Here is a 43,326-nt window from a genome sequence, read left to right as displayed (position 1 = left end):
GGCCATGCGTACCACTATCTGAGTGTGTTCGACGGCCAAGGCCGGGCGCTGTGGCTGGGCCGGGCCAAGCGGATCGCATCGGCGGATCAGCGCATCGTGTTGCACGCGCGGGATCGCGGCTGTACCCGGCCCGGGTGTTCAGTGTCGGGATATCTGTCCCAGGCCCATCACCTACAGGACTGGGCCGACAACGGCCAAACCGACATCGATTCCCTCGCGCTGGCGTGCGCACCCGATAACCGGATGGCCAGCGAGCAAGGCTGGGTCACCCGACTCGGCGAATCCGGCCGGGTCGAATGGACCCCACCGCCCAAACTCGACCACGGGCAACCCCGGGTCAATCCCTTCCACTTCATCGAAGCCGTCATCGACTACCACCGCCGCCCGCCACCGGGTGACCCGCCCGACCAGCAACCACCACCCGACGACCAATGGCCACCACCCGACGAACGGCCACCGCGCGATGACCCGGTCTTCGACGACCCACTGTTCGACGAAGCCGCCTACGACGCCGTGCCCGTCCAGGGCCACGCCCAACGACACCTCTTCGACGACGATCGGGCCGAAGCCGGATGACGACGTGCCGCCGGTTGGTCAGCGGGCGAGGTAGCCGTTGTCGCGGTACCAGTGGTAGGCGTCGCGCAGCGCGGTGCGGAACGAGGTGAACGGCAGGCGCAATTCCTCGCGAGCCTTGGTGGAGTCGGCGAAGATCTCCGCCGCTGAGAGCCGCATCTGGTGGGCGCCGATCGGCAGCCGCGGCCCCACCACCGCGCGGGCAAGGCCGATGCCGGCCGTCGCCACCGGTATCGTCCAGCGCGGCAGCACGATCGACGGACCCCGCTGGCCGGTGACCTCGTTGGCGATGGCGAACGCCTCACCGAACAACAGGTTCTCCCCGCCGAGAATGTAGCGCTCACCGATCCGGCCCCGCTCGGCCGCGGCGACATGGCCGGCCACCACGTCCTCGACCGAGACGAAGTTGGTGCCGCCCGGCGCGGCAACCCGCAACCGGCCCCGCTGCGCCTCGACGATCATCGCGCTGGCGATGCGGTTGACGTCACGCGGGCCGATGACCACCGACGGGTTGACGATCACCGCCGGCAAGCCCGCCGCGACGGCATCGCGCAGTACGGTCTCGGCCAGGTGCTTGCTGTGGCCGTAGGGGAACCGGCGGGGGCGGATGTTGAACTCGTCGGTCTCCACCAGCTCACGCCCGCGCGGCGGAATACCGAGAGCAGCAATCGAACTGGTGTAGACGAAGCGCTTGATGCCGGCCCGCCGAGCGGCCTCCGCCATGTCGCGGGTTCCGTCGACGTTGGTGCGGTACAGCTTGGCCTGAGTTCGGTGACGCCAGTAGTCCGACACCGCCGCGGTGTGGAACACCCAGTCGCAGTCGGCCATCGCCGCGGTGAGCGCCTCGACACCGTCGAGCACGTCGCCGACCCGGGTCTCGCAGTCCAAACCTTCGAGTGCGGCCATCGGAGATGTCGAGCGCCGCAGCACCCGCACCTCGATGCCGCGGTCGAGCAATGCCGCCACCAAATTCGAGCCGACGAATCCGGTTCCCCCGGTGACCAATGCGCGCATCGTGTTCAGAACCGGTAGGTGGTACAGCCGACCTCGACGCCGGAACCGACGGCCATGATCAGCGCGACGTCGCCCGGCTTGACCAGCCCGCGCCGCCGAACGTCGGCGATCTGATAGGGCAGGGCCGAGGTGAACGGGTCAGTGGTCCAGCCCTGCGCCTCCAGGTCGACGAACCGCGACCGGTCTACGCCGATGTGCGCGGCCAGATCGTCGAGAGCGGCACCGGGCAGATGCGGCGGCAACACCAGCGCGATGTCATCGGGCCCCAGCGCCTCCAGGGCCAGCAACTGCTTGACCGCCGACGGCAGGCAGCTCACATAGATCGCCGCCAGGTTCGGGTCGCGGTCCACCCGCAGCCACATCCGGCCGTCCCGCTGTTGGGTGTGGGTCGCCAGCGCCCCGCGATGCTCCGGGTGGTGTTCGAAGACGAAGCGGCCGAAGCCTTCCGGGCCGTGGCTCGGGCTCAGCATGATCGCCGACCCGGTCTCGGCGATGCCGGTGCGTGGGTAGCCACTGTCCGGAGTGTTGTTCTCCACTTCGGAGGCCAGCACCATGGCGTGACCGGTGTGGCCGGCGCCGATCATGCCGGCGGCGACGTGGCAGCCGTTGAGGAAGCCGACCGCGCCGTTGAGGATGTCGAACGCGAAGGTTTTGGCTGCGTCCGCCGACTCCGGCTCGGCGTTGATCCCGACCTCGCCGGCCACCAAGGTGGCGACCGCGGGTTCGCTGAGGAAGTCGTCGCGGTAAATGCCGGTGTGGATCACCAGTCCGACCTGGGACCCGTCGACACCGCTGTCGTCCAGGCAAGCCCGGGCGGCGTCCACCGCGAACGCGATGGAACTCGGCGGGCCCTGGCTATCCGAGGCGATACCGACACCGTCGATCCGCACCCGCGGTGTCGCCGGCAACTCCCGGCGGCCGCGGGCGGACCGCCCGGCACCGGCGGGCTGGCCGTTGGCGGCCCGTCGTATCCGGTCGGGCAGGTCGTCGAAGGTGTACAGCCCGGTGCCGATGGTCTGCCCGGAACCGGTGATCGACAGCACCACGTTGTCGCCGGAGTTGATCCGGCCCGCGTTGATGTAGTCATACAGCGCGACGAAATGCGTTGTGGTGGCGGTGTTACCGCGTTCGGCCAGGTTGCAGATCGTGTTGGCCCGGCTGGCCGCGCCCGCCCCGAACACCCGGTTGATGGTCAAGATGGCGTCGTTGATCGACGCCTCGGAGGTCTGGTGCATCAGCAGCTGATCGGCCGTCTCGGGCCTCCAGCCGTGGCGCTGCATCACCGCGGCGACGTAGGGCACCGAGTGCTTCACCGCGATCGCGGTCTGGGTGACCGAGTCGGTGACCATGATGGCGCCGCCGTGCGGGCCCTCGGTGGCCTTGGCGATGCACAACTTGGCGAATTCGCTGTAGGTGGCCAGGTCGAGGTCGTGGAAGCCGACCCGGTCGCCTGCTCCGAGTTCGAGCACCACCGCCGCGCCGGCATCACCAACGGTCAGGCAGGCCAGCCGCGGATCCATCGCGCCCTCGATCTCCTGTTGCGCGGTTTCGGTGATGTGGCTGATGTACTCGCCGCTGACCACCAGGGCGTTGCGCACCAGGTGCGTCTTGAGGAAGTCCTGGGCCACGCTGATGCCGGTGAACATGCCCGCGCAGGCGTTGTTGATGTCGAAGCACACCGCGTTGGTCAGGCCCAGCTGATCCCGCAACTGGGAGGCGGTGCTGGGTTCGAAGGTGAACATGTGCTCCGGGCCGTCGCACCGGGAGATGTTGCAGGCGATGACCAGGTCGATCTCTTCGGCGGCGTAGCTCGATCGGGACAGGCAGTCGCCGATCGCCTTGCGGCCCAAGTCGATCGAGAACTCGTCGACGCCGGCCATCCGCCGGTTCTTGATGCCGGTGAGGCGCTCCAGTGGGATCTTCACCTCGTTGACGCAGTCGGCCAGCACTTGCTCGGTGGAGACCGCCCGCGGGGGCAGGTACACCCCGAGGCTTTCGATCACGACGTTGCGGGCCGGGCCGGTCCGCACCGGCTTGATCACCGGCGCCGCAACGGGTCTCGACGGTGCCGGCTTCTCAACAGCGGGAGCTTCCGGCGCTGCAGCGGTGGTGTCGTCACCGATCGGGCCGAATTCTTCGGCCAGCTCGGCGATGGTGCCGTAGACGAACAGCGACTCCGGGCGCAGCTCCATGCCGAGCTCGCCGACCCGCACCGCGACCTCCAGGGCCTGGGTGGAGGCCCCGCCGAGCGCGAAGAAGTCGTCGGTGACGCCGACGCGGTCGGTGTCGAGCACCTCGCGCCAGATCCCGGCCAGCGTCTCTTCGGTGCGGTTGCGCGGCGCCACGAACTCTTTCGGTGCGGCGTCGAGATCCGCATCGATGGCCAGCAGCGCCCGGCGGTCCACCTTGCCGCTGGGCGACAGCGGAAGCAGGTCGGTGCTGCGGAACACCGCGGGCACCATCGCCGCCGGCACCAGCTCCAGCAGGAAACGGCGCAGCTCGGTGGTGCCCGGCGCTGCGGCGACCGGCACGATATGCGCGATCAACGCGGTGTTGCCGGCGGCGTCTTTACGGGCCACCACGGCGCATTCGGCGATGCCGGGGTGCTTGGCCAGCGCGGCCTCCACCTCGCCGAGCTCGATGCGGAAACCGTTGATCTTCACCTGATCGTCGCGGCGGCCCAGGTATTCGATGTTGCCGTCCGGGCGGTAGCGGGCCAGGTCGCCGGTGCGGTAGAGCAGAGCGCCAGGCTGGGAGCTGAACGGGTCCTCGCCGAACGCGGCGGCGGTGGCCTCCGGCCGGTTCAAATACCCGCGGGCCACCCCGACGCCGCCGATGTACAGCTCGCCGGGCACCCCTACCGGGACCGGGTTTCCCGCGGCGTCCAGCAGGTGGATCGCGATGTTGGCGATCGGTCGCCCGACCGGGATGATCGGTTCGGTTACCCCACGCCGGCAGTGGAAATGGGTGACATCGATGGCGGCCTCGGTCGGGCCGTAAAGGTTGTACAGTTCGGCGGGCAGCGTGTCGAAGAACGCGTCGCGCAGGTCGCCGGTGAGCGCCTCGCCGCTGCAGAACACCCGGCGTAGCCCGGTGCAGGACGCCGCCCCGGGTTCACCCAGAAAACGGCGGAGCATCGACGGCACGAAATGCATTGTGGTGACGCGCTCTTCGACGATGGCCCGAGCCAGATAGCCGGCGTCCTTGTGGCCCTCCGGTTTGGCGATCACCACCCGGGCGCCAACGATCAACGGCCAGAAGATCTCCCAGACGAACGGGTCGAAGTTGATCGGGGTCTTGTGCAGCACGCGGTCGTCGGCGGTCAGCCGGTAGGCGTCCTGCATCCACAGCAGCCGGTTGCGAATGCCGGCGTGGGTGTTCAGCGCCCCCTTGGGCGCACCGGTGGAACCGGAGGTGTACATCAGGTAGGCCAGGTCGGCCGAGCTCACCTCTGGAGCTGATTCCTGCTCTGCGGGCAACGCCGAAGACTGGTCCAGACACAGTCGGGCGCCGGTGAAATCCGTTGGCACACCGGCCAGATGCCGGCGGTGGGTGACACAGACCGGCGCGTCCGGCACGTCGGCCAGCATCGCCTCCATGCGCCGAGCGGGCTGGGCCGGATCCAGCGGCAGGAAGACACCGCCGGCCTTGAGCACACCGAGCAGCGCGATCACCAGGTCTTCGGAACGCTCCAACAGCACCGGCACCACGTCGGTCCCGTTGCCGGCGCCGACACCGAACTGGCGCAGCCGGTGCGCCAGGCCGTTGGCCCGCCGGTCGAGCTCGCCGTAGCTGAGCTCCCGGCCGTCGTAGCTCACCGCGACGGCGTCGGGTGTGCGCGCCGCGGCAGCGGTCACCATCTCGTGCAGGAAGGCCGGGGCATCCGGGTAGTCGACCCGGGTTTCGTTCCAGAACTGTAGCTTTGCCCGTTCGGCGCCGGTGAGCATTGGCACCTGCGATACCGGAGCGTCGGCGGCGCCGGGCTCCACCAAGCCGGCCAGCAGCACGGCGAAGTGCTGCGCCATCGCGGTCATGGTCTCGGCGTTGAACAGATCGGTGTTGTACTGCAGCGCGAGCTGCAGCTGGTCGTCCTGCTCGCCGACCTGCATGGTGATGTCGAACGGCGAGCCGCCCTGGCCGATGTGCAGGGTTTCCAGGGGCAGCGTGCCGTCACCGGAGCCGGCACTGGCCTCCGCTTCCTCGAACAGCCGGACCTGCTGCCAGGCGAACGACACCTGGAACAGCGGGGTGCGTCCGGCGTCGCGGACCGGCCGCAGGCGCTCGACCAGCAGCGGCAGCGGGTATTCCTGGTGGCCGATGGCGCCCAGCACGGTGTTCTTGACCTGACCAAGCAGCGCAACGAAACTCGGGTCTTCGCTCACGTCCACGCGCAGCGGCAGCGGGTTGGTGACGTAGCCGACCATGCCCATCAGGCCGGCCCGGTCGCGGCAGGCGAACGGTGAGCCGATGATCAGGTCGTCCTGGCCGCTGTAGCGGTGCAACAGCACCGCGTAGGCGGCCAACAGCGTCATGTAGGGCGTCGCACCGACGGTCCGCGCCACCTGCTTCAACCCGGCGGTGACCTGCGCGTCGACGCTGAACCGGTGCAGCGCACCGGCGTAGGTCTGCACGGCCGGCCGCGGCCGGTCGGTGGGCAACGCCAGCGTCGGCAGCTCACCGCCCAGCGCGTCGCGCCAGTACTCCCACAGCCGCTCGCCATCGGGCCCGGCCAGCATCCGGTTCTGCCCGGCGGCGTAGTCGACGTAGCGGTCCGCGGTCAGCTCCGGTGCTGAACCGCCGTGCTCGGCGGCGTACAACGCGCGCAGTTCGTCGAGGATGACGTCGATGGACCAGAAGTCGACGGCGATGTGGTGCACGCTCAGCAACAGCACGTGATCGTCAGGACGCTGCAGCAGGGTCAGCCGTATTACCGGCCCGGTGCTCAGATCGAACGGCCGGTCGGTCTCGGTCTGGATCCACCGCTCGAGTTCGGCCGCGTCCGTACCGATGCGATGGGTGGCGATCCGCATCGGCCAGTGCGGGTGGACCAGCCCGACCGGCTGGCCGTCACGCTCGGTGTAGGTGGTGCGCAGCATCGGGTGCCGGTCCACCAGGGCTTGGGCGGCCCGCTCGAGGGCCGGCACGTCGAGTCCGCTGCGGATGCGTCCCGCGTAGGCGACGGTGTAGGCGGCACTGTCGGGGGACAGCCGGTGCACGAACCACATCGAGCGCTGCCCGTAGGACAACTCGTGTTCAGACGCCGCGTTCTGGGCTTTGGCGGCCAGCAACTGCGCCAGCAGTTCGCGCTTTTCCTCCGGTGACAGGCTGGCGATGTCGATGGGCGCCTCAGGTTGGTCCGTCATGGGCTACCCCCATCCTTGGCATGCTCGCCGTCGGCGAGCATCTTCGCCAGCAGCGCATCCACCGCGTCGTCGGATAGGTCGGACACCTGCGACAGCAGGTCCATCTCCGGCGCGGGCTCGGCGACGCTGGGCGGTGCGGCCTGCTCCGGCCGGGCCTCGCCGGCGGCCGCCAACTGCTCATTGAGCCAGCCCGACAGGCTGACCACACTCGGCCCATCCAGCAGCCGGGCCACCGGAACGACGATTCCGAGTTCGCGCTCCACCTGAATGCGAAGTTCCAGGGTGATCAGCGAATCCACCCCGAGGCTGTTCAGCGGCGCCGCCACGTCCAGGCCGGCCGGGGCCAGGCCCAGCTTGCCGGCGACCAGATCGCGCAGGTAGGTCTCCAGCAGCCGCTGGCGTTCCTGGGCGTCCGCGGCCTGCACCGCCTCGAACAGACCGCTTCCGGTCGCCGCCTCACCGGAGACCTGCAAGTCGCGCAGCAACGGTGCCTGCGCGCTGGGACGCCACCGCGCCCAGTCGATGTCGAGCACCATGACCTGCGGCGCGACTGTGCCGCCCAGCAGGCCGGCCAGCGCGGTGAAGTAGTCCTGCGCCGACATGCCTTCGACGCCGTAGTGCGTGAAATGGCGGTGCAGCTCGGAGTTGGTGAACATGCCCAGCCCGGCCCACGGGCCGAAGTTGACGCTGAGCGCGGGCCGCCCGGCGGCGCGGCGGTGCCAGGCCAGGGCGTCCAGGAAGGCGTTGGCGGCCCCGTAGTTGGCGGCTCCGGGCGAACCCAGCACGGAGGCGGCCGAGGAGAACAGCACGAAGAAGTCCAGCGGCGCATCGGCGGTCAGCGTGTGCAGGTTCCAGGCGCCCTGCACCTTCGGCGCCATCACCTCGCGCAGCTGGGCGGCGTCCAGGCGGGCCAGGATCGCGTCGTCGACGGTGCCGGCGGCATGCACCACACCGCGCAGCGGCGGCATCGACGCGCCGATGCCGGCGAGCACCGCGGCGACGCTGTCGGCCTTGGTGACGTCGCCCTGGGCGACCGTCACCTCGGCGCCGGCCGCACGCAGCGCATCCAGCGTCGCCTCCGTCGCCGCTGACGGCGCGCGGCGGCCCATCAGCACCAGGTGCCGCGCCCCGCGCTCGACCAGCCAGCCGGCCACCTCGCCGCCGACCGCGCCGAGGCCGCCGGTGACCAGGTAGCTGGCGTCCTCGCGAAGCGCGAACTCACCCGACTGCTGGTAGGCCTCGCGGTAGGGCTCCAGCCGTGCCACGTAGCGCCGGTGGCCGCGCAGCGCCACATCCGCCTCACGCTCGTCCGACCAGACCTCGGTGAACAGCGCCCGCAACTCTTCGGGACCGCCGCCGGCGGACAGGTCGACGCCGGTGACGCGCAGTTCCGGGTGCTCGTGGTCGATGCTGCGGCCCAGCCCCCAGACCGGGGCCTGCCCGATCGACAGCGCGGCGGATTCGTAGTCACCGGCCGGCTGCGCCCCGCGGGTCACCAGCCACAGCCGTGGCGATTCCGGCCAGCCGGCCACCGTCAGCGCCTGCATCAGGTGAACCACGCTCAGCGTCCCGACGGTCGTCGCCGTCTCCAGCGATTCGACGCTGGTGTCGGCCGGCGCTGCGGCCAGCAGGTTCCACAGGTGCAGCACGCCACGGCACGGCGGGCGGTCGCCGCCGAACGCCGCGCGCAGCAGCTCACCGAAGTGTTCGGGCCGGCCCGGGTCGATGCGGTAGCTGTCGGCGGTCACCCGCTCGATTGCGGGCAGCCCGACGACCGGTTCCACCAGCACGCAGGACTGGGCCTGCGCCTCGAGGTGGTCGCGCAGCGTGTCGGCCACCGGGCCGTCGGCCAGGATCAGCCAGCTGCCGGGTTCGCCGGATCGGCCCTCGGCGTCGGCGGCGATCGACGCGGGCTGCCAGCGCACCTGGTAGCTGCGGTCGGCCGGGTCCGCGGGGGCGGTGGTGATGGCCGGGGCCTCGGATAGTCCGGCGATCAGGGTGCCGGTGGCCAGCAGCGTCCAGTCCCCGCCGGCCGCGCTGCCGTAGCACTCGAACGCGTCATCGATCAGGGCGAACTGCACGGTGCGCGTCTCGGCCGGAGCGCCGCGCAGGTTCAGCGCACCGACCGATCGGCTGCCCGGGCCGAACGCCACCTCGACCGCCTGGCCGGCCAGCTCACTGAGCTGCTCGGCGGACAGCGGCCCGGTGGTCACGTCGATCTCGGCCAGCACCGCGTTCTGGGTGACCGACCGGATCGGCCCGCGCCAGCCGCCGGGCGCACCGGCGCTGCGGGGCGCCGCGATGGAGCCGGCGTCCAGCCAGGAGTGCACCCGCTGCCAGGGGTAGGTGGGGGCGGGGACACAGCGACTGCCCTCGGGGTAGACCCGCTCCCAGGCCACCGCGTGTCCGAGGGTGTAGAGGGTGCCCAGCGAGCCGAGCATGGTCGAGCGGCCGTCATCGTCGCGGCGCATCGACGGCAAGAAGGTGCAGGTGCGCCTCATGTCTTCAACGTCTTCGCGGGCCGCCGTCAGCAGGATCGGGTGCGGGCTGAGCTCGACGAAGGTGTCGTGCCCGGTCTCCAGCAGCCGTCGCAGCGCGGCCGAGAACCGCACCGGCGAGCACAGGTTCGCCACCCAGTAGTCGGCGTCGAGCAGCGTGGAGCCGACCAGCTCCCCGGTGACCGTCGAGTACAGCGGCACCGTCGGCGCGGTCGGCTTCAGCTTGACCAGGCTGCCGCGCAGTCCCGCGCCGAGGGCCTCCATCTGCGGGCTGTGCGAGGCGACGTCGACCTCGATCCACCGGCAGAACCGGTCCCGCTGCGTCAGCGTGGCCATCAGCGCTTCGAGCACCTTGCGCTCACCGGCGAGCACCGTCGACCGGTGGCTGTTACTGGCGGCGACCGCCACCTGCTGCTCGTGCCCGGCGATGAGTTCCTGCGCTTCGGCCATGGTGGTTTCGGTGACCATCATCGCCCCGCGGCCGCGCACTCCGCGCAGCATCCGGGCCCGGGCGCAGATCACCCGCGCGGCGTCCTCCAGGCTGAGCGCTCCGGCGACGTGAGCGGCGGCGGCCTCACCGAGGCTGTGTCCGACCACCGCGGCGGGCTCGACGCCCCAGGACCGCCACAGCGCCGCCAGGGCCACCTGAATCGCGAAGATGGTGGGCTGCAGGATGCCGATGTCGCCGAGCTTGGACTGCTCCTGCGGCTTGGCCAGTTCCTTGAGGATCGAGTGCCCCAGGTGCGGGTGCAGCGCGTTGTCGCAGGCGGCCAGGGCGTCGGCGAAGACCGGCTCGTCGGCCTGCAACCGCTGCGCCATGCCGGGCCACTGCGAGCCCTGACCGGAGAAGATGAACGTCACGCCCGGCCCGGGCCGGCTGGGGGCGCAATGCCCGACCGACAATCCCCGGCGTGATTCGCCGAGGCGGTAGGCCGACAACGACTCGAACAGCGCCGCCGGGGAGTCACCGACGACCGCAAGCCGGTAGTCGTGGTGGCCGCGCCGGGCACCGGCGGTGTAGCAGAGGTCGGTCAGGGCGCTAGCGCTGCCGAATAGAGCCATCTCGTACTCGCCGACCAGCGCGGCCAAGGCCTCCGGTGACCGGGCCGAGAGCGCCAGCAGCTCGGCGCGCGCCGGCGCGAAGTCGTCGGGGTGGCTGCTACGGACCTGCGGGGCCTCGGTGAGCACGACGTGGGCATTGGTGCCGCCGAACCCGAACGAGCTGACCCCGGCCACCGCGCGGCTGCCCGCCGGCCACGGCGTCAGGGTCTGCACCACCTCCAGCGGCAGGCGGTCGAAACTGATGTGCGGGTTGGGTGCGGTGTAGTTCAGGCTGGCCGGGATGGCCCGGTGCTGCAGCGACAGCGCCACCTTGATCAGGCCGGCGATGCCGGCGGCTGCCTCCAGGTGGCCGATGTTGGTCTTGACCGAGCCCACCAGGCAGCGACTGTCCTGCGGGCGGCCCTCGGCCAGCACGGCGCCCAGCGCGTTGGCCTCGATGGCGTCGCCGATCGACGTTCCGGTGCCGTGCGCCTCGATGTACTGGACCGCACCGGCCGGCAGGCCGGCCCGGCGGAACGCCTCGGTGAGCACGCCCTCCTGGGCCCGTCCACTCGGCGCGATCAGGCCGTTGGTGCGGCCGTCGGAGTTGGTGGCGCTGCCGCGGATCACCGCGTAGATCGGGTCGTTGTCCTCCAGCGCCTTACTCAGCGGCTTGAGCACCACCACGCCGGCGCCCTCGCCGCGCACGTAACCGTCGGCGTCGGCGTCGAACGTCTTGCACCGGCCGTCCGGCGCCATCACCCGGGCCTTGGAAAAGTTGATCGCCAGGGCCGGCGACAGGATCACGTTCACCCCGGCGGCCAGCGCCATGGAGCACTCACCGTCGCGCAGGCTGCGGCACGCCAGGTCGACGGCGACCAGGGACGACGAGCAGGCGGTGTCGACCGACAGGCTCGGCCCGTGGAAGTCGAAGGTATAGGACAGCCGGTTGGCGGCGATGCTCAGCGCGTTGCCGGTGCCGGTGTAGGCGTCGACGAGCTGGGGCTGGCCCAGCCGTAGGAAGCCGTAGTCGTTGGTGGAGATGCCGACGAACACTCCGGTGCGGCTGCCGGCCAGGGCGTCCGGCACCTGACCGGCGTCTTCGAGGGCCTCCCAGGCCACCTCGAGCAGCAGCCGCTGCTGGGGATCCATCTGCGCCGACTCGCGCGGCGAGATACCGAAGAATTGAAAATCGAAGCAGTCGACCCGCTTGAGGAAGCCGCCGCGGCGGGTGACCGCGGTGCCCGGCACCGACGGGTCGGGGCTGTAGAACGCGTCGACGTCCCATCGGTCGGCGGGGACCTCGCTGGTGGCGTCTACCCCGCCGGACAGCAGCCGCCAGAAGTCGTCGGGGCCGTCGGCGCCCGGGAAGCGGCAGCCGATGCCGACGATCGCGATCGGCTCGTCGGCGGCGGGCCGTGCTGTGTTTTCGGCGGCCTGATCGGCCGGGGCCTCCGTCGCGACCCGCGCCAGGTGCTGCGACAGGATGTCGATCGACGGGTATTCGTAGGCGATGGTCGGGGCCAGCTCGCAGCCCAGGAACTGCTCCAGGGCGGTCGACAGGCGCACCGCGTGGATGGAGTCCAGGCCGTAGAAGGCGAACGGCTTGGCCGGGTCGACCTCGGCGGCGGGCAGCTCAAGTTCCTGGGACAACCGGTCGACGAGCCACGCGCTGATCTCGGCCGCGCCGCGCTCCCCGTCCCCGCCCTCGGCCCTGGCCGCGGGGGCAGGTTCGGGCTCGGCCGGCGCCGGCGGTTCGGCGGCGGCGGCCGGCCACTGCGCGACCACCGGCAGCGCGCCGTCCAGGTAGCGCTGCTTGCAGGCGCTGCGCTGAATCTTGCCGCTGGAGGTCGTCGGCAGCTGCAGGGGCTGCACCAGCACGACGGCGTGGGTGCGAACCGTGTGGTTCTCGGTGACCGCGGTGCGGATGACCTGCATCGCCTCGTCGGCCGCGTCCCCGCTCAACCGGCTCGGGTCGACCTCCTGCACCACGACGAGTTGCTCGGCCGCGCCCGGTTCGGGGGCGATCGAGAACACCGCGCCGCGGCCGCGCAGCAGCGCCGGGTTGGTGTTCTGAACGGTCAGCTCGATGTCGTTGGGGTAATGGTTGGTGCCTCGGATGATGATCAGGTCTTTGCGGCGGCCGGTGACGAACAGCTCCCCGGAATGCAGGAAGCCCAGGTCTCCGGTGCGCAGGAACGGGCCCTCACCGCTGTTGGACAGGGTCGCGGCGAACGTCTCGGCGGACAGCTGAGGTGCTCTCCAATAGCCGTGCGCGACGCTGCCGCCGGCCACCCAGATCTCGCCGACCCGGTCGCCCGCGCATTCACGACGGGTCTCGGGGTCAACGATCACCACCCGCTGGCCGCCCGGCGGTTTGCCACAGCCGATCAGTGTCGCCGCGTTGGGGTCGCCTGCGGCGACGTCGACGACCCTGCTGTCGCCCAGCGCGATGCGGTCGATCTGGCGGGCGACCGGCACCGCCGAGTCCGACCCGCCGGAGACCAGCAAGGTGCCCTCGGCCAAGCCGTACACCGGCAGGAACGCCTCGCGCCGGAAGCCGGCCGGAGCGAACGCCTCGACGAAACTGTCCAACGTCGCGGCGCGCACCGGTTCGGCGCCGCACATGGCCGTCGCCCAGTGGGACAGGTCCAGGGCCGCGCGCTCCTGCGGACTGCTGAGCTCGATGCACATGTCGTAGGCGAAATTGGGGGCCGCGGTGATTGTGCCGCGGTGCCGGGTGATCGCCTCCAGCCACCGCATCGGCCGTTTGATGAATGCGCTCGGCGGCATCAGCAGCGAATGGCCGCTGGCGTTGAGCGTCGAGAGCAGGCCGCCGATCAGCCCCATGTCGTGATAGGGCGGCAGCCAGAAGACACCTCGCACCGGCCCATCGATCCGGTCGCCCCAGGCCTGCAAGATGGTGTCCAGGTTGTGCACCAGGTTCCTGTGGGTCAGCACGACGCCCTTCGGCGCGCTGGTCGACCCGGAGGTGTACTGCAGCATGGCGACGGTGTCGCCGTCGATCTGCGGCGGCACCCAGGCCGCCTCGCGGCCAGCGGCGTCGTTGATGTCGGTGAGCGACCACCGCAGCGCCTGACCGCCCGGCAGCGCATCGATCGCGGGCTTGATCCTGGGCTCGATCTCGGCGGTGGTGAGTGCGAAGCCGGGGTCGACGTCGGCGATGATCGACTCGACGCGGCCGACCAGGTGCTCGCGCATCGGTGGGTGCACCGGGATCGCGATGGCGCCGGCGTAGACGCAGCCGAAGAAGCTGGCGATGAAGTCCAGCCCGGGCGGGCACAACACCAGCACCCGTTCGCCGCCGGCGCCCTGGCTCTGCAGTCCGGCGGCAATCTGGCGGGCGCGCAGGTCCAGCTCCCGGTAGGTCACCCGGCTGGTCTCGCGCTCGTCGCCGTCCCGGGAGAAGGTGAACGCCGGCTGGTCGCCACGCTGCCCGGCACGCTGGATCAGCAGGTCCACCAGCGTGCGTAGGGTGTGCACCGTGTGGTCCGGCCCGCTCATCGATCGCGTCTCCCGTATGACTAACGAAAATTGGCTTTAGATTGGGCCCAGCATTCTGCAGGTAACCTTCATTAAGGTTACCTTAAGAACGCGGACGTCAATTCCGTGATTTTCGGCGACGACGACCGCACGGGCAAGTTAGGTCACCCAATCAAGCAGCGGGAGCGGGGTCAGCCCTCCAGCTTGTATCCGAGACCGCGCACGGTAACCAGGTGCACAGGGTTGGCGGGGTCGGCCTCGATCTTGGACCGCAGTCGTTTTACGTGGACATCCAAGGTCTTGGTGTCGCCGACGTAATCCGCGCCCCAGACCCGGTCGATCAACTGACCGCGGGTGAGCACCCGGCCGGTGTTGCGCATCAGGTATTCGAGCAGGTCGAATTCCTTGAGCGGCAGGGTGATCTGCTCGCCGTTGACCATGACGACGTGCCGTTCGACGTCCATGCGCACCGGGCCGGATTCCAGTACGCCCTCTCCGACACCGCCCTCGTCGTCACCGCCACGGCGCAGCACCGCGCGGATCCGGGCGATCAGTTCGCGGGCCGAGTAGGGCTTGGTCACATAGTCGTCGGCCCCCAGTTCCAGGCCGACGACCTTGTCGATCTCGCTGTCGCGAGCAGTGACCATAATCACCGGGACGCTGGAGCGGGCCCGCAGCGCCTTGCAGACGTCGGTGCCCGACATTCCCGGAAGCATCAGGTCCAGCAGCACGATGTCGGCGCCCGCCCGGTCGAACTCGGCCAGCGCCGCGCTTCCGTCGGTGACCACGGTCGCCTCGAACCCCTCCTTGCGCAGCAAAAACGCCAGCGGGTCGGCCAACGACTCCTCGTCCTCAACGATCAACACGTGGGTCAACGCTCCTCCTTCTCGTGGTCCACACTGCCGTAGGCGGGAATAGTCAAGGTGAACGTCGAACCGGTGCCCGGCTGGCTCCACAACGTGATGGTGCCGTTGTGGTTGGCCGCCACGTGCTTGACGATCGCCAACCCGAGCCCGCTGCCACCGGTGGCCCGCGAGCGCGCCTTGTCACTGCGGAAGAACCGCTCGAAGACCCGCTGCTGGTCCTTGCGCGCGATTCCGATGCCGCGGTCGGTGACCGCGATCTCGATGAAGCCGTCCCGGCTGCGCCGGCTGATCGACACCGGTGAGCCATGCGGCGAGTAGGCGATCGCGTTCGACACCAGGTTAGCCAGCGCGGTAACCAGTAGCGGCTCGTCGCCGAGCACCCGGAAGCCACTCGGGGCGTCGGTGGTGATGGTGATCTCCGCGTTGTCGGCGGCCACCTTGTGCCGGGAGATCGCCTCGTTGACCACACTGTCGACGTCGACGACGCCCAAGTCCGGTAGCGGATCGGCGCCCTGCAGCCGGGACAGCTCGATCAGCTCCCCGATCATGCTGGCCAGCCGATTCGCCTCGACCAGCACCTTCTCGGCGAACGGGCGTACCGCCTCGGGGTCGTCGGCGACGGCCAGCAGCGCCTCGGCGAGCAGTCCCATCGCCCCGACCGGGGTTTTGAGCTCGTGGCTGACATTGGCCACGAAGTCGCGCCGGCTGGCCTCCATCCGGGCCTGTTCGGACTGGTCGTCGACGATCACCACCGCAAACCGGCGATCCTCCTCGGACAGCAACCGGGCGTACCCGCGCACCGCCGACAAGTCCGACCGGATCGCCCCGGTCGCACGCTTGGCCGCCGAGAGGTCGAACACGACCTCCTCTTCACCGGCCAGTGCCCGTTGCGCGGCCGCCCAGGCGACATCGTCGAGCAGCCGGCCGTGCACCAGACCCAAATGGGAGGCGCGATCGTTGAGGTAGACCACGTCGCGGTGGGTGTCGACGACGGCGATCCCCAGCGATGCGTGCGCCACGATCCGCTGCAGCATCTGGGAGACGGTGATGCCGGCGCGTTCGGTGACCACCCGCCGGCGCCGCTCGGCCAGCCGGGGCGAGAGCCAGATCCCGGCCGCCACCCCCGCCGCCAGGGCCGGCAGTGCCGACACCGCAGCAAGCGTCAGCGCCGAAGTCGCAGCCACGGCAAAATCGTACGCAGTTCGAGCGCCCTATCCGACTAGCGGTCGACCACGACGTGCGCCGAATGTGAATTCAGGGGGAAGATTTCACCCGATCTCCACCGGTCATTCACACTGGCGGCGCACTCCGGCTACTTGGCGCCCTGACTGGCCACCGCCGCGGCCCCGGCGGCGGCCGCCTCGGGGTCCAGGTAAATGCCGCCGGCGACCTTCGGACGCAGCTCGGCGTCCAGGTCATAGCGCAGCGGGATGCCGGTGGGGATGTTCAGACCGACCACCTCGTCATCGGACATCTGATCCAGGTACTTCACCAGCGCCCGCAACGAGTTGCCGTGCGCGGCGATCAGCACCGTCTTGCCGTACCGCAGGTCCGGGATGACGACGTCGGTGTAGTACGGCAGGAAGCGCGCCACCACGTCGGCCAGGCACTCGGTCAGCGGGCCGCCGCCGATGTCGGCGTAGCGGGCGTCGGTGTCCTGGCTGTAGCGGCTGCCGGCCTCGATCGGCGGCGGCGGGGTGTCGTAGCTACGCCGCCACGTCATGAACTGGTCGTCGCCGTAGCGGGCCTTGGTGGCGGCCTTGTCCAGGCCTTGCAGGGCCCCGTAGTGACGTTCGTTGAGCCGCCAGGTGCGGTGCACCGGGATCCAGTGCCGGTCGGCGGCGTCCAAGGCCAGGTTCGCCGTGGTGATCGCGCGGCGCAGCAGCGAGGTGTAGGCCACGTCCGGCAGCAGATCGTGCTCGACGAGCAGCTGGCCGGAGCGGATTGCCTCGGTGCGGCCCTTGTCGGTCAGGTTGACGTCCATCCAGCCGGTGAACTGGTTGCTGGCGTTCCATTCGCTCTCTCCGTGGCGCAGCAGCACCAGCGTGGCAGTCTCAGACATAGGGGTCAGTGTCTCAGTCGTCGTCCTTGTCAATCAAATGCTCGAATGCCTGCAGGTTCTTCAGCGACTGCCCGGTGGAGACCCGCCACTCCCATTCCTTCTGAATGGAGGAGGCAAATCCCAACTCCAGCAACGTGTTGAAGTCGAAGTCGACGGCTTCGAGCACCTGCCCGAGCACCCGGTCGATCTCCTCGGCGGTCACCGAGGCCAGCGCCATCCGGCCGATGAGGTAGATGTCGCCGACGTTGTCGAGGGTGTAGGCCACCCCGTAGAGCCGGCGGTTGCGCTTGAGCAGAAACCGGTACACCCCGGCGTGGTTCTCGTCGGGCTTGCGGCAGACGAACGCCTCGACGCGCACCGAGTGCTCCCCGAGGCTGAGCATGGTGTTGGTCTTGAGCTTGCGCTCGCCGGGCAGTTCGACGACCAGTCCCGGCAGCCCGCCATGCGCGCCCGGGAACTCCGAGTAGGTCAGCTCGGCAGCCTTGAGCGTGTCCTCGATGAGCTGACGGACATCGTCGGGGTTCACGCCCGCGCCCCGCGTCGCGCCGGCCAGCGCCCGGGCCGCCGCGGCGACCCGACCACCCGCATCCGCTCACCGCGCGCCGCGGCGAAGTCGTCGATGGCGCTGGTGTAGCTGGCCAGCTGGGCGTCCACGGTCCGCTCCCAGGAGAACGCCGCCGCGTGGGCGGCGGCGTCCCGGCGCATCGCCCAGCCGCGGGGCCCGGACCCCAGTCGCAGCAGATCGTCGATCGCAGTCGCCCACGCCTCGATGCCGTGTCCGGCAACCAGTCTCCCGGTCACCCCGTCCCGCACCGCCACCGGCAGCCCGCCGACGGCCGCGGCGACCACCGGCGTACCGCAGGCCTGCGCCTCCAGTGCCACCAGTCCGAACGATTCGGAGTAGCTGGGCACCGCCACCAGATCGGCCGCCCGGAACAGGGTGGCCAGATCCTCGCGGGACTGCGGCGGCAAGAACGTCACCCGGTCGCTGATACCCAGTTCCCCGGCCAGCCGAACCAGGCCGCCCGGCGCAGCCAGCCCGCTGCTGCCCGACGGCCCACCGGCCACCACCACGCGCACCCCGGGCAGCTTCGCGACGGCGCGCAGCAGGATGTCGGGCGCCTTGAGCGGCTGGATGCGACCGACGAAGGCCACGATCGGCTCGTCGGGCGAGAACCCCAGCGCGGCCCGGGCCTGCCCCTTGTCACCGGGGCGGAAGACCTCCAGGTCGACGCCCGGATGCGCCACGTCGATGCGCGCCGGGTCGGCGCCGTGCAACGTGACGAGTTGGTGGGCCTCGTCGTCGGTGTTGACGATCAGCCGGTCCGCCTCGTCGACGACTTGTTGCTCGCCGACGGTCCGCAGCGGCGGCTCGGGGGTGTCACCGGCGGCCAGGGCGGCGTTCTTGACCCCGGCCAAGGTGTGTGCGGTGTGCACCAGCGGCACCGCCCAGCGGTCCGCGGCCAGCCAGCCGACCTGACCGGACAGCCAGTAGTGCGAATGCACGACGTCGTAGTAGCCCGGTTCGTGGGCCGCCTCGGCGCGCAGCACCCCGGCGGCGAAGGCGCACAGCTGGGTGGGCAGATCGTTCTTGTGCAGGCCCTCGAAGGGCCCGGCCACCACGTTGCGCACCAGCACGCCGGGCGCGACGTGGGCCACCGGCGGATCAGCCGACGACGTGGCGCGGGTGAAGACCTCCACAGCCACCCCGCGGCGGGCCAGGTGCAGCGCGCTCTGCAGTACGTAGACGTTCATTCCGCCGGCGTCGCCGGTGCCGGGTTGCGCCAGCGGCGAGGTGTGAACCGACAGCACCGCTACCCGGCGCACACCGGATCCGACGCCACTCCGCACCCCGCCATCTTTACAGCTCTTCTCAGGCCGACGCTTCCGGGACCGCCCGGGCGACCGAACCGCGGGAGCGGCGCATCGCTGCGACCGGGTCGGCGTAGAGCCCGCCGAGTGACACCGTTCCGGCGCCGGCCTCCTGGACCCGGTTACCGAACGTGGTGACTCGCAGGCTGCGGCCGGCCAGCACCGAGCGCTGCGCGAAGGCCCGCTCCACCTCGACCATGCCCTCCGGGTATTCGGTGAACCCCTGGCCGCCGACCACCAGGTCGTCGGGGTTGAGCACGTCGCGCAGCAGCGCCACGGCTTCGCCGAGGGCCCGGGCCCGCTCGGTCAGCAGTGCCGCCGCTCGCACGTCACCGGCCCGGGCCTTGAGCACCAGCCCGGTCACCGCGGCCGAGGCCGCACTGTTGCCGTCGGGCAGGATCCGCAGCCGGCGTGCCGCGGCCAGCACCGCCTCGTCGCTGACGGTGGATTCCAGCTGGCCGGAGCCGCCGAGCAGTTCCGAGGACACCGGCAGCCCGGCGATGGTGCCGGGACCGCTGGCCGGGCTGTGCACCCGGCCGCCGATCACCAGGGCGTAGCCGACGGTCTCCCGGGCGTAGATGTAGAGGCTGGTGGAGCTGGTCGCCGTCGGCCGCCGCACCCCCAGCAGCAGTTCGGCGCCGGCCATCGCGTCGACGTGGGAGGCCACCGACACCGGCAAGCGCAGCTCCTCGGCCAGCACCGGCCCGACCGGAGCGGCCGTCCAGCCCAGCCGGGGGTGGTCGACGTAGCCGGTGGTGCCGTCCACCGCCCCGCCGGTCGCCACCCCGACCCACAGCGCCCGGCGCTTCTGCCAGCGGGTCAGGTAGCGGCGCGCGCTGGCGGCCAGCGACGCCAGCGCCGGTGCCGCCCCGTTGGCCGGGGTCGGGGTCTCGACGACGTCCAGGGTGCGGCCGAGCAGATCGGTGGCCACGATGCTGGTGGTCTTCGCCCCGATGTGCAGGCCCAGCGCCAGAAACGGCTCGTGGTTGACCACCACCGGCCGGCGCGGCCGTCCGATCGCGCCGGAGGTGGCCAGGTCGGCGCGCTCCAACAGCAATCCGGCTTGCAACAGCGCGCTGACCTGCCGGTTGACCGTGGCGACGCTCAGCGAGGTGGCGCCGGCGATGGCCTCGCGAGCGATCGGGCCGTGCTGGCGAATGGCGGAGAAAACCGCGGCGCCGGCGGTGTCGGGCAGCTGCAGGGCCGGCGGCACGACGCGCGGATGTGAGCGGGTCCGGGCGGTTCGGCGGGTGGCGATGTGGGTGGGGAAAGAGGTGGTGGTCACGCTGGGTCCTGTCTAGGAAGAGTCCGAAAGGGGGCTGGCTACACCTGCGACCCGGCGGGCTCTTTCAAAGGAGCGCTACTCGCAGCAGGTCAGGCGCGACAACAGGCGCAACAACACGCGCCGGTGGCGACAAGACACACCGCTGACAGGTAGCGGGGACTGCGGTACATAACGGAGAAATGTATCACGGTCACTAAGGTTGGGGCGATGACGACACCTGCAGGACAAAAGCGGGTCGCGGTGGTCACCGGTGCCAGCTCGGGTATCGGTGAGGCGACCGCGAGAACCCTTGCCGGGCAAGGCTTTCACGTGGTCGCCGTAGCTCGCCGCGCCGACCGCATCGCCGCACTGGCACAGGAGATCGGCGGTACCGCGGTAGTGGCGGACGTCACAGAGGCGTCCGCGGTGGCCGCGCTGGCCGACGCCTGCGACCAGGTCTCGGGCTCGATCAATGTGCTGGTCAACAATGCCGGCGGGGCCAAGGGGCTGGCTCCGGTCGGCGATGCCGACCTCGAGCACTGGCGGTGGATGTGGGAGACCAACGTGCTGGGCACCCTGCAGGTGACCCGTGCACTGCTGCCGAAGCTGATCGCCTCCGGCGACGGCCTGATCGTCACCGTCACCTCGATCGCGGCGTTCGAAATCTATGACGGCGGCGCCGGTTACACCTCGGCCAAGCACGCCCAGAGCGCGCTGCACCGCACGCTGCGCGGTGAGCTGTTGGGAAAACCGGTGCGGCTCACCGAGATCGCCCCCGGCATGGTGGACACCGAGTTCTCGCTGGTGCGCTTCGACGGTGACCGCGAGCGCTCCGACGCGGTATATGCCGGGCTGACTCCGCTGACCGCGACCGACATCGCCGAGGTGATCGGGTTTGTGGCCGACCGGCCCCCGCACGTCGACCTCGACCAGATCGTGATCCGCCCCCGCGACCAGGCCTCGGCAACCCGGGCTACCCGCCGGGTCTGATGCGGCGGTCCAGCTTCGCCTCTCCTTCGTCGAGCCTCGCTACCCGCCGGGTCTGATGCGGCGGTCCAGCTTCGCCTCTCCTTCGTCGAGCCTCGCTACCCGCCGGGCCGCGTAGGCGACGGCGTCTCGGGAGTGCCCGACAGGGTCGGCGCGTCGGTCGGGGTGGCCGGCGCGGTGCTGGGCAGTGAGGTCCGCGGCGGGCGAGCCGACGAATCCGCCTGCAGCGCCGACATCGACCGCCAGGTGTCCCAGTCCACCGCCCAGTCCCAGATGTCGCCGTCGGCGTAGGACAGCTCGATCGAGCTGCCGGTGACCTCGACCGGGTCGCCGTAGATCGCGCTGTGGAAGTACTGCTCGGCGTCGTCGGTGGACAAGTTGATGCAGCCGTTGGTGACGTTGGTGTTGCCCTGGGCGCCGGAGCTGGCCGGGTTGGCGTGGATGAACTCGCCGTTGTTGGAGATGCGCACCGCCCAGCGCTCGTGGATGTTGCTGTAGCCGGCGGCCGGGTTGGACATGTAGAAGTCGGCGTATTTCTCGCTGACCACGTGGACGCCGTTGCGGGTGATGTTGCGTGCCTGGTCGGCCTGGCCGTAGCTGCACGGAAAGTCCATGATCACGCCTTCGTCGCGCACCACCCGGATGCGGTGCGAGGAGACTTCGGCCTTCACCACCTGGCGCCGCCCGATCGAGAACTGCAGCGACATGTCCTGGGCTCCGTAGGCGCCGTCACCGAAGGCCAGTCCGTACAGCTTGGCGTCGACGCGGACGGTGGTTCCGGCCGGGAAGTAGTCGCGGCTGCGCCAGTGCACCCGGGCGCCCTGCACCTCGTCGGGCAGCCAGGCCCAGCTGCCCTCCACCGGTGGTTCGGTGGTGACCGTCAGGGCCCGCTCGACGGCCGCCTTGTCGGCGATCGGGGCGTCGAACTGCAGGATCACCGGCGCGGCGACACCGACCGTCTGTCCGTCGGCCAGTTGAAAACCGCCGTCGATGACGGTGCTGGGCGTCACCGTGGTGACGGTGCCGGCCACCGGTACGGCGTTGCCGTCGTGGCCGACCACCGACCCGCTCCAGGTGTAGACGGCGTCGTAACCGAGCGGTTCGGTGACGGTGTAGCGGGTGCGGTCCCGGTTGAACGTCCCGGACAGCACCTTGCCGGCCGGGCTGGTCAGCGCCACCCGCTGGAACCAGCCGTCGGAAACCGTCACACCGATTTCGGCGGTGGGCAGCACGTCGGTTTGGCCGGCCGGGGGCTGGAAGTCCAGGGCGGGCGCGGCCGGCGGCGTCTGCTCGGCACTCGTGCCGGCGCGGCTGAGACAGCCCGCCAGCGCCTGCGGCGCCAGCGCCCCGGCCGCCAGCGCGGCCAGAGCCCTCCGCCGGTTCAGGTTCACGGCATTCCAAGATACCGGCCAGGCCGCCTGACCACCTGTGATGCCGGTTACGCGGGCGCGCTACAGGGCGCAGCCGACCAGCACCGGCTCGGGGTGCAAGCTGATGCCGAACGCCGCGTGCACCCCGTCGCGCACGGTGCGCGCCAGTGCCAGCACGTCGGCGGTGCTGGCGCCGCCCCGGTTGGTCAACGCCAGCGCATGCTTGGTCGATAGCCGGCAGCGGGCGTCTCGATCGGCCGGATAGCCCTTGCCGAAGCCGGACCGCTCCACCAGCCAGCCGGCCGCCAGCTTCACGCCGCCGGCGGTATCCCAGTGCGGGACCGGACCGCCCTCCCGATCCGCAATCTCGTGGTAAAGCTCTGGTGGCACGACCGGATTGGTGAAGAACGAGCCCACACTCCAGGTGTCGTGATCATCGGCGTCGAGCACCATGCCCTTGGCCGCCCGCAGCCGCAGCACCGCGGCACGCACGGTTGCCGGGTCGGCGCGGTCGCCGTCGGCGGCCTGTAACGCGGTGGCCAGCTCGCCGTAGCGCAGCGGCGCGCTGCGCCCGGCGGCGTCCAGGGCGAATTCCACCTCCAGCACCACCGCCGCATCCGAGTGCTTGAGCACGCTGGTGCGATAGCCGAAGCCCAACTCCGCACCCGGGGTCCAGCGCACGGTGCCGGTCCGACGGTCCAGCAGCCGCACTCGGGTCAGCGTGTCGGCGACCTCCGCGCCGTAGGCCCCGACGTTCTGCACCGGGGTCGCGCCGGCCGAGCCGGGGATTCCCGACATGCACTCCAGCCCGCCCAGCCCCGCGGCGACCGCGCGGGCGACCACGTCGTCCCAGACCGCGCCGGCCTGGGCCCGCAGCCGGTTGCCGTCGATCTCGATGCGCTCTGCTGCCAGCAGCACGACGGTCAGGTCGGTGAGGTCGTCGGCGATCACCACATTGGAGCCACCGGCCAGCACCAGCGGGCGGACCCCGGCCCGGTCGAGTTCGCCCAGGGTGGCCACGATCTGGTCGGCGTCGACGCAGGTGATGACCCGTTGCGCGACCGGCCCGACCCGCAGCGTGGTCAACGGCGCGAGCGGCACCGTTTCGGCGACACGCGCGCCCGCGAACTGGGAACCCGCCACGGCCGGTAACGGTAGCCTGGCCAGCTATGCCGCGTACATTCACGCTGTCCGAGCACTATCCGGCAAGCGTCGAGCAGGTGTACGCCGCATTCGCCGACGAACAGTACTGGCTGGCCCGGCTGGCCGATTCGGGCGCCGACACGGTGACCCTGGACTCGATGGCCGTCCGCGCCGACGGCGGTGTCGACGTCGCCACCACCCAGGGCATTCACCGCGACAAGCTGCCGGCGCTGGCCGCCCAGTTCCATCCCGGCGACCTGCAGGTGGCGCGCCACGAGAAGTGGAGCCCGGTCCGCGACGGGCGGGCGGAGGCCGAGGTCACCGGCAAGATCGTCGGGGCACCGGCGAAGCTGTCCGGCGATGCGGTGCTGGAACCCGCCGCCGGCGGCTGCGCGCTGCGGCTGACCGCCACGGTGCAGGTCGACATACCGCTGGTGGGCGGCAAGATCGAGAACTTCATCGGCACCCAGCTGACCGAGCTGATGACCGCCGAGCAACGGTTCACCTCGATGTGGCTGCAGCGAGGCGGCTGACCGACGCCGGATTAGGCTGAACCCATGCGGATTGCGTGTGCGCAGGTCCTCAGCGGCGCCGACCCGGCCGCCAACCTGGAACTGGTGGCCGATTACACCGAGCGCGCCGCTGCGCAGGACGCCCGCCTGGTGGTGTTCCCCGAGGCCACGATGTGCCGCTTCGGAGTGCCGCTGGGCCCGGTCGCCGAACCGCTCGACGGGCCGTGGGCCACCCGGGTGCGCGAGATCGCCGACCGGGCCGGGGTCACCGTGATCGCGGGCATGTTCACCCCGGCTGATGACGGGCGGGTCCGGAACACTCTGCTGGCCACCGGAGGCGCAACCGACGCGCACTATCACAAGGTGCACCTCTACGACGCCTTCGGTTTCACCGAATCACGCACGGTGGCACCGGGATTCGATCCGGTGGTGATCGATGTCGACGGCGTCGGGGTGGGGTTGTCCACCTGCTATGACATCCGGTTCCCGGCGCTGTACACCGAGCTGGCCGACCGCGGCGCTCAGCTGATCGCGGTCTGCGCCTCGTGGGGCGCCGGGCCGGGCAAGTTGCGGCAGTGGGAGCTACTGGCCTGCGCGCGGGCGCTGGACTCGACCAGCTACGTCGTCGCCGCCGGGCAGGCCGATCCCGGCGAGCCCGGCCCGGCGAACTCTTCCGGCGCACCGACCGGGGTGGGTCACAGCCTGATCGCCTCGCCGTGGGGCGAGCCGGTGGCATCGGCCGGCCCGGAACCGGCGCTGCTGGTCTGCGACATCGACCTCGAGGCGGTCGCCACCGCCCGCCGGACGCTGGCCGTGTTGAGCAATCGCGCGGACTTTGTTCAGGTCGGTAAGGCAGAATCGCGCGGGTGAGCAATCCGCCCGGACCTCCCCACGGCGACCAGTCACCTTGGGCGCGCCCCAGCGGCCAGCCCGACCAGCCCACCGAGGGCATAGCTTCGCCTCGACCCGAGCCGTCGGCGTCGCCCACCCGACAGATGCCGGTCGGCGATCCGCACCGCGACGAGCCGACCACCCGGATTCCCGGCGCGCCCGCGGAGGTTGCGCCCCCGCCGTCCGCCCCTCCCCCACCGGCCGGGCCGCCGCCGGCACCGGAACCGGCCGGCGAGGCGCCCACCACCGTCATCGACACCGCCGGTCCCCGGCAGCGGCCGGCCAGCATACTGCGGGACCCACTGGCGCTGGTGCTGATCATTGTCACGGTGATCGCGCTGGCGCTGGCCGGCTTGATCGGCGCCGAGCTGATCGCCCGCCGGATCGCCGACAAGAAGGTGGCCCAGGCCACCGAGTGCGTGGTTCACGACAAGGCCAAGGTGTCGTTCGGGGTGACGCCGCCGTTCCTGTGGCAGCACTTCACCGGCAACTACACCAACATCTCCATTCACACCGCGGGCAACCAGGTCAAAGACGCCCAGCAGATGACGGCCGACCTCAACATCTTCGACGTCGATCTGCACGGCACCGGCGACTCCAAGGGCACCATCGGTGCCCTGGACGCCACCCTGACCTGGCCGTCCGCCGGGATCAAGGAGACCGTCCAGTCGATGGTGCCGATCCTGGGCAACCTGGTCTCGGATCTGAAGACCAACGTCAAGGACGGCACCGTCGAACTCAAGGGCGCGTTCGGCCTGGCCAGCGTGGTGGTCAAGCCGGAGGTGGTCGACGGCGGACTCTCGCTGCAGGTGCAGAAACTCACCGGCCTGGGTGCACTGACCCTGCCGCGCGAATCGATCCAACCGGAGCTGGACCGATTCGCCAAGGAGCTGACCAAACGTTACCCGCTCGGTGTGCAGGCCGAGAGCATCCAGGTCACCGATAGCGGTGTGGTGGCGCGGTTTTCGACCCGCAACGCCGCGATCCCCAAGTCCGACGACCCCTGTTTCGCCCACCTGTAACCTGCAGTGATGAGCACACTCGGATCAGCGAAGCCCTCGCATCGGTTCACCGGCCTGCCGGCGGTGCTGCTGGCACTGACAGTGCTGCTGGTACTGGCGGTGGTCGCGTTGTTCGGCGGGCAGCTCTATGCCACCCACCGGGCCAAGAGTCTGGTCGCCGACGCGGTCCAGTGCGAGGCGGAGGACAGCGCCACGGTGTCGTTCGCCTCCGATCCACCGGTGCTGGCCCAGTACCTGCGGGGCGACTACCCGCACATCTCGGTGCAGACCGCGGGCAACCAGATCCGCAAGGCCAAGGGCATGCAGCTCGACCTGGACATCCGCGACATCCACGTACAGAAGACCGCTGACTCCAAAGGCACCATCGGGTCGCTGGACGGCACCATCACTTGGCCTACCGACGGCATCAAGGAGTCGATTCAGGATGTGGTCCCGGTGATCGGCAGCATCGTCACCGGCAAGGTCACCACCGACCCGGGCGCCGGCACCGTCGAGCTCAAGGGCCTGCTCAACCGCGCCACCGTCAAGCCGCAGATCGTCGACAACGGGCTGCACCTGGAGGTGGTGGATCTGGAGGCGCTCGGCAAGGACCTGGACACCGAGACCGTGCAGCGCAACCTCGATGACCTCACCGGCAAAGTGACCGGCGACCTTCCGCTGGGGATCCACATCGACAGCTCGCAGGTCACCGATTCCGGTGTGGTGGTGAAGTTTTCGACGCAGAACGCCACCATCCCGGCGTCGTCGTCGAGTCAGTGCTTCGCGCGACTGTAAGCGCTAGCCCAGCCCGTCGAGCACCGCGCGGGTGCCCGACAGTCCCAGCCGAGTCGCCCCGGCCTCGAGCATCGCCAGCGCCTCGTCGGCGGTGCGGATACCGCCGCTGGCCTTGATGCCCAGCCGGTCGCCGACGGTGTCGGCCATCAGTGTCACCGCGCGCACCGACGCCCCGCCGGAGGGGTGAAACCCGGTGGAGGTCTTGACGAAATCCGCGCCGGCGTCCTCGGCGGCGCGACAGGCCGCGACCAGGGTCGCGTCGCCGCCCGAGTCCAGCAGCGCGGCGGATTCCAGGATTACCTTGAGCACGGCGTCGGGGGCGGCGGCGCGGACGGTACCGATGTCGGCGCCCACCGCGGCGAAATCACCGGCCAGTGCGGCGCCGACGTCGATGACCATGTCGATTTCGGCGGCCCCGGCCGCCACCGCCAGCGCCGCCTCCTGCGCTTTGACCACCGGCAGGTGCTTCCCGGACGGAAAGCCCGCGACTGCTGCGATCCGGACCCCGGCCGGGTTGGCCGCCGCGGCGACGGCCACCACCGACGGTGACACGCACACGGCGGCGACGCCGAGTTCGGCGGCTTCGGCGACGACGGCGACGACCTGCTCGGTGGTCGCTTCGGGTTTGAGCAGGGTGTGGTCGACCAGTTTGGCCACCTGGTCGCGGTCCCATCCGGGCATCAGAAGGCCTCCTCGGCGGCACCGGGATTACATCCGGATTCCAGCATCGTCACACCGTCGACGACGGGTCGCCACGGTTCCAGGTTCCAGCTGGTCTTGCCGGGCCGGGCGAACTCGGCGTAGTTCCAGTGGCACAGAAACTGGTCTTTCATGCCCGGGGCGTCTGCGTCGGGGGCAGCGGCGAGCACTTCGCGCCAGGCCTGCTCGCCCTCGGCGGCGGCGTCCAACCGGGCGGCCGCGGACCGGCCGGCCGGGGTCGGATACACCCGCAGGCTGGACAGGTCGCCGTAGCTGACCCACTCGGTGTGGTCGACGAGACGCGAGAGCCCGGCCTCGGCTGCGGCCGGCGCGGCGGCAGTGAACAGGGCCGCCGTCAGCACTGCGGCCGCCCCGACAGAACCGACCCTGCGGCTAATGGGACTTGCCCTGAACCTCGAGCAGTCTGGGCCGCACATCCACCAGGTAGACCCCCGCGGCACAGGCGGCGATCGCCATTCCCATCACTTGCAGCACCAGGGCCAGCAGCCCGCCCACGCCGAGGATCACCAACCAAACCGGCTTGGTCAGCTTGTCGGCAGCGGTGTAGGCGTCGGAGCGCTGCATCGCAGCGTGGACGAACGCGTACACCGACGCGGCGAAGACGGCGAGCTGCAAAACGCCGAGGACGATACCCACCAGGCTCATAGCGAACACGCTGCAAGCCTAAGCGGGTACCGTCCCGGGCGTCGAACTGCGGTTACTTCTGGGTGACCTTCTTGGCCGGAGTCTTCTTGGCGGCGGGCTTGGCAGCCGCCTTCTTGGCCCCAGCAGCCGGGGAAGCCTTCTTGGCCGCGGCCGGCGCCGGAGCCTTCTTGGCGGCCCCACCAGCCGGAGCAGCCTTCTTGGCCTGCTCCTTCTTGGGCAGCTCGATGCCGACCAGCTTGGCGGCGCGCTCGCCGACCTCGCGGGTCTGGCTCGCGACGTTGCCGAGCACCTCCTGGGTCAGCTCGACGGCCTGGTCAACGTAACCCTCCACCTGCGTCGAAGCGTCATCGAGGCCGGACTGGTGGCGCAGCCGCTCCAGGGCAGCCTCGCCCCGGGCGACCAGGTCGCTGTAGCGGCTGCTGGCGGCCTCCACGTAGCCCTCGGCGGCCTTGCGCAGCTCCTCGGCGGTGAAACGCTCCCGAAGCTCGGCGAACTGCTCGGGCAGCTCCTCCTGCAGCTTGTTCAGGCGCGCACGGCTCTCCTCGACCCGGCTGCTGGCGTCGCCGCGGGCCTCACCGGCGCGCTCGCGCAGGTTCGCGACGAGCTCGGTCATGGTGGCCAGGGCCAGGTCGGCAGCGCCGATCGCGGCGAGCAGCGGGGTCTTCAGTTCTTCGATGGTGGGGTTCTCGGCCATGTCAAGGATTCCTTTCGGGTTCGGTTCTTCTTGTGCGGTTGAGGACGAATGAGGATCAGGCAGGTGTCGTCTCCTCACCGTCGGCTTCGTTCTGCTGGACGAAGGAGGTGTAGATGTCGAGCAGAACCTGCTTCTGTCGTTCCGTGATCGCCGCATCGGCAATGACGGCGTCGCGGACCTCGCTCTTCTCGCTGGGTTCCAGGATTCCCGCACGCACATAGAGCACCTCGGCGGAGACCCGCAGGGCCTTGGCGATCTGATTGAGGACGTCAGCGGAGGGCTTGCGCAATCCGCGCTCGATCTGACTGAGGTACGGATTGCTGACGCCGGCCTTGTCGGCCAGCTGCCGCATGGACACCTGCGCGGCTTCGCGCTGCGCCCGGATGAAGCTGCCGATGTCCGCCGCAGCCGTAGACACCGCTGCGGTGAGCTTGTCGTCCTGCGACACCGGTGGCTCCTTTCGTGGACTTACGGCTGCTGACGCAATCCACGATACCGCCTAGTGCTAACTTTTGCAAGCACTAGCTAGCGCAGGTCAGAACATAAGTTGAGCTATGGCGTAGATCCCCAGTCCGGCCAGCGCACCCACCACGGTGCCGTTGATCCGGATGAACTGCAGATCGCGCCCGACATGCAATTCGATCCGCCGGCTCGCCTCCGCGGCGTCCCAGCGCTCGATGGTCTCAGTGATGATCGCGGTGATCTCCACCCCGTAATGCCCCACCAGATGCTGCGCGCCGCGCACGATCCAGTTGTCCACCTTGTCGCGCAGCTCGACATCGTCACGCAGCGACTCGCCGATCTGCACCACCGCGGCGGCGACGCGGGTGCGCAGGGCTCCGTTCGGGTCGTCGACCCCTTCGAGCACGAACCGCTTGAGCGTCGCCCACGCCGTCGCCGCCGCTTTGGCGACCTCTTCGCGCGCCATCACCTGGTCCTTGACCGAGTCCGCTTTGGCGATGGTGGCCGGGTCGTTCTGCAGGTCGTTGGCGAACTCGAACAGGAAGCGGGTCGCGTTGCGGCGCAGTTCATGGTCGGGGTTACGGCGCACTTTGTCGGTGAAGTCCATCAACTCACGGTGGATCCGGTCACCGACCAGATGGTCGATGAACCGCGGTGACCAGGTGGGCGAGTCGCGCTCCACCACCCGCTGGATGACTTCGCCGGCATTCAGCGACCACTGGAAGGCCCGGTCGGCCAGCAATTGGATCAATGCCTCCTGGCGATGCTCAGCGAGCAGGGTGCCCAGCATCCGGCCGACCGGAGGTCCCCACTGGGGCTCGGCGATGCGCCGCACGATCATCCGGTCGATGACGTATTCGACCTCTTCGTCTCGCAGCAGTTCGACGAACACCCGCAGTACAGTCGCGGTCTCGGCGGCCACCCGCTCGGCGTGATCCTGCTCGCAGAGCCACTTACCCAGCCGTCCGGCGATCTGCGCGTCGCGCAGCTTGGTCTCCACCACCGGCGGCGACAGGAAATTCTCCCGCACGAACGCACCTAGACCTTCGCCGAGCTGGTCCTTCTTGCGTTTGATGATCGCGGTGTGCGGGATGGGGATGCCCAGCGGATGCTTGAACAGCGCGGTGACCGCGAACCAGTCCGCCAGGGCGCCGACCATGCCGGCCTCGGCGGCGGCGCCGACGTAACCCACCCAGGTCGGGGCTGTGTCTTCCACGCCGTGGGCTGCGACCCACCGGCACACCAGGAAGACGACGGTCGCACCGAGCAGGAAGCTCAGTGCGACGACCTTCATCCGGCGCAGACCGCGCAGCCGGACGGCATCGGCGGCCGGATCGGCGTCGGCGAACGACTCCGCCAGCGACTGCATGGTCCGGGCCGCACCCGGCCAGGTCGGGCGGTTCTGTCGATGCACCACCACACCATCATCCGCCATCGCGGGCCCGGGGTGGATGCGGCGGTTCCAGCTTCGCCTCTCCTCCGTCGAGCCTCGCTAAACCACTCGAATTCTGCGGCGGTTCCAGCTTCGCCTCTCCTCCGTCGAGCCTCGCTAAACCGCCGGTAACTGTTACCGAGCCGCAAAGTTTGCTGGACCCGGCCGTATTATCTATACGTCTAGTGAATGGGAACCCGTGACAGTGGCAGAGCAGCTTCGAGCCGGGGCCGCCAAGACCGATGGTCGCAAGCGGCGCTGGCACCAACACAAGGTCGACCGCCGGAACGACCTGATCGACGGGACGATCGAGGCGATCCGGCGCCGCGGCCGGTACGTGAGCATGGACGAGATCGCCGCCGAGATCGGCGTGTCCAAAACAGTGCTGTACCGCTACTTCGTCGACAAGAACGACCTGACCACCGCGGTGATGATGCGCTTCGCCCAGACCACGCTGATCCCCAACATGGCGGCTGCGCTGTCGGCGAACCTGGACGGCTTCGACCTGGTCCGCGAGATCATCCGGGTGTACGTGCGGACGGTGGCCAACGAGCCCGAGCCGTACCGCTTCGTGATGGCCAACAGCTCGGCGTCCAAGAGCAAGGTGATCGCCGACTCCGAGCGCATCATCGCCCGGATGCTCGCGGTGATGCTGCGCCGCCGGATGAACGCGGTCGGGATGGACACCCAGGGGGCCGAGCCGTGGGCGTACATGATCGTCGGCGGGGTGCAGCTGGCTACCCACTCGTGGCTGCTGGACCCGCGGATGAGCGCCGATGACCTGATCGACTACCTGACGATGCTGAGCTGGAATGCGTTGTGCGGCATCGTCGAGGTGGGCGGGTCGCTGGAGAACTTCAACGCCGGCCCGCACCCCTCGCCGATGCTGCCCTGGCGGCGGACGGCGCAAGCTCAGTAGGTGTAAAAACCCCGGCCGGACTTCTTGCCGAGCTGGCCTGCCTCGACCATGCGCAGCAGCAGCGGCGGCGCCGCGTAGAGCGGCTCCTTGAACTCCTCGTACATCTTGTCGGCGATCAGCTTGAGGGTGTCCAGGCCGACGAGGTCGGACAGCCGCAGCGGGCCCATCGGGTGCGAGAGCCCGGCGACGATCGCCCGGTCGATGTCCTCGACGGTGGCGAACCCGGACTCGAGCATGCGCACCGCCGACAGCAGGTAGGGCACCAGCAGGGCGTTGACCACGAAGCCGGAGCGGTCCGAGCAGCGCACCACCTGCTTGCCCAGCACCGCGCTGGCGAATTCCTCGGTGCGCGCGGCGGCGGCTTCGTCGGTGACCAGCGTGCTGACCAGCTCGACCAGCGGCAGCACCGGCACCGGGTTGAAGAAGTGCAGACCCAGCACCCGCTGCGGGTTGGCGGTGGCGGCGGCGATCTTCATGATCGGGATGGACGAGGTGTTCGACGCGAGCACCGCCTCAGGGTCGGTGATCACCCGGTCCAGCTCGGCGAAGATCTTGGCTTTGACGGTGTCGTCTTCGATGACGGCCTCGATGACCAGCTGCCGGTCAGCCAGGTCGCCCAGGTCGGTGGTGAAGGTCAGGTTGCCCACGGCGTCGTCGCGCTCGCGTTCGGTGATCTTGCCCGCGCTCACACCGCGCTCCAGCGACTTGACGATCCGGTTGCGTCCCGCGGTGATCAACGCGTCGGTGGTCTCGAAGACCTTCACCTGCACGCCGGCACGCGCGGACACCTCGGCGATTCCGGCGCCCATCTGCCCGGCTCCGATGACACCTACTCGTTGGATCGACACTGTGTTCCTTTCGGGCCTCACGGCAAGTTCGTTTCCAGTCTCACGGCAGCAACAGGCCCCGCCCAGGCTGGCTGGGCGGGGCCTGCGCTGTCAACTCCCCCGCGGCGCAATCCGACAAGCGCCGCGGAAGTCTTTCATCCCGCGGTTCAGCGGCTCAGTGGAACTGGCCCTCTTCGGTGGAGCCGGCCAGCGCGGTCGTCGACGACGTCGGGTCGACGGTGGTGGCGATCCGGTCGAAGTAGCCGGCACCGACCTCGCGCTGGTGCTTGGTCGCGGTGTAACCCCGCTCCTCGGCGGCGAATTCGCGCTCCTGCAGCTCGACGTAGGCGCTCATCTGGTTGCGGGCGTAGCCGTGCGCCAGGTCGAACATCGAGTAGTTCAGGGCATGGAAGCCGGCCAGCGTGATGAACTGGAACTTGAAGCCCATCGCGCCCAGCTCGTTCTGGAACTTGGCGATGGTCGCGTCATCCAGGTGCTGCTTCCAGTTGAACGACGGCGAGCAGTTGTAAGCCAGCATCTGGTCGGGGAACTCGGCCTTGACGCCCTCGGCGAACTTGCGGGCCAGCTCCAGGTCCGGGGTGCCGGTCTCCATCCAGATCAGGTCGGCGTAGGGAGCGTAGGCCTTGGCCCGGGCGATGCACGGCTCCAAGCCGTTCTTGACCCGGTAGAAGCCCTCGGCGGTGCGGTCACCGGTGATGAACGGCTGGTCGCGCTCGTCGACATCCGAGGTGATCAGGGTGGCCGCCTCGGCGTCGGTGCGGGCGATCACCACAGTCGGCACGCCGGCCACGTCGGCGGCAAGACGGGCGGAGGTCAGCGTGCGGATGTGCTGCTGGGTGGGGATCAGCACCTTGCCGCCCAGGTGGCCGCACTTCTTCTCCGAGGCCAGCTGGTCCTCCCAGTGCGAACCCGCGACGCCGGCGGCGATCATCGCCTTCTGCAGCTCGTAGACGTTGAGCGCGCCACCGAAGCCGGCTTCACCGTCGGCGACGATCGGGGCCAGCCAGTTCTCCACCGAGGTGTCGCCCTCGACCTTGGCGATCTCGTCGGCGCGCAGCAGCGCGTTGTTGATCCGGCGCACCACCTGCGGCACCGAGTTGGCCGGGTAGAGGCTCTGGTCGGGGTAGGTGTGCCCGGACAGGTTGGCGTCACCGGCGACCTGCCAGCCGGACAGGTAGATGGCCTTCAGGCCGGCCCGGACCTGCTGGACGGCCATGTTGCCGGTCAGCGCGCCCAGGGCGTTGATGTAGTCCAGGTCGTGCAGCTGTTCCCAGAGCACCTCGGCACCGCGGCGGGCCAGGGTGTGCTCCTCGACGACGTGACCTTGCAGCGCGACGACGTCCTCGGCCGAGTAGGTGCGGGTGACGCCCTTCCAGCGCGGGTTGTGGTCCCAGTCGTGCTGGATCTGCTCGGGGCTCTTCGGCGTGCCGACGGTCGACATGGCTGCTCCTTCATGGTCGCGACCGCCGGGCGCTTCTCGGACTTGCCAACACCCCGACGGATTCACTGGTGTGTTAACGCGACCTTGACACACCACATCAGCCCAGGTCCACTGGTTTTCATTGCCAAGTTTGGCAAAACAGTACGACCGTTATGCGAAGTTTGCGAAGAATCACGCAGACGCCCTCTTGTGCCCGTGCCGGGCAAGCTACCGGTCGGTAACTTATCCACACAGCTCAACGCGGGTTTTAGCAGTACGCCCGTACTGACTAGAACGTGTTACAGCGGGAAGATCGCGGCGAGGGCTTTGACCTCTTCGCCCACCAGGTATGTGAGCGTTCTAACAGCGCGATCGGCCAGTTCGGGGCCGAACCGATCGGTCGATCCGGGCGGGTGGATGTGCGAGACGATCTCTAGTTTGTCGCCGAGCGCGACGGCGGCCTCATGTTCCAGGGTGACCCGCAGCGGCGCCGCGGCCAGCTCGGGGTAGCTCGACAGATAGTCCTCGACGACGGTCCAGTACACCGCGTTGTTCATGTGATCGAACAGGTCGATGTCGGTGAACCGGATCGGGTACTCGTGGATCTCGGCGGCCGCCTCGCGGTCGCCGGCTTTCAAGTAGGCCTTCCAGCGCAGCCGGTCGACGCTGGTGGTGCGTTTGAGCCCGGCCAGGAAGTCCTCGGAGATCCGCGCCGGCCCCTGGGTCTCCCGGTTGATGTTGATCCAGAACGCCTCGGATTCGATGAGGCCGCCGCTGCGCTTGCCGTCGATGCGGACCCGCATCTCGCACCAGCGGTTGGAGGTGCCCGAGCACCAGCGCCGTACCCGCAGCATGTCCTGGAACTCGACGGGTGCGATCAGGTCCATCATGGTGCGCCGAACGATCCAGAGCGGGTGGGTGGCCTCGTGCCCCGTCTCCCGTAGCTGGTCCTGGCCGATGTCCTGGATGTGGCGGGCAGCCGCGTCCATCCGCAGCCGGCCGCGCCGGTCGATGTCGGCGACCCGCAGCGGCCACTGCCGGTCGAAGACGTTCGGGTGGGGGTCGGGCACCGGCATCAACACCTTCGCCAGACCCGTCGGCTCATCTGTCGGCTGCATTGATGCTCCCCGTCGTTTTTCCCGAATGATCATGCCATGCCAAGAATGCGAATGCCGCCTTCGCAACAGGTAAGGTCGGGCGGGTGGCCAAGACCTACGTCGGTTCCCGAGTGCGCCAGCTGCGCAGCGAGCGCGGGTTCAGTCAGGCCGCACTGGCGCAGATGTTGGAGATCTCACCGAGTTACCTCAACCAGATCGAGCACGACGTTCGGCCGCTGACGGTGGCGGTGCTGCTGCGCATCACCGAGGTCTTCGGGGTCGACACCACCTTCTTCGCCTCCCAGGACGACACCCGGCTGGTCGCCGAGTTGCGCGAGGTCACCATGGACCGCGACCTGGACGTCGACGTCGCACTGACCGAGGTGGCCGAAGTGGTCAGCGCCCACCCCAAATTGGCCCGCGCGATGGTCAACCTGCACCGCCGCTACCGGATCACCACCGCCCAACTGGCCGCCGCCACCGAAGAGCGCTACACCGACGGCAGTGGCACCGGCGCGATCACCATGCCGCACGAAGAGGTCCGCGACTACTTCTATCAGCGCCAGAACTACCTGCACGAACTCGACACCGCCGCCGAGCAGCTGGCCACCCGGATGCGCCGGCATCAGGGCGAGTTGGCCGTCGAGTTGGCCAACCGGCTCACCGAGGTACACGGCGTGCACATCAACCGCCGGATCGATCTGGGCGACACGGTGCTGCACCGCTACGACCCGACGACCAAGACCCTGGACATCTCCACCCAACTGTCCTGGGGCCAGCGGGTGTTCAAGATGGCCGCCGAGCTGGCCTACCTGGAGTTCGACGACCAGATCTCGGCGATGGTCGAGGAGGGCAAGTTCACCTCGAAGGACTCGCGCACCCTGGCCAGGCTGGGGCTGGCCAATTACTTCGCCGCGGCGATCGTGTTGCCCTACGGGCAGTTCCACGACAGTGCCGAGACGTTCCGCTACGACATCGAGCGGCTGTCGGCGTTCTACCGGGTCAGCTACGAGACCATCGCCCACCGCCTATCCACCCTGCAGCGGCCGTCGATGCGCGGCGTGCCGTTCTCCTTCGTCCGCGTCGATCGCGCGGGTAACATGTCAAAACGTCAGTCGGCCACCGGTTTTCACTTCTCCTCCAGCGGCGGTACCTGCCCGCTGTGGAATGTCTACGAGACGTTCGGCAACCCGGGCAAGATCGCCGTGCAGATCGCCGAGATGCCTGATGGCCGCAAATACCTGTGGGTGGCGCGCACCGTCGAACGCCGCGCCGCGCGGTGGGGCCAGCCGGACAAGATGTTCGCGATCGGGCTGGGCTGCGAACTGCGGCACGCCCACCGGCTGGTCTACTCCGAGGGGCTCGACCTGCACGGTGGCCACGACGTGCCGGCGACCCCGATCGGTGCGGGTTGCCGGGTCTGCGAACGCGACAACTGTCCCCAGCGGGCGTTCCCGGCGCTGGGCCGCGACCTCGATCTCAACGAACACCGCAGCACGGTGTCGCCGTATCTGGTAAAGCAACAGCGGTGAGCGCTCGTATCCCCGAAGCCCCCGGCCTGCGCGACCTCGGTCTCGCCAACTGGCTGGTCTGCAAAGTCGTCGCGGCCCGCCAGCGCGTGCCCCGGGCGCATCTGTTCACCACGCTCGGCCAGCACAAGCGGTTGATGTGGTCCTGGTTGCCGTTCGGCGGAGTGCTCATGCGCGGCGGCAAGCTGTCCACCCGCGACACCGAGATGGTGATCCTGCGGGTGGGGCACCTGCGCGACAGCCAGTACGAACTGCAGCACCACAAGCGGATGGGTCGGGCCGCCGGCCTGGACGACGCCACCCAGGCCCGCATCTTCGAAGGCCCCGGCGGTCCCGATTTCGGGGACCTCGGCGATCGTCAGCGCGCCATGCTGACCGCGGTCGACGAACTGGTGGAGACCCGCACCCTTTCGGATGCCACCTGGGCGGAGTTGTCGAAGCACCTGGATCGTCCGCGGCTGATCGAATTCGTCATGCTGACATCGCAATACGACGCGCTGGCCGCCACGCTGAGCGCACTGCGGGTGCCGCTGGACTTCGACGAGTAGCGCTGCGTGACAGCTACCGTTGGCCACGACCTGGCCGTCGCCGGGGGCGGGATCCTGGCGATCGCGGCCGTGCTGATCGTCGTCGGGCGAGCGCTGGTGCGCCGGGGCGCCGGCCCGCTGGTCACCCGCAAGATTCCCCACGCACTGTGCGGGCTGTTCGCCGCCCTGGCCGCCTTCCAGCTCTCGCACCAGGCGGTGGTGGCGGGCGTGCTGGCCGTCGCGACGGTGGCGCTGGCGGTCATCGTGGAGCGCGGCCTGATTCCGGTGCCGGGGGTTTTCGACGGGACCCGCTCCCGCGACTACGGGCTGGTCGGGTTCGCCGCCGGGGCACTGGTCGCGGTGCTGGCGTTCTGGCCGGATCGAGTGGCGATCGCCGCGGGTGTGGTGGTGCTGGGCCTGGCTGACGCGGGTGCGGCGCTGATCGGGGATCGCTTCGGGCGGCACCGGGTGGAGGCCGGCGGCGGGGTGCGCACCCTGGAGGGTTCGGTGGCCTTCGTGGCGATCGCCTTCGCGGTGTCGCTGGTGTTCTGCCTAGCCGGCCTCGAACTGAATTCGTTCATGGCAATAGCGGTTTCGGTATTCGTCGCGGTGACCACGGCGGCGGTGGAGCTGCTGGTATGGCCGGCGGCGGACAACCTGCTGATCACGCCGTGGGTGGCGCTGCTGTTGCACGTCGCGCGTGAGCTGTCCACCGACGACGCGCTGCGCTGGTTGGCCGCGGCCGTATTCGGCTGCGCCATCGTGCCGTTCATGCTCCGGATGCGCTGGCTGGATCTGCCCGGCGCGCTGTGCGGCGGTCTGATCGCCGGGGTGGCCGTCGGTCTCGGCGGGTGGGCGTGGATCATCCCGGCCGCCGCCTTCTTCTCACTGACCAGCCTGCTCACCGCCTATCGCCGGGCCGCCCGGTCGGCTGGCATGCGCACCATGAGCCAGGTCGCGGTGAACGCCGGCCTTCCGGTGCTGGTGCCGGTGATCGGCTTTGCGTTCACCCGCGATCCGGCCTGGTACGCGGTCTCCATCGGCGGGATCGCCGCCGGCATCGCCGACTCGTGGGCCTCGGAGATCGGCCGCTTCTCCCGCCGGGAGCCGCTGTCGCTGCGGACTTTCGGCCGGGTTCCCAAGGGCAGCTCGGGCGCGGTGTCACCGCTGGGCTCGGCCGCCACCGTGCTGGGAGCGCTGGCGGTGGGCGCATTCGGTGCCTTGTTCGGCGGGTGGGCGATGCTGCCGGTCGGGCTGGCCGCCGGCGTGGTCGGCTCGCTGGTGGACACTGCGATCGGCGCCAGCGTGCAGGCCCGGTTCGTCTGCACGGTCTGTCAGGCCACCGTGGAGGACCGACTGCACTGCGGGGCGCCGACGCAGCCGTCGTCGGGGTTGAGTTGGGTGGGCAACGACGTGGTCAACGCCTTTGCCAACGCGACCGGCATTTTCACCGGGTTCGCGGTTTTCGTGCTGGTCGGCGGCTGAGCAGGCCGACGGGGAAACGGGTACGCCGCGCCGAAAACCCGCACCGCACCACGGCCGTTGGGGGGTAGTGTCGACCCCAGTGTTGAGCCACCAGCACGTCGTCCCCCGACTTCGCTCCCTTCCGTACAGGACCCGCCGTGGCAGAATCAACCAGCGCACGACCCCAAGCCGAGTCCCAGTGGCTCTCGAAATCCGCAGCGCAGACGCGCGGATCCGACAAGGGCGAAGTGCAGTTCCACTACGACATCTCCAACGACTTCTTCAAGCTGTGGCAGGACCCGTCGCAGACCTACAGCTGCGCGTACTTCGAGCGCGAGGATATGACGCTGCAGGAAGCGCAGCTGGCCAAGGTCGACTTGTCGCTAGGCAAACTGGGTCTGCAACCCGGGATGACGTTGCTCGACATCGGCTGTGGGTGGGGCTCGACCATCCGGCGGGCCGCCGAACGCTATGACGTCAACGTCATCGGGCTGACACTCTCGGAGAACCAGAAGCAGCACATCGAGGACAACGTGTTCCCGAACTCCACCAGCACCCGGCGCATGGAGGTGCGGCTACAGCCCTGGGAGGAGTTCGACGGACAGGTCGACCGGATCGTGTCGATCGGCGCGTTCGAGCATTTCGGCTTCAACTCCTACGACGACTACTTCAAGAAGACGTTCAGCTGGATGCCTGACGACGGGGTGATGCTGCTGCACAGCATCATCATTCCCAGCGATGAGGAGATCAAGGCCAAACAGCTACCGCTGACGATGTCGAGGGTACGGTTCATCAAATTCATCATGGACGAGATCTACCCCGGCGGGCGGCTCCCGCTGGCCGCGCAGATCACCGACCATGCCCGCGCTGCCGGCTACACCATCACCCGCGAGCAGCACCTGCAGCCGCATTACGTCCGGACCCTGGACACCTGGGCGGACAATCTGGAAGCTCGCAAGGACGAGGCGATCGCGATCACTTCCGAGGCCGTCTACGAGCGGTTCCACAAGTACTTGACCGGGTGCGCCGAGTTGTTCCGGGTCGGCTACACCGACGTCGCCCAGTTCACCTGCGAGAAGGCGCCCGCCTGACGGGCTCGGGCCGCGTACCGGATTCACAACGGTAGGGAGGAGCGCACACAGATGGCCGACACGACGGCGGGCGCACCCAAGATGGCGGTGGCCTACGACGACGTGCAAGCCCACTATGACATCTCGAACGATTTCTTCGGCTTGTTCCAGGATCCGACCCGGACCTACAGCTGCGCCTATTTCGAGCGCGAGGACATGTCGCTACAGGAGGCGCAGATCGCCAAGATCGATCTCGCGCTGGCCAAGCTGGACCTCGCGCCGGGGATGACGCTGCTCGACGTCGGCTGTGGATGGGGCTCGGTGATGCGGCGGGCGATCGAAACCTACGACGTCAACGTAGTGGGTCTGACGTTGAGCAAGAACCAGTGCAGCCTCGGCCAGCAGGTGCTGGACGACGTCGACACCGGCCGCTCCCGCCAGATTCTGCTGCGCGGCTGGGAGGAGTTCGACGAACCCGTCGACCGCATCGTGTCCATCGAGGCGTTCGAAGCCTTCCCCAAGGAGCGCTACGCCGCGTTCTTCGAGCTGTGCCACCACGTGATGCCCGACGACGGTCGGATGGTGCTGCAGACCATCATGGGTCACCCGCTGAAGCGCTGGCCGGAGATGGGCATCCCGATCACGATGACCGACCTGCGGTTCATGCGCTTCATCGCCAAAGAGATCTTCCCGGGCGGCTCGGTGCCCTGTGACGAGGATGTCCTCGAATACTCTGCGGCCGCAGGGTTTTCGCTGGCCGGCCGTCAGGATCTGACGACGGATTACGTGCGGACCCTGGACACCTGGGCAACCCGGCTGCAGGACGCGCGGGACCGGGCGATCGCAGTGAGCTCGCAGGAGATCTACGACCGGTTTGTGAAGTACCTACTGGGCTGCGCCGACTTCTTTCAACGCAATGTCAGCTATGTCGCCCAGTTCACCCTGGCGAAGGGCTGATCGAAAGTCAGAAGTTGATCATGTGACCGGTCAGGCCGTGGAAGCACTCCTGCAGCGCCTCGGACATGGTCGGGTGGGTGTGCACATTGCGGGCCAACTCATTGGCGGTCAGATCCCATTTCTGCGCCAGGGTCAGCTCGGGCAGCAGCTCGGAAACGTCGTGGCCGATCAGGTGCCCGCCGATCAGTTCGCCGTAGCGGGCGTCGGCGATCAGCTTGACGAACCCGCTGGGATCGCCGGCACCGTGCGCTTTGCCGTTGGCGGTGAACGGGAACTTGGCCACCTTGACGTCGTAGCCCTCGTCGCGGGCCTGCTGCTCGGTGAGCCCGAAGCTGGCCACCTGCGGCTGGCAGAACGTGGCCCGCGGCATCATCCGGTAGTCGCCCAGCGACATCGTCTCCGCACCGGCGATGGTCTCGGCGGCCACCACGGCCTGCGCCTCGGCGACGTGGGCGAGCTGCAGCAGACCGGTGACGTCGCCGATTGCGTAGATGTGCGGCACCGAGGTGCGCAGGTACTCCTCGACGCCGATCGCGCCCCGGTCGGTGAGCGCAACTCCGGCAGCCTCCAGGCCGTAGCCCTCCACGTTGGGCGCGAAACCGATGGCCTGCAACACTTTCTCGGCCTTCAGCGTCTCGCTGTTGCCGTCCTTGCTGACCACGACGGCGACCGTCGAACCGTCGTCTTCAATGCTTTCCACCTTGGTTCCGGTGCGGATGGTGACACCGAGTTTCTTGAACTGCTTTTCGATCTCCTTGGACACCTCGGCGTCCTCGTTGGGCAGCGCCCGCGGCAGGAACTCGACGATGGTGACCTCGACGCCGTAGTTGGCCAGTATGTAACCGAACTCCATGCCGATCGCGCCGGCGCCGGCGATGACGATCGACTTGGGCAGTTCCCGGGTGAGGATCAGCTGCTCATAGGTGACGACGTTGTCCGACAGCGACGTGCCGGGCACCAGCCGCGTGCTGGAGCCGGTGGCGATGATGGCGTGGTCGAAGGTCACCGATTCGGTGCCGCCCTCGTTGAGGGCCACCGAGACGGTGTGGGCGTCGGTGAAGGTGCCGTAGCCGTGGATCTCGGTGATCTTGTTCTTCTTCATCAGGAAGTGCACCCCGGCCACCCGGCCCTCGGCGACTTTGCGGCTGCGGTCGAACGCCGCCCCGTAGTCGAAGGTGGCCTCGCCGGCTATCCCGAAGGTTTTGGCTTCCTTGGTGAAGATGTGCGCCAATTCGGCGTTGCGCAGCAACGCCTTGGACGGGATGCAGCCGACGTTGAGGCAGACGCCACCCCAGTATTTGGGCTCGACGATGGCGGTGTTGAGGCCCAGCTGGGCGGCACGAATGGCCGCGACGTACCCGCCGGGGCCGGCTCCGAGAACGACGACGTCATAGTGGGTCACGGATTCACCCTAGCGGGCTGACGCCCCGACGCTTCAGTACGGGATGACTCCGCCCACGCAGCGATCCACGTGCTGGCAGAAGTAGTGGCCATATAGCGGCGCCGCGGCGAGGGCTGAGGCGAAGACCGCCGACATCAACGCGATCGCCACCGCGGCCAGCAGCGGTTTCTCGCCCACCATCGCCACGATCAGCCCGGCGACGATGCACCCGGCCGCATAGAGCACTACCACGAAGACGGCCGGGGTCTTGTCGGCCAGCGAATACCACCAGGAGAACAGGCCCAACCCGATCCCGGCCGCCGGGATCCACACGCCGACCAGCACCAGCGCCAGCTGCCACCACTTCAGGAACCGGTATTGGCCGACGACGGCAACGGGCTTGAGGGGCTTGATCGGCTTGATCGGCTTGGGAGGTGCCGTCGAGGCCGGCTCGAGCGTCGGTTCCGGTTCGGGCTCACGGTCGCCGGCCGGTGCGGGCAGCGGGGTCGGATGCGGCCCGGTGTCGAAGCTCGGCGGCCAGTGCGGCTCGGTCATGGGCAACGCCCCGGTGTCGGTGGTCTCAGACACCGGAGACCGCCTGAATCGCCGCCAGCGCCCCGAACCAGCCGACCGCCAGCGCGAGCAGAAACGCACCCACTGCGGTTACCCAGCGGCGCGAGGAGACGAACACCAGCACCAGCCCCGCGGCGCTGGGCACGCCGAGCACCAGAGCGATCGCCGCATCGGGGCGCACGGGGACGGTGACCAGCAGCGTCGTGCCGATTCCGATCAGGATGCCGACGGCGGTGCCGACCAGCATGGTGCTGCTCAACAGCCAGGGGCGCGGCAGCGGAATCACACCAGCAGATTTTACGGCCGCAGGCCCGCTCAGTGCGGGAGCGACCCGGTGATCACCGGGACTTCGTCGAGCGCCGCGTTCTCGTCGTCGGTGAAGGCCCGACTGCGGGACAGGAACCGCATGCCCTCCGGCGCCTCCAGGCTGAAGCCGGCGCCGCGGCCGGGTACCACGTCGATGATCAGCTGGGTGTGTTTCCACGCCCCGAACTGCGGCCCGGAGATCCACACCGGAATGTCCCCGGCTCGGTCGTTGGGGCTGAGTACCCCGAGCAGCACGTCGTGGTCCCCGACGATGAAGTCGCCGTCGGGGTAGCACATCGGCGCCGAGCCGTCGCAGCAGCCGCCGGACTGGTGAAACATCACCGGGCCGTGCCGCGCCACCAGGCGGGCCACCAGCTCGGCCGCCGCATCGGTGATCAGCACCCGGTCCGGCGCAGCCATCAGAACATGCCCATCAAAAAAGACCCTGTGCCGTCTGGGAGTAGGACACCAGCAGGTTCTTGGTCTGCTGGTAGTAGGCGAGCGCCATCTTGTGGTTCTCCCGGCC

Annotated in this window: 36 protein-coding genes; 12 read left to right on the top strand and 24 right to left on the bottom strand. The window is 69.2% G+C overall.

Annotated elements, in window-relative coordinates; all coding sequences use genetic code 11:
* A partial coding sequence (locus A5771_RS09295; protein WP_131808906.1) for an HNH endonuclease signature motif containing protein occupies positions 1-576 on the top strand: 576 nt, incomplete at its 5' end.
* An 18-nt stretch (positions 577-594) separates the two neighbouring features.
* Here the strand turns inward: A5771_RS09295 and A5771_RS09290 are convergent.
* From A5771_RS09290 to A5771_RS09250, 9 genes are all read right to left on the bottom strand, one after another.
* Complete coding sequence (locus tag A5771_RS09290) at positions 595-1,587, bottom strand: NAD-dependent epimerase/dehydratase family protein (protein WP_064854931.1); 993 nt, start codon at positions 1,585-1,587, stop codon at positions 595-597.
* Between the two features lie 5 nt (positions 1,588-1,592).
* Entirely contained in the window at positions 1,593-6,950 is a 5,358-nt protein-coding gene (locus A5771_RS09285) for a non-ribosomal peptide synthetase (protein WP_064854930.1), read from the bottom strand.
* Entirely contained in the window at positions 6,947-14,014 is a 7,068-nt protein-coding gene (locus A5771_RS09280) for a type I polyketide synthase (protein ID WP_064854929.1), read from the bottom strand. Before A5771_RS09280 ends, A5771_RS09285 begins: the two co-directional genes overlap by 4 nt.
* 170 nt (positions 14,015-14,184) lie before the next feature.
* Positions 14,185-14,868, bottom strand: coding sequence for a two-component sensory transduction protein RegX (gene regX / locus A5771_RS09275; protein WP_064854928.1), 684 nt, complete (start codon positions 14,866-14,868; stop codon positions 14,185-14,187).
* Positions 14,865-16,043 (bottom strand): sensor histidine kinase, encoded by a 1,179-nt coding sequence (locus A5771_RS09270; protein WP_064854927.1) that lies wholly within the window; start codon positions 16,041-16,043, stop codon positions 14,865-14,867. The genes regX and A5771_RS09270 overlap by 4 nt, the downstream gene beginning before the upstream one ends.
* A 128-nt stretch (positions 16,044-16,171) precedes the next feature.
* On the bottom strand, positions 16,172-16,921 hold the full coding sequence (locus A5771_RS09265) for a phosphoglyceromutase (RefSeq protein ID WP_064854926.1): 750 nt from the start codon (positions 16,919-16,921) through the stop codon (positions 16,172-16,174).
* A gap of 13 nt (positions 16,922-16,934) precedes the next feature.
* Entirely contained in the window at positions 16,935-17,447 is a 513-nt protein-coding gene (locus A5771_RS09260) for a YbjN domain-containing protein (RefSeq protein ID WP_064854925.1), read from the bottom strand.
* Positions 17,444-18,772, bottom strand: a complete 1,329-nt coding sequence (gene mshA, locus A5771_RS09255; protein ID WP_109401078.1) for a D-inositol-3-phosphate glycosyltransferase — start codon at positions 18,770-18,772, stop codon at positions 17,444-17,446. The genes A5771_RS09260 and mshA overlap by 4 nt, the downstream gene beginning before the upstream one ends.
* A 22-nt stretch (positions 18,773-18,794) precedes the next feature.
* Positions 18,795-20,051: an ROK family transcriptional regulator gene (locus tag A5771_RS09250; protein ID WP_109401080.1), complete on the bottom strand. Its 1,257-nt coding sequence runs from the start codon at positions 20,049-20,051 to the stop codon at positions 18,795-18,797.
* A 234-nt stretch (positions 20,052-20,285) separates the two neighbouring features.
* Between A5771_RS09250 and A5771_RS09245 the strand changes: the two genes are divergently transcribed.
* Complete coding sequence (locus A5771_RS09245) at positions 20,286-21,047, top strand: SDR family NAD(P)-dependent oxidoreductase (RefSeq protein WP_064854923.1); 762 nt, start codon at positions 20,286-20,288, stop codon at positions 21,045-21,047.
* A 95-nt stretch (positions 21,048-21,142) separates the two neighbouring features.
* Here the strand turns inward: A5771_RS09245 and A5771_RS09240 are convergent, their stop codons facing one another.
* Together A5771_RS09240 and A5771_RS09235 are read right to left on the bottom strand one after the other, a co-directional pair.
* On the bottom strand, positions 21,143-22,435 hold the full coding sequence (locus A5771_RS09240; protein WP_109401077.1) for a L,D-transpeptidase: 1,293 nt from the start codon (positions 22,433-22,435) through the stop codon (positions 21,143-21,145).
* Between the two features lie 60 nt (positions 22,436-22,495).
* Positions 22,496-23,557, bottom strand: coding sequence for a UDP-N-acetylmuramate dehydrogenase (locus A5771_RS09235; protein ID WP_082947150.1), 1,062 nt, complete (start codon positions 23,555-23,557; stop codon positions 22,496-22,498).
* Positions 23,558-23,583: 26 nt separating this feature from the next.
* Between A5771_RS09235 and A5771_RS09230 the strand changes: the two genes are divergently transcribed.
* The 4 genes from A5771_RS09230 to A5771_RS09215 are packed head-to-tail and all read left to right on the top strand — an operon-like array spanning position 23,584 to position 26,756.
* Positions 23,584-24,090 carry a DUF2505 domain-containing protein gene (locus tag A5771_RS09230; protein WP_064854920.1) on the top strand — a complete coding sequence of 169 codons (507 nt, stop codon included), beginning with the start codon at positions 23,584-23,586 and terminating at the stop codon, positions 24,088-24,090.
* A 24-nt stretch (positions 24,091-24,114) separates the two neighbouring features.
* On the top strand, positions 24,115-24,939 hold the full coding sequence (locus A5771_RS09225) for a carbon-nitrogen hydrolase family protein (protein ID WP_064854919.1): 825 nt from the start codon (positions 24,115-24,117) through the stop codon (positions 24,937-24,939).
* Positions 24,936-25,982: an LmeA family phospholipid-binding protein gene (locus A5771_RS09220; RefSeq protein WP_064854918.1), complete on the top strand. Its 1,047-nt coding sequence runs from the start codon at positions 24,936-24,938 to the stop codon at positions 25,980-25,982. Before A5771_RS09225 ends, A5771_RS09220 begins: the two co-directional genes overlap by 4 nt.
* Positions 25,983-25,991: 9 nt before the next feature.
* Positions 25,992-26,756, top strand: coding sequence for an LmeA family phospholipid-binding protein (locus A5771_RS09215; RefSeq protein WP_064854917.1), 765 nt, complete (start codon positions 25,992-25,994; stop codon positions 26,754-26,756).
* A gap of 3 nt (positions 26,757-26,759) precedes the next feature.
* Here the strand turns inward: A5771_RS09215 and deoC are convergent, their stop codons facing one another.
* From deoC to A5771_RS09185, 6 genes are all read right to left on the bottom strand, one after another.
* Positions 26,760-27,437 (bottom strand): deoxyribose-phosphate aldolase, encoded by a 678-nt coding sequence (gene deoC, locus A5771_RS09210; protein WP_064854916.1) that lies wholly within the window; start codon positions 27,435-27,437, stop codon positions 26,760-26,762.
* Positions 27,437-27,892 (bottom strand): DUF2599 domain-containing protein, encoded by a 456-nt coding sequence (locus tag A5771_RS09205; RefSeq protein ID WP_064854915.1) that lies wholly within the window; start codon positions 27,890-27,892, stop codon positions 27,437-27,439. Before A5771_RS09205 ends, deoC begins: the two co-directional genes overlap by 1 nt.
* Positions 27,849-28,121, bottom strand: coding sequence for a DUF2516 family protein (locus A5771_RS09200; RefSeq protein ID WP_064854914.1), 273 nt, complete (start codon positions 28,119-28,121; stop codon positions 27,849-27,851). The genes A5771_RS09205 and A5771_RS09200 overlap by 44 nt, the downstream gene beginning before the upstream one ends.
* Before the next feature lie 52 nt (positions 28,122-28,173).
* Entirely contained in the window at positions 28,174-28,815 is a 642-nt protein-coding gene (locus tag A5771_RS09195) for a hypothetical protein (protein ID WP_064854913.1), read from the bottom strand.
* A 55-nt stretch (positions 28,816-28,870) separates the two neighbouring features.
* Complete coding sequence (locus tag A5771_RS09190) at positions 28,871-29,263, bottom strand: helix-turn-helix domain-containing protein (RefSeq protein ID WP_064854912.1); 393 nt, start codon at positions 29,261-29,263, stop codon at positions 28,871-28,873.
* Positions 29,264-29,350: 87 nt separating this feature from the next.
* On the bottom strand, positions 29,351-30,712 hold the full coding sequence (locus tag A5771_RS09185; protein ID WP_428844397.1) for a DUF445 domain-containing protein: 1,362 nt from the start codon (positions 30,710-30,712) through the stop codon (positions 29,351-29,353).
* Between the two features lie 202 nt (positions 30,713-30,914).
* Here A5771_RS09185 and A5771_RS09180 point away from each other — a divergent pair, with 202 nt between their 5' ends.
* Positions 30,915-31,628: a TetR/AcrR family transcriptional regulator gene (locus tag A5771_RS09180; protein ID WP_064854911.1), complete on the top strand. Its 714-nt coding sequence runs from the start codon at positions 30,915-30,917 to the stop codon at positions 31,626-31,628.
* Here A5771_RS09180 and A5771_RS09175 read toward each other — a convergent pair.
* From A5771_RS09175 to A5771_RS09165, 3 genes are all read right to left on the bottom strand, one after another.
* Complete coding sequence (locus A5771_RS09175) at positions 31,622-32,476, bottom strand: 3-hydroxybutyryl-CoA dehydrogenase (protein ID WP_082947148.1); 855 nt, start codon at positions 32,474-32,476, stop codon at positions 31,622-31,624. The genes A5771_RS09180 and A5771_RS09175 overlap by 7 nt on opposite strands.
* A 154-nt stretch (positions 32,477-32,630) precedes the next feature.
* Positions 32,631-33,917, bottom strand: a complete 1,287-nt coding sequence (gene aceA / locus A5771_RS09170; protein ID WP_064854909.1) for an isocitrate lyase — start codon at positions 33,915-33,917, stop codon at positions 32,631-32,633.
* Positions 33,918-34,195: 278 nt separating this feature from the next.
* Complete coding sequence (locus tag A5771_RS09165; protein WP_064854908.1) at positions 34,196-35,014, bottom strand: acyl-[acyl-carrier-protein] thioesterase; 819 nt, start codon at positions 35,012-35,014, stop codon at positions 34,196-34,198.
* An 83-nt stretch (positions 35,015-35,097) separates the two neighbouring features.
* Between A5771_RS09165 and ramB the strand changes: the two genes are divergently transcribed.
* The 5 genes from ramB (at position 35,098) to A5771_RS09140 (ending at position 40,540) form a co-directional block, all read left to right on the top strand.
* Positions 35,098-36,525 (top strand): acetate metabolism transcriptional regulator RamB, encoded by a 1,428-nt coding sequence (gene ramB, locus A5771_RS09160; RefSeq protein ID WP_064854907.1) that lies wholly within the window; start codon positions 35,098-35,100, stop codon positions 36,523-36,525.
* Positions 36,522-37,070 carry a carboxymuconolactone decarboxylase family protein gene (locus A5771_RS09155; RefSeq protein ID WP_064854906.1) on the top strand — a complete coding sequence of 183 codons (549 nt, stop codon included), beginning with the start codon at positions 36,522-36,524 and terminating at the stop codon, positions 37,068-37,070. The genes ramB and A5771_RS09155 overlap by 4 nt, the downstream gene beginning before the upstream one ends.
* A gap of 6 nt (positions 37,071-37,076) precedes the next feature.
* A complete protein-coding gene (locus A5771_RS09150) occupies positions 37,077-38,534 on the top strand; it encodes a DUF92 domain-containing protein (protein WP_064854905.1) in 1,458 nt (485 codons plus the stop codon).
* A 137-nt stretch (positions 38,535-38,671) separates the two neighbouring features.
* The gene (locus A5771_RS09145) at positions 38,672-39,604 is read left to right on the top strand and encodes a cyclopropane mycolic acid synthase family methyltransferase (protein ID WP_064854904.1); all 933 of its coding nucleotides are present in this window, start codon (positions 38,672-38,674) and stop codon (positions 39,602-39,604) included.
* Between the two features lie 51 nt (positions 39,605-39,655).
* Positions 39,656-40,540 carry a cyclopropane mycolic acid synthase family methyltransferase gene (locus A5771_RS09140; protein WP_207545416.1) on the top strand — a complete coding sequence of 295 codons (885 nt, stop codon included), beginning with the start codon at positions 39,656-39,658 and terminating at the stop codon, positions 40,538-40,540.
* Positions 40,541-40,547: 7 nt separating this feature from the next.
* Here A5771_RS09140 and lpdA read toward each other — a convergent pair whose 3' ends face one another.
* The 4 genes from lpdA to A5771_RS09120 are packed head-to-tail and all read right to left on the bottom strand — an operon-like array spanning position 40,548 to position 43,220.
* Positions 40,548-41,942: a dihydrolipoyl dehydrogenase gene (lpdA, locus tag A5771_RS09135; RefSeq protein ID WP_064854903.1), complete on the bottom strand. Its 1,395-nt coding sequence runs from the start codon at positions 41,940-41,942 to the stop codon at positions 40,548-40,550.
* Positions 41,943-41,975: 33 nt separating this feature from the next.
* A complete protein-coding gene (locus tag A5771_RS09130) occupies positions 41,976-42,509 on the bottom strand; it encodes a hypothetical protein (protein WP_082947147.1) in 534 nt (177 codons plus the stop codon).
* The gene (locus A5771_RS09125; RefSeq protein WP_064854902.1) at positions 42,502-42,780 is read right to left on the bottom strand and encodes a putative holin; all 279 of its coding nucleotides are present in this window, start codon (positions 42,778-42,780) and stop codon (positions 42,502-42,504) included. The genes A5771_RS09130 and A5771_RS09125 overlap by 8 nt, the downstream gene beginning before the upstream one ends.
* Positions 42,781-42,809: 29 nt before the next feature.
* Positions 42,810-43,220, bottom strand: a complete 411-nt coding sequence (locus A5771_RS09120) for a DUF779 domain-containing protein (protein ID WP_064854901.1) — start codon at positions 43,218-43,220, stop codon at positions 42,810-42,812.
* Between the last annotated feature and the right edge of the window lie 106 nt (positions 43,221-43,326).

The organism is Mycolicibacter sinensis, from assembly GCF_001667375.1.
GTDB lineage: Bacteria > Actinomycetota > Actinomycetes > Mycobacteriales > Mycobacteriaceae > Mycobacterium > Mycobacterium sinense_A.
This window is presented reverse-complemented; position numbering and strand designations above follow the sequence as displayed.

Bases quoted from the DNA above. Each gene is read 5' to 3' on its own strand.
- A5771_RS09185 (WP_428844397.1), bottom strand. From the start codon at position 30,712: ATGGCGGATGATGGTGTGGTGGTGCATCGACAGAACCGCCCGACCTGG.
- A5771_RS09225 (WP_064854919.1), top strand. From the start codon at position 24,115: ATGCGGATTGCGTGTGCGCAGGTCCTCAGCGGCGCCGACCCGGCCGCC.
- A5771_RS09290 (WP_064854931.1), bottom strand. From the start codon at position 1,587: ATGCGCGCATTGGTCACCGGGGGAACCGGATTCGTCGGCTCGAATTTG.
- A5771_RS09165 (WP_064854908.1), bottom strand. From the start codon at position 35,014: ATGCAGCCGACAGATGAGCCGACGGGTCTGGCGAAGGTGTTGATGCCG.
- deoC (WP_064854916.1), bottom strand. From the start codon at position 27,437: ATGCCCGGATGGGACCGCGACCAGGTGGCCAAACTGGTCGACCACACC.
- A5771_RS09285 (WP_064854930.1), bottom strand. From the start codon at position 6,950: ATGACGGACCAACCTGAGGCGCCCATCGACATCGCCAGCCTGTCACCG.
- A5771_RS09280 (WP_064854929.1), bottom strand. From the start codon at position 14,014: ATGAGCGGGCCGGACCACACGGTGCACACCCTACGCACGCTGGTGGAC.
- A5771_RS09265 (WP_064854926.1), bottom strand. From the start codon at position 16,921: ATGTCTGAGACTGCCACGCTGGTGCTGCTGCGCCACGGAGAGAGCGAA.
- A5771_RS09215 (WP_064854917.1), top strand. From the start codon at position 25,992: ATGAGCACACTCGGATCAGCGAAGCCCTCGCATCGGTTCACCGGCCTG.
- A5771_RS09245 (WP_064854923.1), top strand. From the start codon at position 20,286: ATGACGACACCTGCAGGACAAAAGCGGGTCGCGGTGGTCACCGGTGCC.
- A5771_RS09120 (WP_064854901.1), bottom strand. From the start codon at position 43,220: ATGGCTGCGCCGGACCGGGTGCTGATCACCGATGCGGCGGCCGAGCTG.
- aceA (WP_064854909.1), bottom strand. From the start codon at position 33,917: ATGTCGACCGTCGGCACGCCGAAGAGCCCCGAGCAGATCCAGCACGAC.
- A5771_RS09140 (WP_207545416.1), top strand. From the start codon at position 39,656: ATGGCCGACACGACGGCGGGCGCACCCAAGATGGCGGTGGCCTACGAC.
- A5771_RS09195 (WP_064854913.1), bottom strand. From the start codon at position 28,815: ATGGCCGAGAACCCCACCATCGAAGAACTGAAGACCCCGCTGCTCGCC.
- A5771_RS09230 (WP_064854920.1), top strand. From the start codon at position 23,584: ATGCCGCGTACATTCACGCTGTCCGAGCACTATCCGGCAAGCGTCGAG.
- A5771_RS09200 (WP_064854914.1), bottom strand. From the start codon at position 28,121: ATGAGCCTGGTGGGTATCGTCCTCGGCGTTTTGCAGCTCGCCGTCTTC.
- A5771_RS09205 (WP_064854915.1), bottom strand. From the start codon at position 27,892: ATGTGCGGCCCAGACTGCTCGAGGTTCAGGGCAAGTCCCATTAGCCGC.